This window comes from Kurthia gibsonii, from assembly GCF_006539985.1.
In the GTDB taxonomy this organism is placed as follows: domain Bacteria; phylum Bacillota; class Bacilli; order Bacillales_A; family Planococcaceae; genus Kurthia; species Kurthia gibsonii.
This window is the reverse complement of sequence record NZ_BJOB01000005.1, coordinates 1-57,671: the sequence shown is the minus strand read 5'-3', so window position 1 is coordinate 57,671 and position 57,671 is coordinate 1. Positions and strand designations below refer to the sequence as shown.

Below are 57,671 nucleotides of genomic sequence, written 5' to 3'. Positions count from 1 at the left end.
ACAACTTCTTCATGTGTTGGTCCTAATGCAAATTGACGGTTATGACGGTCTGTTAAACGCATTAGTTCTGGACCATATGCTTCCCAACGACCTGATTCTTCCCATAGCTCTGCTGATTGTAAAGCAGGCATTAAAATTTCATTTGAACCAATAGCATCCATTTCTTCGCGTACAATGTTTTCAATCTTAGAAAGCACTTTACGAGCTAACGGTAAATAAGAGTATACTCCACTTGTATTTTGACGGATAAATCCTGCGCGTAATAACAACTGATGCGATTTTACTTCAGCATCTGCTGGTGTTTCGCGTAAAGTTGGAATAAATGTTTTTGATTGTTTCATTCGTTAACCTCACCTTTTGGCTATTCTATTTTCTCTCTTTAATTAAAAGAAGAATTTTTGTATATCGTTCCATGTCACAGCAATCATTAATACCATCAACAATGCAAAACCGACAAAATGAACCATACCTTCTTTTTGTTTATCAATTGGCTTCCCTCGAACTGCCTCATATCCAAAGAATAATAAGCGTCCGCCATCTAATGCTGGTAGCGGTAATAAATTCATAATACCTAAGTTAATACTTAATACGGCTGCCCAGTTCATTAATGTCATAAAGCCATACTTTGCAACTTCTTCTGTTGCTTTATAAATTCCAACCGGTCCTGATAAAGCATCCAGCGTAAAGTGACCTGTCACTAACAGACCTAGAAGTTCAGCAATCTTCACTATCCAATTATACGTCTGTTCAAATCCATAAGGAATAGCTTTTAGCGGATTTTTTTCATACGTGTTCGCATATTGAATACCGATTTGCCCTACTTTTTCTTTATTTACTTCAGCTGCTTTTGGCGTTACTTCAATCGGTACGATTTTGCCATCTCGCTTTACTTCTAAATCGATTGGTTTATTCGCACTGCTTTGAATCACTTCTGATAGTTGCTCCCATTTTGAAATGGACTTACCATCTACAGAGACGACTAAATCATCCTTTTGCATGCCTGCTTGCTGCGCTGGACTATCTTTTACAACATTTGCAATAATTGGTTCATTCGTTGGAATACCTTGAACAAGACCAATAATCATAAAGAAGACAATCGCTAAAATAAAGTTGAATAAAGGACCTGCAAAAATCGTCATTGCACGCTTTCCTAATGACTTTGCATTAAATGTACGGTCATAAGGCGCAATAATCGTCTGTTGACCATTTTCTTCAATGACAGCATCGCGCGCTACATTATAACGTACTAAATTCTCATCTTCATCATAGCCTTCTACCCATAATCCTTTTAAAAGGTCTGCTTTTTCAACTTCTAAAAAGAGCATATCGGGCAGTTGTTTATTCTGATTTAACACAATACGTGACATTTCGTCTTGATCATTTAATAAAAAACCAATGCGGTAACCTGGTTGTAACTCGGTCGTATCCATATCCTCTCCAGCCATTCGTACATATCCACCCATCGGCAGTAAACGAATTGTGTAGAGTGTTTCTCCCTTTGTAATCCCAATAATTTTTGGTCCAAAGCCAATCGCAAATTCACGTACTAAAATACCTGAACGTTTTGCGAAAATAAAATGGCCTAATTCGTGGAAGAATACGATGGAGCCGAACACTAAAATAAACGCAATTGCTGCTTGCATGTTCTCCCACCTTCTTCGAGTTAAAAAGTTGTATTACATTTTTATTTTATCATGCTTCGAACAAATTTTCTTGTTTCTTGGTCTACATGTAAAATGGTTTCTAAATCAGGATTTAACATATTTTCATGCGACTGCATCATACGATCAATCACATCTTCAATCTCCAAGAATTTAATTTTCTCATGTAAAAAGGCATCTACTGCCGCTTCATTTGCAGCATTCATTACAGTTAAAATCGTGCCACCCATACGCCCTGCTTCATAAGCAAATCCAAGACAACGGAAACGCTCAAAGTCTACATTTTCAAAATGAAGTTGACCTATTTTCGCTAAATCTAGACGTTGTGCGTTAGGACGTGGTAAACGTTCTGGATAACTTAGTGCATATTGAATTGGTGTACGCATATCCGGTGTACCAAGTTGTGCCATGACCGATGTATCATGATATTCAACCATTGAATGGATGATGCTCTCACGGTGAATTAAAACATCAATATTATCATAAGACATATCATATAATACTGCTGCTTCAATTACTTCAAGACCTTTATTCATTAATGTAGCTGAATCAATCGTAATTTTCGCACCCATCGACCAGTTTGGATGGTTCAGCGCTTCTTTTACAGTTACATCTTTTAATTGCTCACGTGTTTGGTCACGGAAGCTACCGCCAGAAGCTGTTAAAATCAGTTTTGAAATCGATTTTGGATCTTCTCCAACCATCGCTTGCCATAGCGCCGAATGCTCACTATCGACAGGCAAAATTGGCGCACCATATTTCTTCGCCTCTGCCATCACAAGATGTCCTGCTGTCACAAGTGTTTCTTTATTGGCAATCGCAATCGCTTTTTTTTGACGAATTGCTGCTAATGTAGGCTCTAAACCTACTGAACCTAAAACAGAATTCAGCAAATACGTTGAGTCTGCATATGTAGCTACATCAATTAAACCTTGATTACCGAATGTAAAATCCGTTTTTGGAAACTCTTTTTGTAATGCGCGTGCATCTTCTTCTTTTAAAACAGAGACTAATCTCGGTTGAAATTCTCGAATAATCTCTTTTGTTTTTTCAATATTTTGTCCAACTGACAATGCTGAAATTTGAAATGACTCTGGATGTTCTTTTACGATATCAAGTGTTTGTTGACCAATCGATCCTGTCGCACCTAATAAACTAATTGATTTCATGTTTCATTCCCCTATCCAACAAAATGAATGAAGTGTAACAATGGTAGAACAAAAATCAAACTATCAAAACGATCTAAAATACCACCATGTCCCGGTAAAATATTACCCGAATCCTTCACGCCATATTGTCTTTTAATTGCTGACTCTACTAAATCACCGAGTTGGCCAATCATCGATGCTACAACAGCAACAAGTAGTAATAGACCATAATTCACATCTAATTGCGCAAAGTATTGGAAAATTACTGTCGCAATCACTGCAATGACAATACCACCAACAAAACCTTCAATTGTCTTTTTTGGTGAAATTTCAGGCCATAATTTATGTTTTCCTATTTTACGTCCAACAAAGTATGCTCCTGAATCTGTAGACCATACAATGACTAAAGCAAATACAATATAGGCAATACCTTCTGTTCTTGTTGAAATAAAGTAATGGAAACCGACACCAACATAGAATACACTGGCTACAATAAATGCTACCGCATCAAAGGTCACTTTATTTTTCACTACAACTGTATAAATCAGTAGTAAAAGTACAAAAATCGAAAGATATTCTAGCTGCGAAAAGGATGTTGTACCCTCTACTTTTATTGCCCATTCACGAGGCATTAATATAACACACATTGCTAAAAAACCGAGTAAGCCCGGAATTGAGAAAAAGGAAAGTCCTTTCATTCTTAGCATTTCAAAAAGCCCTATCGCTGCCATCGCATAGACCAAAATCGTAAATGGTAAATGACCATATACGACAAATGGAATAAACAAAGCGGCAGCGATTACGGCTGTGATAATACGCTGTTTCACTTTTTATTCTCCTTTCAACCCACCATAACGACGATTACGCTTTTGGAAATCTTCAATTGCATCTAATAATTTTTCGTCTGTAAACTCTGGCCAATGTACATCTGTAAACCAAAATTCAGTATACGCCAGCTGCCATAATAAAAAGTTGCTTAGACGAATTTCGCCACTTGTTCGAATTAATAAATCTGGCTCTGGTAGCTTAGATGTCATTAAATAATTCGAAATGACTTCTTCTGTAATTTCTTCGGGTTGCAAATCGCCCTGTTTGACAAGTTGCGCTAGACGTTGCATCGCTAAAACAATTTCACGTCTACTTCCATAATTGAATGCAAAATTCAGTATCATACCTGTATTGTTTTTTGTTTCTTTCATTGCATGTTGAATCGCGCGACTTGTGTATTCTGGTACACCATCCATCTCACCAATCATTTCAACACGAATATTCAACTCCATAAGTTCAGGAATAAAAGAATTTAAAAACTCTTCCGGTAAACGCATAAGAAATTCTACTTCCTTAGATGGTCGTTTCCAATTTTCCGTTGAGAAAGCATACAAAGTAATCGCACCAACACCCATACGATTCGCTGCGCGCGTAATACGTCGAATATTTTGCATGCCTTCACGATGCCCTAAAAATCTTGGCAGCGCACGTTTATTTGCCCAGCGACCATTTCCATCCATAATAATTGCAATATGATTCGGTACATCTTGTTGGCTTAAACTCGCCACTCGTTCATCGATTGACTGAATTGCTTTTTCTGATTTCTTCCATCCAAGTTTATCTAACATTTAGAATCCTCCACTAGCTTACAAATCGGAACGTATACTGAACTTATCATAACAAAAATACGAATATATTTCCTCTTTTAAAAAGTATTTTCCAATTGATTTAAAAAAGACGTCCCTTTGTCAATAGGACGTCTTATAAACCCACAAAGTTCTAATGATTATACTTCAAGAATTTCTTTTTCTTTTTCAGCAGTTAATTCATCGATTTTTGCGATATGCTGATCTGTTAATTTTTGAACGTCTTCACCGTATCCGCGTAAATCGTCTTCTGTAATTTCGCCTGCTTTTTCAAGTTTTTTGAACTCATCATTTGCATCACGACGAATATTACGAACTGCAACTTTCGCTTCTTCTGCTTCTTTGCTTACTTGTTTTACTAATTCCTTACGACGTTCTTCCGTTAACGCTGGAATTGTTAAACGAATAACATTACCGTCATTTGTTGGTGTAATACCGATATCTGAACGCATAATTTCTTTTTCAATCTCACCTAAGATTGTTTTATCGTATGGTGTAATAACTAATAGACGCGCTTCTGGCACTGTAATACTTGCCATTTGAGTTAAAGGTGTTGGTGCACCATAGTACTCAACATTAATACGATCAAGTAAAGATGCATTTGCACGGCCAGCACGAATACTTGCTAGATTACGTGAAAAAGCAGCGATTGATTTTGACATTTTTTCTGAAGCTAAATCGACAACTGTTTTAGACATTTGAATTCCTCCTAATAATTATTTACTTACAACTGTACCGATTGGTTCACCTAATACAGCACGCTTAATGTTTCCATCTTCCATCAATGAGAATACAACTAATGAGATATTATTATCCATGCATAGAGTAGATGCTGTAGAATCCATTACTTGTAGACCTTGTTGGATAACTTCTAAGTATGTTAGTTGATCATATTTCACAGCAGTTGTATCTAATTTTGGATCTGCTGAATATACGCCATCTACATTATTTTTAGCCATTAAAATGACATCTGCTTCAATTTCAGCAGCACGTAATGCAGCTGTTGTATCTGTTGAGAAATATGGATTCCCAGTACCTGCAGCAAAAATGACAACGCGTTTTTTCTCTAAATGACGAACTGCTTTTCTACGAATGTACGGCTCTGCAACTTGCGTCATCACAATCGATGATTGAACGCGCGTTTCGACTCCTAGGTTCTCTAATGAATCTTGAAGTGCTAGTGCATTCATTACGGTTGCTAACATACCCATATAATCGGCATTTGCTCGTTCCATGCCCATTTCGGCACCAATTTTACCTCTCCAAATGTTTCCGCCACCTACTACTAGTGCAACTTCCACATCTAGATCTACTACTTCTTTAATTTGTTGGGCAACCGATTTAACGATTTGTGGCGATAGGCCAAAACCTTGATCTCCTGCTAAAGCTTCCCCACTTAATTTAATGACAACGCGTTTATATTGCGGCATTTTCTGGACCTCCATCATACTTTTTTATTGAAAAATAGGGAACACGAAGTTTAGCTTGTGCTCCCTAGAAATGACATATTGTATGTTGATTGAAATTAGTTACCTTTAACTTGGCTCATTACTTCTTCAGCAAAGTTATCTTCACGTTTTTCAATACCTTCGCCTACTTCGAAGCGAACCATAGAAGTTAATTTACCACCAGCAGTTGTTAAGAAAGTTCCAACAGTTACATCTGGGTTTTTAACGAATGGTTGGTCAAGAACACAAATTTCTTTAAAGTACTTGTTAAGACGACCTTCAACCATTTTCGCAACGATGTTTTCTGGTTTACCTTCGTTAAGTGCTTGTTCAGTTAATACTTTACGCTCATGTTCTACTTCTTCAGCAGAGATTTGGTCATGAGAGATGTATTTAGGGTTTAAAGCAGCGATGTGCATTGCAACGTCTTTTGCTACTTCTGCATCAGTAGTACCTTCAACAAGTGCTAATACACCGATACGTCCGCCCATGTGTAGGTAAGCGCCGAAAGCGTCAGCGTCTGTTTTAGTTTGGATAACAAAACGACGTAAGCTGATTTTTTCACCGATTGTAGCGATTGCAGAAGAAATGTGGTCAGATACTTTCGCACCGTTAGACATTGTAGATTCTAAAGCAGCTTCTACATCAGCAGGTTGTACTTCTAGTAAGTGGTCAGCTAATTCTTTTACTAAAACTTGGAAACCTTCATTTTTAGCAACGAAATCAGTTTCAGCATTTACTTCTAATAATACAGCTGTGTTACCTTTTTCTGCGATGAAAGTAGTACCTTCAGCAGCTACACGGTCAGCTTTTTTGCCTGCAGCAGCAAGACCTTTTTCACGAAGGAAGTCTACAGCAGCGTCGATGTCACCATCAGTTTGAACTAATGCTTTTTTACAATCCATCATACCAGCACCAGTTTTTTCACGTAATTCTTTTACTAATTGAGCAGTAATTGCCATGATATTTTCCTCCTAATATCTATCCTATTATATTCTCAAAAAAAGGTGATAAGAGGGTTTAGCCGCTTATCACCTATTTCAAACTTACCTAGAAATTACTCAGCAGCTTCTTCAGCTTCAACTTGAGCTTCATCTTCACCTTGTTTAGACTCCATTAAAGCGTCAGCCATTTTAGAAGTGATTAATTTTACAGCGCGGATTGCGTCATCGTTTGAAGGAATAACGTAATCGATTTCGTCTGGATCACAGTTAGTATCAACCATTGCCACAAGTGGAATGTTTAATTTGTGAGCTTCAGCTACAGCGATGCGTTCTTTACGTGGGTCAACCACGAACATTACATCTGGAATAGCTTTCATATCACGGATACCGCCTAAGAATTTCACAAGACGTTCATGTTGTTTTTTAAGTTGAACAACTTCTTTTTTAGGAAGTACAGCGAAAGTACCGTCTTCTTCCATTTGCTCGATTTGTTTCATACGAGCAACACGTTTTTGGATTGTACCGAAGTTAGTTAAAGTACCACCTAACCAGCGTTGGTTGATGTAGTAGTTACCTGAACGTTCAGCTTCATCTTTAATTGCTTCTTGAGCTTGTTTTTTAGTACCAACGAAAAGAACTTTACCACCGTCTGCACCAACTTGACGCATGAAGTCGTAAGCTTCTTCTAATTTTTTAACTGTTTTTTGTAAATCGATGATGTAGATACCGTTACGTTCCACAAAGATGAATTTTTTCATTTTTGGGTTCCAACGGCGAGTTTGGTGACCGAAATGTACACCAGCTTCTAGTAATTGTTTCATTGAAATTACTGACATTTGTATTGCCTCCTAAAGGTTTTGTATTTGATTTCCTCCGCATTCATCCACTGCATGAGAACTCCTTCATTGAAAGAGCACCACTCATTGCATCAGAATACGTGTGTATTTAACACCGTTTGTAATAGTACCATAATATTAACAGTGTGACAAGTTATTTTACTTGTTTTTTTCATGGAACTTAATCATTAACTCCACTTCGGTTTTACCTCGGTTTAGTTCTTTTGCAATTTCATCAATTGACTTACCTCGCATATACATTTCCTTTACCCGTTCATCAATCGTTTGAACCTTTTCTTCTAGTACTGGCTGTTTTGAAGTTTGTACGCCATATGCTTTTTTTGCATAAGATTTTGGTAGTGTGAACGTTGGTTCTTTCGTATATTTTTCTTGCACGTCAATTATTACTTCTTCTTTTACTTGTCGTTTTTCAGTTACTTGATTATTCGGCGTTTGTTTAGAAGGTGATGCTTGTTTCTTTAATGCTTCAATCAACCGCGCATTTTCATCTTCAATATCCACTAAGAACGATGAGATTGATGCTTCCATCTCTTCAATTAATCGCTCTTGTCGTTGTTCATTTTGTTTAAAACGATTCATCTTCATATTGAGTAATACTAAAAAATAAAAACAAAGTAAAAGGAGAATGAATAGAATCGTCACTATGATTACCATCTCATTCTCTCCTCCTTATCCACTAAAATCAAAAAAGTTTCCTTTATAGGGGTGCTTTGTTCGATTTTTATTTAATTTTTCATTTCCTTCGCGTTCTTCTTTTTCTTTTCTTTCTTTCTCTTGATCTTTCGGTTCATCTTGTCGCAATTCTTTGAGCTTTTCAGATTCTAACAAAGAGGTGTGATTCTTTTCGATTTGTTTATTCAAAGCTGTATTTGCCAAGTCTTGTCCGGCATGTACTTGTTGCTGCGCTTGTTCAACTTGTTTTCCCGCATCAAAAGTTTTAGGTATCGCAATTTGTAACTCAATGCCTTTTAAACTCATCGCATATCTCTCCTCCACAAACTAAAAATCACGTATTATTCATTTCATCTTGTAATAAATTTTTTAGTTTAAATAACGCTTTAGAATGAATTTGAGAAATACGTGATGTCGACAAACCTAATACTTCACCAATCTCAGTTAATGTTAATTCATCTGTATAAAACATACTTAATACAAGCTGTTCTTTTTCGTTAAGATTCTTAATACTTCCTGCTAAATCTTGCAACAACTCTGTTTGAACCACTTGCTGTTCGGGTGTTTTTGTTACTTCATCTCGAATGACGAAACTTTTATTATCGACTTCATCAAAGTCTTGTAGTTGTTCATCGATTGATAAGACATTCGAAAAAAGATGCTCTTGCATCGTTTGATATACTTCTTCGATTGGTACATCTAACTCTTTTGCTACTTCTTCTGGTGTAACATGACGCTTTAGACGCTGTTCCATCGCTTCAATTTTCGCATCTAACTTTTTTGTTTTTTCACGTGCTGATCTTGGTAACCAGTCTTCTTTTCTTAAACCATCGATGATTGCACCACGCACACGAAAAGATGCATAGGTATCAAATTTTAAGTCGCGTGTAATGTCAAATTTATTAAGCGCATCAAAAAGTCCCATCATTCCAAGGCTCATTAGTTCATCTCTTGATACACTTTTAGGTAATCCTGTACTAATTCGTTGCACATGATATGACACTAAAGACTTATATTTTTTCATGAGCAAATCGCCAGCACGAGGATCTTTGTGAGCGGACCAATCTTGCCATAGTTTCGTTTCTTGCGTTGAAGCCGATTGCATCTGCTACGCCCTCCATTTCTTCGTTCAATACTTATGAAATATTATAACAAATACTTTTTACAAATGGGAACTTAAACAAGGAACTTCTTAACCTTCTACACTTTTTTTGTAACGATATAGTGAAGGTTCTTGCTTTCGAATAAAAATTTCTACTTGTTCTTTTGCCATCTCAATATCATTTTTTTCAATCGCTTCGATTGTTTGTAATAAACTTTCCTAACGCTCTTCTAAACGATTGAAATCCGTCCAATGCACACGGCAGTATGTTAGTGTGATACAAGAAATATCATTGTACATCTTTTTAAATACTAAATTATCTGCTACTTCTGTTATCAAACGGCGGATTCGGTCATCATCTAACATATAATAATTTTTTAATTCCACACCTTGTCAGCCCTTCATTTTTTCGTTCTCATGTTAAAGATAATTTAATTTCAACAAATCTTCTATTTCAAGTAGATATTTTATAAAATAATATATAATTTAGTTGATATTATAAAGCAATCCTTTCTTAAAATATAATTGTAATTAAAAAACTGAATGTTCACTATTTTAAGACAAAGAGGAAAACACTTATGAAAAAAGATGGGAAGATTTTTTACGGTTGGTGCGATGAGCGGCTTGACTGTCACGAATGTTATTCCTGATAAAGCTTTATTACAAAGAAATATGCGTAGTTATGATCAAGCAATTCGTGATTACTTTTGTAAACGAATCCCTGAAATAATTGACCATACAGTAAAAGCATGACGTGGTAATTACACAGTAACTGAGTTCCATACAATGACAACTTGTAATGGTCCAGAAATGGTTCAATTACTCACACCCTTTGTCGAAGAAATTGTAGGAGAAAAAAACATTGTGGATTTAGGTATGTTGAGTGGTTCAGAAGACTTTTCACACATCTCACAAGAAGTACCTGCTACATTCATCGTGTTAGGAACAGGAAAAGAAGGAAATGTGCCTGTCCATAACCCACGTATGCAACAGCAGGAAGAAATTTTTAAATACGGTGCAGCATTACACGCACACATTGCGATGCAGTGGCTAGCTCAACAAGCAAATGTCTCAAAACAAACTGCAACTAATTCATAATAAAAAAAGAAGGAATCGCGCAAAATCAAGCGCAATTCCTTCTTTTTTATTTTCCATCTTGCATCATTGTTTGAATCGCTTTAGCAATCTCCTCTGACTGTTCGTCTGAAAACTCAACAGTCGGTTCTGGTGAAGGTAATGACTCTTCGCTACTTCTTTCCTCTTTTGCTATAGCTTCTGTACCTGATTCAACACCTTCCTCAGACTGTTCTAACTGATCTGAAGGTGTCGCTATAATATAAGCAATTAGTGCACGCACAATATAAGCCACTATAAAAGCAATAGCTGCCCACATTAAACCGTATAAAATAGTTGTTAAAGGAGCTTGATTACTTTGAAATCGCGCAAAAAAGTAAATTGTGAAACCTGCTAAAGCAAACCAAAAGTTATAAAATATTGAACCAAACATTAGAGATCTTTCACCCCTTGATTTACTGTTCTAATATTTAACAAACCCGTTTCAGGATTAAATTCAATTGTTCTTCCACTATTCCCACCTGTATCTTGTGCCAATACAGGAATCATATATTTTCTTAATTGCTCGATTACCGCTTCTACGTTACGAGGTCCGATACGCATCGTATCATTTGAAGATGTAAACTGAAACATCTGCGCGCCGCCTGCAATTTTTGCTTTTAGTTTATAAGATGAAGCTCCAGCTTTTTTTAATGCTTCAATTAATGCTGGAATACCTGTATCTGCAAATTTCGCAATATTCATCGTTCCACTTTTAGCTACTTTTGAATCTGGTAACATAATATGAATAAGTCCTGCAATACCTTTAGATTGATCGTAAACAACCACCCCAACGCATGAACCAAGCCCTGATGTTCGAATTGTTGAGGGTGCTTTTACAATGTCCATTTGGGCAATGCCTACTTTGACAACACTTTGACTTCCAATAATCATTTTACGACACTCCCAATGCTTTAAAAATGGCTTTAAAAGACTCTGGGTTTGGTAGTAAAAAGAAATGTCCATTAACTTGTTCAGCTTCTGTCATCGTTTCTTCAAAAATCGATGTATCAATCACAATTACATGATCACTTACTTGTGACAGCTCAATTAAGCCAAAACTAATGATTGCACCAAACATATCAACACTTAAAGCGGGTGGAGTGGGATAAATTTTAAGCCCTGTAAAATCTGACAAAGCAGATAGATATGAACCCGACAAAATATTTCCTAACTCTTGCATTGCTGATACGCCTAGCTCCAAGTTATTTTGTTTCTGTAAATCAAAACGTTCATCCTGAATTAAACGACGTATAAAACGATTTGCTTGTTCAATTGGTAAGATGAAGAACATACCACCTTCTGCATCTCCATCAATTTGTAAATAAGTTCCTGCAACTACTTGTTCAACACCACCGCCACGTTCAACCATTTCCTCAAACGAAACCATCTCAACTGCTGGTACACGCATATCAATTTTTGTATTTAATAATCCTGATAATGCAGTTGCTGCGTGTGCTGCACCGATATTGCCAATCTCTTTTAAGACATCTAAATGAAATGAAGTAATATTTGTCATATTCATCTACCTTCTTTACTTTAAGGTATTTAGTACTTTTTCTAAGTTTAATAAAATAAGCAAACGTTTATCAATTTTTGCTACGCCAGCAATGAATTCTTCTTCTAATGATCCAACCACTTCTGGTTGTGGTTCGATTGCATTTTTAGGTAAGTCCATTACATCGTTTGCTGCATCAACGATTAATCCAACTTCCATATCTGCATATGAAATAATAATGATACGTGTATCCTCACCTTGAACATCTGAATGAATACCAAAACGCTCACGTAAATCGATAATCGGTGTTACTACACCACGTAAATTAATAACACCCTTTACATAATGTACGGTACTTGGCACACGTGTAATAAAGACCGTTTTTTCGATTCCCTGTACTTGTGATACTGGAATAGCATACTCCTTATCGCCTAATTGAAAGACGATGACTTTTACGACTTCTGTATCTAATAATTCTGTCATAGCTGACACCTCTTTCTATTTAATAAGTGCGTTACAATCAACAATTAATGCAACTTGTCCATTTCCTAAAATTGTTGCTCCAGAAATCGCAAATACATTCGTTAAGTAGTTTCCTAAAGATTTTAATACAATTTCTTGTTGTCCAATAAATGAGTCCACAACTAAACCTGCAATACGATCGCCCTTACGCACTAAAACAACAGATAGGAATCCATCATCTTCATAATCTTCACGCGGTACTTCAAAGATTTCATCTAAGAAAACAAGTGGCACAACTTTACCTCGGAAATCAATCACTTTTTGATTATGTGCATTTAAAATATCGCTACGTTTAATAATCGATGTTTCAATAATTGAAGATAGCGGCACTGCATACACTTCTTTTTCGATTTCAACAAGCATAACCGAGATAATTGATAATGTTAATGGTAACTGAATTGAAAATAATGAACCTTTACCATGTTCAGACTCAATACTAATACTTCCACCTAATGACTCAATTGTTGATTTCACAACATCTAAACCAACGCCTCGTCCTGATACATCTGAGATAACTTCAGCTGTTGAGAAACCAGAAGCTAAAATCAACTCATTAATCTGATTATCTGTCATAGAATGACTTGCTTCTTCAGTTACGACACCTTTAGAAATTGCTTTTTGTAATACACGTTCACGATCAATACCAGCACCATCATCTTCAATTTCAATAAATACGTGGTTACCACTATGATATGCGCGCAATTCGACTGAGCCTGTTTCTGGTTTTCCAGCTGCTAAACGCTCTTCTGGCGATTCGATACCATGATCCAATGCATTACGGATTAAGTGAACAAGTGGATCACCAATTTCATCAATCACTGTACGATCTAATTCTGTTTCAGCACCAATAATTTCTAAATTGATTTTCTTTTTTAAATCTCGCGATAATTGACGAACCATTTTAGGGAATCTGTTAAATACCGTTTCCACAGGAACCATACGCATATTTAAAATAATATTTTGAAGATCGCCTGATACGCGTGTCATACGCTCTACTGTGTCGTTTAATTCGTTATGGTTTAATTCCATTGAAATGGATTGTAAACGTCCGCGATCAATAACTAATTCCTCAAATAGATTCATTAAGATATCTAAACGCTCGATATTGACACGAATTGTTTTACTTGAATTATTATTTTTCACGGTTTTTGGCGCTTCTGTTTTTGTCGGTGTTGCTTTTGTAGGAGTTGGCTTTGGCGTCTCTACTGCCGCTACTTCTTCCACTTTCTTTTCTTCTATATCACTTGGCATTTCCATCTTCTTCAATTGAACAGGTTGTACATTAACAACATCTACTTCTGAAACTTTCATAAGCTTTTGTTTTAAATCGTCTTGATTTTCTTTTGTTACAAAAGCAACTGAAAAGTCCGTATCAAACTTTTCTTCTTCTAATTTTTCAACTGTCGGTGTAGATTTAATAACCTCACCTAACTTTTCTAAAATCTCAAATACCATATATACACGCGCTGCTTTTAATAGGCAGTCTTCACGTAATGAGATATTGATTTCATAAGCTGAAAATCCTTGTTCCATTGATTGTTCTAAAACTGTTTGTTCAAAGTCATCAAAGATGAGTTTTGATTCAGCTACTTCAGTTACAGTTTCAGAAGGTGCAGCTACGACTGTTTCAATATTTTCGATTGATTCGCCTGATTCTAAGCGTTTTAACTTTTCAACTGTTTGTGTTACATCTTTTTTACCGTCTCCACCATTTGAAATATCAGACACCATTTCTTCTAAGTGATCTACTGATTCGAAAACTACATCTAATAACTCAGCTGTTACTTGAATTTTATGATTACGTATTGCATCTAAAACATTCTCCATTTTGTGTGTTAAATCGGCAATATCTTCAAATCCCATCGTAGCTGACATACCTTTTAATGTATGTGCGTTACGGAAAATATCATTTACAATCTCGATATTGTCTGGATTTTGTTCTAATACTAATAAACTTTCACTACATGATTGTAGATGCTCATTACTTTCATCAATGAATACCTCTAAATATTGATTTGTATCCATAGTTCCCCTCCTAGTATAAATAATTCAAAATAGCTTGAGGTATTTCGTCTAATGGTACAACGCAATCAACTAACCCCGTTTTTTCTGCCGATTTCGGCATACCATATACTACGCACGTACGCTCATCTTCTGAAATAACACGTGTATTCCCAGATCGCTTTAACATTTTAATTCCCTTAGAACCATCTGCACCCATACCAGTCATAATGACAGCAATACAATCAATGTCTGTTAATGTAGCTACACTATCAAATAACACGTCTACTGCTGGTTTATGCCCACCTACGACTGGAGCATGTTCATCAATATGAATTGAATATGTCATACCTACTTTTCTAGCGGTCATTTGATAACCTCCAGGTGCAATATAAGCTGTGCCTGGTTGTAATAAATCACCCTGCTCTGCTTCTTTAACTGTTATATCGGATAATTGATCCAATCTTTTTGCTAAAGATTTTGTAAAACCTGGTGGCATATGCTGTACGATTAGGATGGGTGCCTTTATATCTTTTGGTAATCGTGTTAAAACTTCTTGAAGTGCTCTTGGCCCACCTGTAGATGTACCAATCAAAATAATTTTTTTATGGTTTTTATGCCAAACTTGATTTGTCTTTTCTTGTCTTCTCTTTTCTACTATTATAGGTTTTTCAAATATCGGTTTCTTGATTGGTATTTTTGATATACGTTCTTTTCTTCGTAACTTCTCTATTGGTATATTTGATGCAGCAATGACTTTTTCAATTAAATCATCCTTAATTTTGTCTAAATCAAGTGAAATTGTACCACTTGGCTTGGCAATGAAATCTACTGCACCATTTGCTATTGCTTCCATCGTAATAGCTGCATCTGCTGTCGTAGTAGATGAAAGCATGACGACTGGTTTTGGATTTTCAATCATTAACTGCTTTACGGCCTCAACACCTGTCATTTCTGGCATTTCAACATCCATTGTCAAAACATCTGGATTTAGTATTCTCACTTTTTCTAAAGCATCTCTACCATTACGTGCAGTCCCAACCACTTCTATATATGCATTTTCTGAAAAAAATTCTGTAATTAGTTTTCTCATAAAGGCTGAATCATCTACGATGAGCAATTTTTTCATGGACTCAGGACCTCCTTTTAGAAAATAGACCTCTTAATTTTGAAATAAATTGATTTTCTTGCGTCAATTGAATTGGATTATTTATATCATTCGTCAAATAGCGTTCGACAATTCCGTCCATTGCTTTCGAGGCTTGGCAAGTAGGATATCGTTTTTTATAAGGAATCTGTTGATTAATTGCTTTACGAACTTGTAAATCTTCTGGAATCATTCCTAATTCTAATACCTCTTTTGCTAAAAAACGAGACATCGTTGTTTTCAGCCTTTCCAACGTTAAGAGTCCATCATCTTTTGATAATGCACGATTACATACTAGGTAAAAATCTTTTTCTTCATCCTTCATATGTATATACTTCATCATGGAATAAGCATCTGTAATGGATGTCGGTTCTGTTGTAGACACTACTACGATATGATGGACAGACATCATAAATTGCAATGACCATTCTGTAGCACCCGCTCCCATATCAAAGAGAATAAAGTCGTAGTTCTTTTGTAGCTCATTAAAAGCAAAAATAAGACGCTCAAACATAAAGTCTGACCATTGTAATAACGAAGACATTCCGGAACCACCAGCGATAAAATCTAAATTCTTTTCATCTTGATGAATAACCTCTTGTATGGAACACTCTCCTTGTAAATAGTTCGTTAAACTATTTCTAGCTGTTTTTCCTAATAAGATATGGATATTCCCCATACCAATATCCATATCTACAATTAGGACACGATAATTTTGTTGTGCTAGAGTAAGTGCAAAGTTTGTAGTAAAGTTACTTTTTCCCACACCGCCTTTACCGCTGACGACAGCAATTGTTTTACAAACTGTCGTCTGTTGTTGTTGCATTTTTTCTCTCAATAGGGCTGCTTGATCCATTATGATTCAACTCCTTGAAAAATTAATTCCACGAGTTTAGACACAGAGCCTTCTTCAATATTCTCTGGTACTTCTTGACCATCTGTATAGTAAGCAAGTCCTTTATTATATTTAACCATTAAATTCACCATTGAGCCAATAGTATTTGTTTCATCCATCTTTGTAAAAATGACTTGTTGGATGTCAAATGTCGAAAATTGTTCAATAATCATTGCCATATCAAGCTGTTTCGCCGTTAAAGCGAGTACTAAATAATTTTGAACATTTTGTTTTGTATCAATTAATTCTTCTAAATCGGCGATAAATTTCGCTTCTTTATAATTTCGCCCCGCCGTATCAATCAATACGAGATCATGACCTGAGAATTGCTTAATTGCACGTTCATAGTCTTCCTTTGTATAAACAACTTCTACGGGCGCATGCAATAAATTGGCATACGTTTTTAACTGTTCAATTGCTCCAATGCGATACGTGTCTGTTGTAATAAACGCCACTTTCTTCTTTTTTTCTAATACGGCACGCGCAGCAATTTTTGCAATTGTTGTTGTTTTCCCTACACCTGTTGGACCTAAAATATTTACAAATTTCCGTTCAAAATTAACGCCACCCATTGGGTACTTCGATAATTTCTTATACATTGATTCTTGTGCATGCATTAATAATTGCTCATATGTTGTAGCCGGCTCATTTCGCACGATGTCAAAAAGCTCATCACAAATTTCTGTGATGAGTTCTTCATTCAATTCTTGCTTTTGTAAGTGCATATAAATTGGGTGAATAATCGCAGGGATATGATTAACCGTTTGCTGAACTGATGTTTGCTTAATCATTTTCTTCAGTTCATTTAATTGCTTTTGAATCGCTTCGTTTTGTTGACTCAACGCGTATTTTTCTTCAAAATCACGTTGTTTTTCAAACACATCTAAATCAGGTCTTGTATCGGCTACTTCAACCGCATCAACACCTGCAAGCACTTCAAATTGTTTTTTCTTAAATAGACCTAAAAAACCTTTTGTATAAATGACTTTGGAGCTGACGACAACTGCGTCATCTCCTAAATCATTTTTAACTTTTTTCATGGCTTCTGGCATTGTTTGAGCTATATATTTCTTCATTTTCATTCTACATTCACCACTCCAACACTTTGAATTTCAATTGAAGCATCTAATTCATTATAAGATAAAATCGGAATTTGTGGGAAATAACGTTCAGTTAATTGGCGTACATACATTCTTACTGCTGGTGAACATAAAATAACCGGTGACTGATCAATAAATGATACACGCTCTAATTCAGCTGCAATCGATTCTAAAATGGCTTGTGACATTTGTGGGTCGAGCGCTAAATAATTCCCATGATCTGTTTGTTGAATACTATCTGCAATCGCTTTTTCAATCTTTGCTGAAACCGTTAATACTTTCAATTCTTGTTGATTTCCAGCATATTGTGTCGTAATTTGACGTGCTAAAGATTGACGTACATACTCAGTTAACACATCTACATCTGATGTTAATTTCGAATAATCTGCTAATGTTTCAAAAATAATTGGCAAATTACGTACAGATACACTTTCATCCAATAATTTAGATAATACTTTTTGAATTTCCCCTATACTCATTGGTGTAGGTGTTAATTCTTCAACTAAAATTGGAGAAGTTTCTCGTAAGTGATCAATTAATTGTTTTGTTTCTTGACGACCTAATAGTTCAGAGGCATTCGCACGAATAATTTCAGTTAAATGAGTTGATACGACACTAGGCGGATCGACTACTGTATAACCTAACATTTCTGCATCTTCTTTTACTTGTTCATTAATCCATTTAGCAGGTAAACCAAATGAAGGCTCAATTGTATCAATTCCATCAATTGAATCATCATCACCAGGACTCATCGCTAAATAGTGATCTAATAATAATTCACCTTTTGCTAATTCATTCCCTTTAATTTTAATTCGATATTCATTCGGCTGCAATTGAATGTTATCTCGAATGCGCACTACCGGAATGACAATACCTAACTCTAACGCTAATTGACGACGAATCATCACAACACGATCTAGTAAATCGCCACCCTGTGATGCATCTACTAATGGAATTAATCCGTAACCAAATTCAAATTCAATCGGATCTACATTTAATAAATTGACCACATTCTCTGGACTCTTTAAGTTATCAGTTGTTACTTCTTCTTCAATTTCTTCAATAGCTTCTTCTGTTTCTTTATTCATACTTTGAATACGGTAGCCTATAAATGCCACAACTGCCGCTACCGGTACTGTAAAGATAATTTGAATCGGCGTTACAAAACCAAGAAGTAAAATTGTAGCTGCTGCTATGTATAACAATTTAGGGTTTGATAATAACTGACCTGTGATATCTTCACTTAAGTCACCTTTTGACCCAGCACGTGTTACCACAATACCTGTAGCAGTTGAAATAAGTAAAGCTGGAATTTGCGAAACAAGACCATCACCTACAGTTAATGTAGAGAAATGTTTAATTGCTTCTGTAAAATCCATATCCATTTGAACAATCCCAATAATCATCCCAACGATTAAGTTGATTAATACAATGATAATACCAGCAATGGCATCACCTTTTACGAATTTTGTCGCACCATCCATTGAACCATAGAAATCTGCTTCATTACTTACTTTTTCACGTCGTTCGCGTGCATCTTTTTCAGAAATTAATCCCGCATTCAAATCAGCATCAATGGCCATTTGTTTCCCTGGCATCGCATCCAATGTAAAACGAGCCGCAACTTCTGAAACACGCTCTGACCCTTTCGTAATAACAATAAATTGAATAATTACGAGAATGACGAACACAACGAGACCAACAAGAATATTTCCGCCGACAACGAATGTACCAAATGTTTCTACCACGTTACCCCCGTCACCATGTGATAAAATAGCTCGTGTTGTAGAGACGTTTAAACCTAATCGAAATAGGGTTAATAATAGTAGTAGGGATGGGAAAATCGAGAACTGTAAAGCTTCTTTCATCGTCATAGAAGTTAGTAATACGAGTAAGGCCAATGTTAAGTTCACAATGATTAAAAAACTAATTAACCAAGGTGGCAAAGGTACTACAAGCATTGCGACAATCATGATGACTGCACTTAAAACACCGATATCGCGAATTTTCATTGTTGTACCTCCCTAAATTTTTTGTTTAATACGATAAACATATGCGAGTACCTCAGCAACTGCTTTAAAAAACTCATCTGGAATGCGTTGATCAATTTGAACTTGATCATACATTGCACGAGCTAATGGTCGATTTTCTACCATCACAATATCATGTTCTTTCGCAATTAATTTAATTTTTTGCGCTACATAATCTGTACCTTTAGCAACTACTTTTGGTGCTTCCATTGTCGCATCGTCATATTTTAATGCAATTGCGTAGTGTGTCGGGTTTGTAATAACGACATCTGCGTTTGGAATTTCTTGCATCATTCGGCGCATCGCCATTTCACGTTGGCGTTGCTTAATTTTTGATTTAATGAGGGGATCTCCCTCTGTATTCTTATATTCATCTTTAATATCTTGCTTCGACATTCTCAGATTTTTTTCATAGTCAAATTTTTGGTAAAAATAATCTAAAACAGCGATAAATGCTAATACAACACTTGCTGTTAGTCCCATTAATACCGTTAATTTAGCGATTGTAGTTAAAGAATCTCCTGGTGTCTTAAATGATAAACTAAGTACATCACTCAAATTTAAAATGATAATAACCGTTGTAACTGTTCCGATAAAAGAGATTTTTAAAATTGATTTAAGCAATTCAATAATCGCACGCATTGAAAAAATACGTTTAAACCCTTTAATAGGATCAATTTTTTTCAAATCAAACTTTAACGTTTCAGTTGTGAAAAGCAAACCGAATTGAAAAAAGTTCGCTGCAACTGCGGCAATCATTGCTATTGCCATAATAGGTAAGAGAATTATAGCCATTTCGACTAAAATATCTTTGAACATTTCCATAACCGACTCAACAGAAATCGATTCAATTAATACGGTATGCGTAAATGTTTCTCTAAAAAATGTTAATAAATTTTCTCTTAAATATGATCCCATTATTAAGAGGTACATAAAGATGGCAAGCAAGACAAACGCGCTGGTTACGTCCTGACTTTTTAAAACTTGACCTTTTTTTCGTGCATCTTGCCTTTTCTTCGGTGTTGCTTTCTCTGTTTTTTCACCTGCGAAAAACTGTAGATCTAATTTTAAAAGCATTGACTATCCACCACCTAATATCACCATAAAATCTCGCATTGCTTCAAACATCACGCGGAATAGCTTTTGCATAACTGCTACCATAACGCCCATTGTAACAATCATAATGATAAAGCTAACACCAATTTTTATCGGAAAACCTACAACGAAAATGTTTAATTGTGGTACGGTTTTTGCTGTAATCCCTAAAGCTAAATCGACTAAAAATACCGTTGCAACAACTGGAATTGCCATTTGAAAAGCAATTGCAAATACGGCTGTAAATGTCTTCATAATAAATGTACTTGCTGCTGGATCACCAAAGTTCGGCCATACACTTTGTAATGGAATATATTCATAACTATAGTATATTCCATCTAGCAACATATAATGTGCATTTGTTGTAATTAATAATAAAAGTACAATTGTTTGGAAAAACTGACCGATTAACGGACTTTGTGTCCCTGTCATTGGATCAATAATATTAGCAATTGCAAAGCCAATCTGAAAATCGATAAAACTACCCGCAATTTGCACAGCCGATATAATAATATATGCAAGTAAACCAAGTGAAAGTCCTACTACCGCTTCTTTTAAAACAAGCATCGCGTAAGCATCATCAATTTTAATAACCGTTTCTTCCATCGTATAACTCATAATCCAAGCAAGAACTACAGCTAAAAAGATGCGATCTTTTACAGGTATTGTTTTATATGAGAAGAAAGGTACTGTCACAAAAAAGGCACTTAAACGAATTAGAACTAAAAAGAATACCGGAAGCTTAGGTATAATCTCTGTCATATACTCACCCTATAAACCGCGTTAAATTTGCAAAAATATCACGTGTATAAGATAACATATGCGTTAACATCCAAGGACCAAAGAAAACTAAGGCAACTAATACAGCAACAATTTTAGGTACAAAAGCAAGTGTTTGCTCTTGAATTTGTGTTGTAGCTTGGAAGATACTAACCAGTAATCCCGTAATCAAAGCAACTAATAGTAAGGGGCCGGAAACCATTAAAATAACTGTGATTGCTTTTTCAGCTGCTGATATAACAAACTCTTGTGACATATATTCCTTCCCCTTTCTTTAAAAGCTTTGTAATAGAGACTTCATTACGAGATACCATCCGTCTACAAGTACAAATAATAAAATTTTAAATGGTAATGAAATCATAACCGGTGGTAACATCATCATACCCATCGACATTAAAACACTTGCGACAATCATATCAATAACTAAAAATGGAATAAAAATCATGAATCCCATTTGGAATGCTGTTTTTAATTCACTGAGTGTATAAGCTGGAACAAGCGTCGTTAAAGAGACCTCTTGTACAGATTTAGGCTGTTCTTCACCTGCGTAACTTAAAAATAAATCTAAATCACTTTGACGCGTATGTTTACTCATAAATTCTTTGAATGGAACACTTGCTTTATCATATGCTTCATCTAATGTAATTTCTTCTTTAAATAACGGCTGTAGTGCTTCTTTATTCACTTCTTGGAATGTAGGAGCCATTATAAAAAATGTCAAAAACAAGGCTAAACCGACAATGACTTGGTTCGGTGGCATTTGTTGTGTTGCTAAAGATGTTCGAACAAAGGATAGTACGATAACAACTCGCGTAAACGATGTCATTAAAATTAAAATACTCGGTGCCAATGATAGAACAGTTAACAACAGCATTAATTTCACAGAAGTTGAGACGGTTGAGCCACTACCATCAGAAAAAGCTTGAAGTAAATCACTCATCGTCTTTCTTCTCCTTTTGACTCCAATCATCTAATTGTTGCTGACGATTCTTTTTTATTTTGTTAAGTTTTTCATCTAATGCTTCTTTAAAATCGCTTGTAGCTGGTTCTACAGGCTGCTTTGAAAATTTATCTTTGACTGTTTGAAACATTTCAGCGATATAAGGTGTTTGTACCGATAGATTATGCTTCTCTTCATACATTTTTATTAAAGTCTCTTGCTCTGTTGGATCTGTAATCTCTTTAATCATTTGAACATCTTCACCAACACCCACTAAAAATAGTGAATTCCCCACTTTGAGTAATTGCACTGATTTTTGTTGGCCTAAAGATACTCCACCTAAATTTTGTAACATTTGGTTCGATTGATACTTTTTATTATTACGGTTGACTAATTTAAGCACAAAGAATAAAAGCCCTACAACAAAAGCTAAGGCTAACAAAATTTTCAAGTATTCCCATGCAGTCATCCCAGAGCTAATTGTCGAATCTTCAGATGAGTCCGCCTTATTTACTTCAGCTTTATTTTGCTCTTCTTTGTTATTTTGCTCGAAATTATCGCTTACCATACCATCTTTTTCAGCATAAGCAACAGGTGTGCTCCATGCTGAAAAAGAGAATACAGAAATCATTACGATTAAAGCCAATAAATAGCATTTTTTGAATGATTGCTTGAACATTGAATTTAACCTAACGCTTTTTGAATTGCTTCAATTACGCGATCTGCTTGGAATGGTTTTACGATAAAGTCTTTCGCACCCGCTTGAATTGCATCAATTACCATCGCTTGTTGTCCCATAGCTGAACACATAATAATTGTAGCACCTGGGTCTGTTTCTTTAATTGCTTTTAAGGCTGCAATTCCGTCCATTTCTGGCATTGTAATATCCATTGTAACTAAATCTGGTTTTAATTCTGCATATTTTTCAACTGCTTGTGCACCATCGGCTGCTTCTCCTACAATTTCAAAACCATTTTTTGTTAGTATATCTTTGATCATCATACGCATAAATGCTGCGTCATCTACAATTAATATTTTTTTTGCCATCTGTATATTCCTCCAATAAAATCTATCTTAAATTATTTAAACGGTCTTCTTTACTCAAGATATCCGTAATTCGAACCCCAAAGTTTTCATCAATTACAACTACTTCTCCTTTTGCAATTAGACGACTATTTACCAACACATCTACAGGTTCACCTGCTAATTTATCCAATTCAATAATTGAACCACTTACTAATTCAAGAATTTCTTTTACTGAACGCTTCGTACGACCTAATTCCACTGTTATCTGTAATGGAATATCCATCAACATATTTAAGTTACGCGCTTCAGTTTGTTTTAAATTAGCCTGTTCAAAATCAACAAACTGCGCTTGCTGTACATTCATTTGTGGCTGTTGTACAGGTTGTTGTTGATACATTGGTTGCTGTTGCATCGGTTGCTGATACATCGGTTGTTGCTGTTGCTGCTGCATTGGCTGCTGATACATTGGTTGTTGTGCTTGTTGCATTGGATCAGGTTGTTGATACATCGGTTGTTGTACCTGTTGCTCTTGTGAAGTAGTTTGTCCATTTGCTGAAGCTTGTGGGCTTATTTGTTGCTCTGGCTCTGGAGTCGGTTGTTCTTCAACAGATTCAACTGGTTCTTCCGCATCAGGGTTCATCAATGATTTTACTAAGTTTTGACTAAAATTTAAAGGTAATAATTGCATTATATTTGAATCAATTAGTGTACCGATCTTTAATCTAAACGAAACTTTTACTAATAAGTCATCATCTGGAATATTTTCAGTGCCTTCATTATTTGAAAAATTCATCAAATCAATTGAAGGTGGTGAAATATCCACTTTTTTATTGAAGATTGTAGACATTGACGTCGCTGCCGACCCCATCATCTGATTCATCGCTTCTTGTACAGCACTTAAGTGAATCTCATTCAATTCTTCTGCAGGATTTAATCCATCTCCTCCAAGCATTAAATCTGCGATAATCGAAGCGTCTGATTGTTTAATAACTAATAAATTCATTCCCATTAATCCTGTTGTATACTCGACTTGTACAGCCACATACGGATGTGGAAATTCTTCTTCTAATTTATTACGATTAATCATACTAAGTGAAGGTGTTGTAATATCAACCTTTTGACCAAGAAGTGACGATAATGCTGTAGCCGAACTACCAAATGAAATATTTCCTATTTCACCTAGCGCATCGCGTGACATATCATCTAAATAGTCTTCTATTTTATACTCTTCTGAGTCACTGTTTAAAGGATCTTCAACATCCTCATCTGATTTTTTATCTAATGATTCACCACGTAATAGTGCCTCAATTTCTTCTTGTGATAACATCTCATCACTCATCATCACCATCTCCTCCTTCCAGAGACTCTAAAATTTGAACAGCCATTCTCTTTTTCACTTTACCAGGTTGCACAATAAATTTAGGTACTTCATCTACTTTTAAATAAAGTGGATCTGTAATTAATTTATCTAACTGTAAAACATCCGATTCTCTTAATAATAAGAAATCCTCGATACTTATTTGTGCAGTACCTAATTCAGCAACTAATGGCAGTACAGATTTATTTACATTATTTTCGATAATTGCTTTTTGTTCTGGCGATACCTCTTTCGTATTAGCTTGCATCCAATAGCGTACAGATAAATTCGGTACAATAGGTTCTAATACAACATGAGGAATACAAATATTAATCATACCACTCGTCTCACCAATAATAGAGTTGAAAGAAATGACAACCACTGTTTCATTTGGTGAAATCATTTGTAAAAACTGTGGGTTAACTTCTAATTCCGTCATGATTGGATCAATATCCGCTATATTTACCCATGCTTCTCTCAAATTATCAAAAGAGCGCTCAAAAAGATTCGTCATAATTTTCGTTTCAATTTCTGTTAAATTATCAACATTACTATGACTTGACCCCTCTCCCCCCATTAAACGATCCAACATAGAGTAGGCAATATTAGGATTAATCTCCATCAAGACATTTCCATCTAAAGGCGGTACTTCGAAGACATTAATTAATGTCATATTTGGAATAGAACGAATAAATTCTTCAAAAGGTATTTGATCGACAGATGCTACTGTAATTTGTACATATGTTCTAAGTTGAGCAGAGAAGAATGTAGTTAATAAGCGAGCAAAATTTTCATGAATACGAGTCAAACTACGAATTTGATCTTTTGAAAAACGTAAAGCTCTTTTAAAATCATATACTTTTACTTTTTTTGTTTCTTCTTCTTTTTTAATATCATCTGCTGACATTTCTCCTGTCGACAATGCGGATAAGAGCGCATCAATCTCGGATTGTGATAAAACATCTCCAGCCATCTGCTCACCTCCTCTTCCTGTTTAATTCATCGATTACGATACTGCAAATGAGGTGATATATACTTTTTGTACTTCCCCGTTTTGCATTAAGCCATTAAACTTAGCTTTTAATGCATTCGTTAATAATTCCTTACCTTTTGTACCTTGTAAATCTTCACTACTCATATCTGAAAGAACTTCTACAAGAATATCTTTAATTTGAAAATCTCGTTTTGTTAATTCTTCAGCTGCTTCTTTACTATCTGTTTGAATTTTTAAAGATAATTTCACATAACGACGGTCATTTAGATTTGTACTAATCTCTGGTACATCTACAGATTGTTCAATTATTTCGTCGATAGTTGGTTCAGCATTAGCACCACCATCTTTTGAAAGCTGTGTTACTACAACAAGCGCAACCACACCAATCAATGTAATAGATACTAAAATTATAAGCATAATGGTTAATAATTTATTCTTCTTCATCTTCATTTTCACCTCTTAAATGCGGGTTTGATAGGAGTTGTACTTGTCTATAAAATGCGACTATTTGTTTTTCTACTTCCATCGCTTTTTCCAACACAACATATTTTCGTCCGGTCGTTAACGTGATGGTTGTATCAGGAAACTCCTCGACCGATTCTATGTATAATGCGTTTAAAGTGAATGTTTTTCCATTTAATCTTGTTACATGAATCATAGGAATATAGGGCTAGTCTGGATAGAGCCAGCCCAGCCCCCCTCCTTTTTAATTAAACAATATCAAAAATTAACGTTTTAAGTTAACTAACTCTTGTAAGATCTCATCTGATGTTGTGATGATACGAGAGTTTGCTTGGAAACCACGTTGCGCAACAATCATTTCTGTAAATTCTTCTGATAAGTCAACGTTTGACATCTCAACGAAACCAGATTCAATTGTACCATTACCATCTGCTCCAGGTGTTTTTGTATCTGATGGATCACCTGAGTTATTCGACACTTGGTAGTAGTTACCGCCCACTTTTGTTAAACCTTCTGGGTTAGGGAAGCGTGTGATACCAATTTGACCAGCGGCTACAATTGCTCCTGCTTGCGTATAAGAAACTGTACCATCTTGACCAATTGTCAAATTCGTAGCATCAGCAGGAATTTGAATTTGGTTCCCGTCTGCAGAAACTAATTTTTTACCGTCTGGTGCGATAAGTGTTCCTTCGCGGTCTAAATATAAGTTACCTGCACGTGTATAAAACGTATTATCTCCATCTGTAAATGATAGATAGCCATCACCGTTAATTACGACGTCTAGCGTACGTCCTGTACTTTGTGTTGAACCTTTATCATGGATTGTATCGATTGCAGCCAAACTCGATCCTAAACCGATTTGTTTTGCATTCGTCCCCCCTAGATTATCTGTTGGGGCACTGGCACCTGCAACAGTTTGTGAAATTAAGTCTTTGAAAATAACACGACCTTTTTTAAAGCCATATGTGTTAACATTTGCGATATTGTTCCCGATGACATCTAACTTAGTTTGGAAATTCTTTAAACCACTGATACCTGAATACATAGAACGTAACATAATTGATTTTCTCCCTTCGATTTTCAAGTGTACTATCTCAGTCAGTCGATAGTACAGAAGGCGCCCTTTTACAAGGTCCCGCCAGATTTAAATTAAAATAGCACTGTCAATATTCGTAAATATTTGATTACTGGCTTCTGTTCGATTCAATGCAGTTACAACAATCGCATTTTTTACATTTATAATTAAAGCTGCATTTTGTGTTAAAAATAAGGATTCATTTAAACCTTTACTTTTAGCAACTTGCATCTTTTCTTCAATCTTATTCCACTCCACATCACTGATGTTAATATTACGTTGTGTAATTCGCTGTGATGCATGTTTACTAATTTTGAGTTTTTGTTGTGCTTCATTTAGTAAATTTTGAAACTGCGTATTTGCTGTTTCATTATTTTTTTGTTGTGTAAGCTTATTATTATATATGATGGGTGGTTGGACAATTCTAATAGGATTCAAAATCTTCCTCGATTAAGCTGAAATAGCTGTCATTTGGTCTGCTGTAATTATTTGACCATTCGATAAAACATATTGAATTTTGCCATCTTTTTTTGATACAGAGGTTACTGTATCTGTTGTTGTTTTCCCCTCATCATCTAAAAAGCTTACTTTCTTACCAATTAACATACTCGCATCAATCAATGAATTAGAGCCACCAGCATTTGCTGCTTCTGTTACCTCTGAGATATTTGAAGCGCTAATTACTTTACCACTTTCTAAAACAAACTTTGCTTCTGCGCCATCATATTGAACCTTGACTACCTTCTCAGTTCCTGTATTCACAATTGGCTTACCTGCTTCATCTAACTCTTTTGAGGCTTTATGCCATGTCACAGTTTTACCAACGAATGAATTGAATTGAATTAATTGCGATTGCTGCGTTATAGCAGTCAAATTATTCATACTCGTCGCAATATTACTCATTTGTTCTAATGAAGAAAACTGAGCCATTTGCGCAATGAATTCTTTATCATCCATCGGACTTGTAGGGTCTTGGTTTTGTAGTTGTGTAATAAGAATTTTTAAAAAGTCATCTTTACCTAGATTACTATTACCTGTTCTTTTTTCCGTTGTAGGTAGATAATAGTCCGCTGTAATTCCCTTAATGTCTGCCATTTCCTACTCCTCCATTTCTGCTAATATTTCCTCAAAACTTTTCAACTCGTCTTGTTTACCTTCGTTTATTTCATCCTGTTCAGTTTGCTGTGATTGAGATGACTGTTGCCCGAATTGATTGCCACGATCACTCTTATTTGGTTCTGTAAGTGCCTGCGCTACATCTAGGCGATCCAATTGGATATTTTGATTTACAAAACCTTGTTTTAACTGGTGTAATGTACTATCAATCATTTGTTTTCCTGCTGTGTTAGAAGCTAAAAGTTTAGCAGATAACATCCCATCTTTTTGAACTAATTCAATTCGAATCGTTCCTAGATGTTCTGGATACAACTTAATTAATAATCTTGTTCCAGCTGCATTACTTGCAAATTGAGCACGATTTAGTACATTCTGAAATTCTTCTACGAATTTAGCAGATTGTGCTTGTGAAGTTCCGTTGCTTGGCAATTGTATTGTAACAACAGAAGGTTTTGTGCTTTGTAACGTTGCGGCAGTTGTAACTTGATTTGTAGGTACTTCTACTGCTTTAGGTGCTGAGAATCGAATGGTTGCTTTCGCAAAAGGTAACATGGTTTCTTTTTCAGCCGTCTTTTCAGAAATTTGTCCTGCCAAATTTGATAACCAATTCTTCATTTGTGCTGCTTGTGATTCTTGTTTTAAAGTCAAATCTGTTTTAGGTGCTGCTAAATCAATTAATTTAAATAGTGCAACTGCTTGTTGCGCTTCTTTTTTTGTTAATTTTGCATCTCCATGCCCATTAATTGCAGCAGCAATTTGTTGTAGAGCTGCCATTACCTTTTGATCTACTTTTCCTAATTCTGTCCACAGATCATTAGTTCCTGATAGCTGTGTTTGTTGATTTGTATTTGTTAGTTTAGCAATTAGAGATTGTAAATCTTGTGTTTGCATCCCTAAAGCTTTTGCTACTTGATCTAAATTTAATTGTTCGCCTTCAACTAAAGGTTGTCCACCCATCATCTCAATAATTTGCTGAACAGACGTTGCTTGTAGTAAAAATGAAAAATCAACTTCTTCTGCTTTAGTTACTTGTTCATCTACTTTTTGAGTGGGTAATAAAAACTCAAGTGTTAGTGGAGATGAGGTCTGCTCATTTACTACATCTTCTTTTATTTCTTCTACTTTATTTTTTTGACTTTCTGTATTTGTTACGGGTGTTTGAACCTCATTTTTTTGCTTTTGTGCAGTTGTCACACCACTTTTTGAAGAAGTACTTTTATTTGTTTCGTTTTTTGACGCTTGTTGCGCTTTATTTAGTGTAGATGAAAAATCTGTTGTATTGTTTCTAGACTTCGCAATCGATTTCGCATCTAACTTTCCTATTGCAACACGATCTAAAGACCCGACTATTACCATATATTCACCTCCCTTCAAACCATTTTATTTTTCACCTTTAGACATTGCTTCTGTATAATAAGCTGCTTTTTCAGGTGTCATTTTCTCTAAAATTGGTGCCAGTGTTGCAGGCTTTAAATTATTTAAAATACTTAAAGCTTCTTCATTTTTCATTGCAGAAATCGCTGCTGCCGCTGATTTAGGAGCCATTTGCTCGTATGTTTTCGTTAAAAGTGTGGAGTCAGTTTTATTATCTGCTTTACCATCTTGTAATTTCTTGACTTCTTTTTCTAATCGCTTTTTCTCTACTTCTAATTTTGATGTATCTGTCTTATTGGCATCAATTTGTGATTGTAATTTCGTTACAAGAGCTTCTTTTTCTTTTAATTGCGCCTGCAATTTCACAATTTCTTTATTATAATCTTCAATTGATTGCTCTGTTGTTTGCTCTGTTTGGTCCGAATTTTCCCCCACGAGTGTTTTTGCTTTTTCAAATACGTTCGTACCTGTTACTTCCGCTACAATTAATCCAACGGCCAATGCAAATAGTACAGGAATAATGACCCAAAAGAATAGTTTTTGTAATTTCCCAGGTCCTTTTGGTTCAGAATTTTGCTCATTCGGATCCATCACAGACTGTTTTTTACGCGGTTTTTTAGACGCTACAGGTTTCTTTGCCATGACTTCACCATACTCCCTTGTTGTAAAATGCAATTTGCGAAATCTCATCTAATTGAATCATTTCTAAACGATCTTCTTCTTTTTGATAGGCCTCATAATCACGTTCTTGCATTTTTTCATATTTTTTAAATTCAAGCGATACTTCTAAAAGTTTTTCTTCAAACCATTGCATTTTCGAACGTGCTTGAATAACTTTTTCTTGTAAATCAGCAATCTTTTTTTCCATACTATCAATAAAATTCGCATAATTATGCATTTCTAAAATACTAAGTCCCGACTGCATTTTTTCTTGTTGAAATGCGAGTAAGTCTTCTTTCTTTTTTAATGCGTCATACATATGTGTAGCTATCTCCTCAAAAGAAGTAACTGATTCTTTATAAGCCATTTCGGCTTCATTCTTTTCTTGCTCTTTTATGTCCATTACTTGACTAAAACGATATTGATAAGCATTCGCCACTACATAACACCTCTTGCAAGATTCGTTAATTCATTCACAGTTTGTTCCATTGAAACGGGGTCCATAAAACCTTGTTTTAAAAACGACGTAATAATTGGTTCATATTGAATCGCTTGATCAACTTCTTGTGAAGAGCCTCTTTTATATGCACCAATATTAATTAAATCTTCATTTTTCATATACGTATAATAAAGTTCTCTCAATTTTGTTGCGGCTACTACGTGTTCAGGTGTTGCAATATGATTCATTAAACGACTAACTGATTTTAAAATATTAATCGCAGGATATTGCCCTCTATTTGCCAAGTTCCGGTCTAATACGATATGTCCATCAAGAATACCTCGTACAGTATCAGCAATCGGCTCATTCATATCATCGCCATCTACTAAGACCGTATAAAAAGCTGTGATTGAGCCTTTTTCATTTGTACCCGTTCGTTCTAAGAGTTTTGGTAAAATCGCAAAAACAGAAGGGGTATAACCCTTTTGCGCTGGGGGTTCCCCTGTTGCCAGTCCAACCTCACGTTGCGCCATCGCTACACGTGTAACAGAGTCCATCATGAGCATTACATTTAAGCCCTGTTCTCTAAAATATTCTGCAATAGCTGTTGCTGTAAAAGCACCTTTAATACGCATCAATGCAGGCTGGTCTGACGTTGCAGCCACCACAATGGAACGTTTTAAACCTTCAGGCCCTAAATCACGCTCAATAAATTCACGCACCTCACGACCACGCTCACCAATTAATGCAATAACGTTCAAATCAGCTTTTGTATTGCGTGCAATCATACCTAATAATGTACTTTTACCAACACCAGAGCCAGCAAAGATACCAATACGCTGACCATTCCCAACCGTCAACATTCCATCAATCGCTTTTACACCAACTTCTAATGTGTCATTAATTGGTGGTCTTGTTAACGGATTAGGTGGCTCTCCTTCCGTTTGTACCGTAGCTAAGCCTCGTGGTAATAATGAACCGTCAATCGGTCGCCCCATCGAATCTAAAATTTTCCCGATGAGTTCTGGACCTACTTTTATTTCAAGAGGTTGGTTCGTACCTTCTACCAAACAACCAATCGAGATATCCTTTAATGATGTAAAAGGCATTAGAACAACAATGTCATCTTTAAAACCAACTACTTCAGCCAAAATTTCTTGATGACCTGTATGAGAAGAATGTACGTGAATTTTGCAGACATCCCCAATCGAACTAGCTGGTCCATTGGATTCAATCATTAAGCCGACAACTCTTGACACACGACCGTACTTTTTAAACGTCGGTACTTCGGTAATTCGTTTTAATAAGTCGACTGCTTTCATTCACGTTCAATCCTCACTTTCTAAAATTGCTAATAATATTTTTTTTAATTCATTTAACTGTTCATCTAGCGTAACAATCATACGCCCATGATTACTTTCGATATAACATGCTGTTTCGTCTAATTGATCATCAACAAACACTGTGAATAATAAGTTCGGTGGTAACAGTGTTTCGAGTTCATCTCGCTTACTTGTTACATATGAATAGTATGTACTTGAAGTAAATACTTTAATAAACTCAGATTCTCTTACTTCTATCAATGCACGCTTCACAATATCTAAAAACACATCTGGATTTTCTTCAATTTTGCGTCCGAGTATTCGATTTGCAGATTCAATTGCTAAATCTAAAATAATACGTTCTTGTTCTTGTAAGTATACATTTCCATTTTCAACGGCTGCATGAACTAATTCATTTGCTTCATTTACTTTTTGTTGCAGGTCTTCACGAATTTTCATCTCGCCATCTGCATAACCTTTTTGAAAACCTTCTTCATATGCCTGTTGTTGTAATTGTTGTTTTTCTAGTTCCCAATCTTGACGTTGTTGTGCCAAGCTTTCTTGAAGCGCTTGTTGTTCTTGTGCCATTTGTGCACGCGTACTTGCTACTTCCTCTTCAAAGCTTTGCCGAATACGATTTTGTTCATCTAAAATAGAGGGCACAGACATATTCCCTTCTATTTCACCTGTTTCCAATTCTTCTGTAAAAGAAAATTTACGAATTTTAATTTCACGTATATTTGATTCTTCAGCTGTGGAACGAATAATTCTAGACAATGACGTCATCTCCTCCGCCACGAGCAATAATAATTTCGCCTGCGTCTTCTAAACGTCTTGTAATCGCAACAATTCTTGTTTGTGCTTCTTCAACATCACGTAAACGAACAGGTCCCATAACTTCCATCTCTTCTTGGAATGTCTCTGCCATACGTTGTGACATATTTTTAAATAGAATACTTTTTACATCTTCACTCGATACTTTCATCGCTAACATTAAATCAGCATTTTCTGCATCACGAATAACACGTTGAATCGAACGGTTGTCCAATGTGACGATATCTTCGAATACAAACATGCGCTTCTTGATTTCTTCTGCAAGTTCTGGATCTTGAATTTCGAGTGCATCCAAAATTGTTTTTTCTGTTTGACGATCTACACCATTCAGAACTTCTACAACTGCATCTACGCCACCCGTTTCTGTGTAGTCTTGTGTCATTGTAGACGATAGCTTTCTTTCTAAAACAGACTCAATCTCACTAATTACTTCTGGTGAAGTCGATTCCATCGTTGCAATACGCTTCGCAATGTCTGCTTGCACTTCTTGTGGTAACGACGATAAAATCGTTCCCGCTTGTTGTGGTTCGAGATAAGATAAAATTAAAGCGATTGTTTGTGGATGCTCATTTTGAATAAAGTTAAAAATTTGCGCTGGATCTGTACGACGAGCAAAATCAAAAGGTCGTACTTGTAAAGAAGAAGTTAGGCGATTAATAATCGCCTGTGCTTGATCGTTTCCAAGCGCTTTTTCTAATACGGTTTTGGCATAACCAATACCGCCTTGTGAAATATAATCTTGCGCTAATGCAATATTATGAAACTCTTCTATAATTTCTTCTTTAATTTCGGGTTCAACACGCTTTACACTCGAAATTTCTAATGTTAAACGTTCGATTTCTTCTTCATTTAAATGTTTATAAACCGATGCCGACACCTCAGGTCCCAAAGAAATTAACAAGAGTGCAGCTTTCTGTTTGCCAGATAATTCTTTCTCTTTCTTTGTTGCCACTGCATTAACCTCCCATTCCTATTCTTCAGAAATCCATGATCGAAGTAACTTAGCGAAGTCTTCTGGTTTTTCTTTCGCCATTTTTTCAAGTTGTTTTCTTCTCACAGTGCCTTCTGTCTCTTTTTCATCTGATATATCATCTACATTAATCTCATCAAATTCTTCATCATACTCCTCGTATTCATCTTCATCTTGACGACGACGTGAGCGAATAATGAAGAATGCTAATAATGCAATCACAACAACTAAAATACCACCGATTACCCATACCCACCAAGGAATTGCTGGTGTTGTATTCGGTGTTGTATCTGGTTTACCGTTTAATTGTTGCACAGAAACGGTTACTTTTTGATCAACTGCTTCGTCAGATAATGTTCCTGCCGAACTCTTATCAATCGATGTTCGAACAACTGAATCAAGCATCGTTTTAATATCATTTTGCGTTGCTGGATCTAATGAGGCTGGATCATCAGCTGTTGGTGGTTCAACCACCACTTGAATACCTAAATCACGAATACGATAAGGACTTTCTACAATTTGACGTTTAATTCGGTTCACTTCTTTATTCACTGTTTCAGAAGTTTTTTCGTAATCACCATTACCATTACTTGTTCCTTCTTGATAATTTGTAAAATTATCTGTATTTGTTTCAGCTTCTGGTGTTCCAGTTGCACCAGCTGCATTCCCCGTATATGTTTCATTGATTTTTTGAGCGCTAATTTCGATACCGGACATATTCTCTTTGTCTACTGGTTCAACTAAATTTTCTTCACGATTCTCTTTTGTAAAGTCAATATCAGAAGTAACGGTTACAATTGCTTTTCCGTTACCCATAATATTACTTAGTAGACCTTGTACTTGGCGTTGTAAATCTCTTTCAATTTGTTTTTTAACTGCCAATTGATTTCCTGCATTCGCTACATTCGATGATTCAGCATCGCCACCTGCTAAATCAAAATATTCATTGTATTGATTCGTAATGACAATATTATCAGTACTTAGATTCGGCACACTTTTAGCTACTAGGTTGTATAATGTACGAATTTGTTCTTCACTAAACTGCTGTCCAGGTGCTGTATTTAAAACAATAGAAGCACTCGCATCTTTATTTTTATCACTTTCACTAACAAATGTACTTTGTTCTGGTAAATTCAACATAACTTTAGCATCTTTAACGCCATCGATGTTTTTCATTAAATTCGCTAATTCAGTTTGAATAGATGCTACTTTAATAACATTAAATTCATTATCCGTCATACCAAAACTTGCATTTTGTGAGAAAAATGAATAATCAATTTCACCGCTCTTTGGAAGACCTTGAGCAGCTAAGTTTACTACCAATTCATCTACTTTGTCTGATGGTACTGAAATAGCTGTACCACCTGCAGTAATTTCATACTTCACACCCTGTGTATCTAATTGTGCTTTGATCTGACCCACTTCTGCCGCTGTCAAATTTGAATATAATGGTGAATACGTTACACGTGTCATAAAGTATGTAATGAGTGCTGCACCAATAATAATGGCTGCTAATAAACCAATCATTGTTCCTTTTTGTCGTTTTGACCTACTCTTCCAAAATTTAGTCAAATCGGTTCTTAGTTTGGTTATTCTTTCATTCATATCATGTTTGGCCTCCGATTACGTTAAATACGTCTTTGCTACAAATTAAACAGACATTCGCATAATTTCTTGATAAGCTTCTACTGCTTTATTTCTAATTTGCAATGCTGTATTTAATGTGACGCTTGCTTTTTGAGCAGTAATCATAACATCTGATAATTCAACCTCTTGGCCTGCAATTAGTTTATTCGTCATTAAATCGGATTTTTGTTGTACTTCGTTTACCGAATTAATCGCTTGTTTCAATGTGTCTCCAAAACTTACTTTTGATTCAACTTGATTGGTTGGTGCAGCTTGATTCAATGTTGGTGCAATCGGTTGTGTAAGACCTACTTGTGAAACATCCATCGGATTCACCCCTTCTATTTTTATTATTTTCCTATTTCAAGAGCCTTTGTTAACATTGCTTTATTTGCATTAAATACGGTTACATTTGCTTCATACGATCGTGTTGCTGACATTAAATCTGTCATCTCTTTTAAAGAATCAATGTTTGGTAATCTCACATAGCCTTGTTCATCAGCATCTGGATTACTTGGATCATATGATAATTTAAAAGGTGTTTCATTATCTTCTGAAATTCGTGTTACCTTTACGCCATTTCCTGCTGACTTACTACTTGAGCCAATCGCTGCATTCAAATGGCTCGCAAAAGACCCTGAACCTTCTTGCGCTGTCAGGACAACTGATTTTCTTCTATATGGTTCCCACTCACCATTCACTTGACGTGCGCGAGTTGTTTCAGCATTTGCCATATTCGATGAAATAACATCCATTCTTAAACGTTGCGCTGTTAAGGCTGAACCAGTCGTATCTAAACTTTGAAAAATCGACATTTCTAGTTACCTCCTTTGAGCACAGTTTGTAACGTATTGAACTTACTACTTACTCGTTCAATTAGAGCATTATAGTAAATTGCATTTTTAGCTAAATTAGCTTGTTCTGTATCCATGTCAACACCATTACCATCTTGACGGTATTTTAAATTTGCATAACTATATACGCCTGGTGTTGTCGATTCACCAGTGAAGTTAATATGTCTTGCATCTGTACGATTTGCTGTTAAAACTTCATTATTTGCTTCTTGTAGTAAATCTTTAAAACTAACTGATTTTGCTTTATAGTTCGGTGTATCTACATTTGCGATATTTTGTGCAATTGTTTTTTGTCTGACCGTTGCATAATTTAATCCATTTTCCAGATTTTTAATTGTTCCCCCAAAAAGATCCAATTAACTCACCTCATTACTTTTTCATTTACGTAGGAAATTTTTCTTTAGCTATTATAATTGTAATAAAGATAATCCAAAGTGTCTATTGATATTAGATACATTAGAATAGGTATAAATACTTATTTTATTGTTTAGGAGCTAGTTTTATTGCATACAAAAGTTTTTCCATCATCTCAATGTTGTTTTCAGAAGTTTACACTATCACCATGTTACTTTATACACCCATCTTAAGTCCTTTTCAATTCGTTTAGAAACAATTAAAAATAATCTTCAAATTCTAAATTAAATTGTTTGAAAAACCTCATCATAAAATTAGAAAGACTTTTTTACTAGACGAATTTTTTTCGATTTGTAAGATATGAGAAAATTACTGTTGCCTCGTCCTCAAGTGAATACTATAACATTTCAAAGCTTTTTCAAAAAGTATATTTTTTCGCTTTTTTATCTCAGAAATTTTAATAATTATCAAAAAAAACAATAAAGAAGGTTGGTATATCAACTATTATTTATTATCCCTTTTTTTAACTTCACAAAAAATACATATTTTAATATTGAAAATATGAACTTTAAAGGGATATATTGTTTTTTTAAAATCCATTCTTCTACCTTCTAACAAAATATAACGCAAAAATAAAAATTTGTATATCTTTGGAATAAAAAAAGCTTGAGACAACATGTTTGCGCCTCAAGCTTTTATTCTTTTAATTAACGCATTTTAATTTCTGCTAATGCTGTTAGGAATTTTGCGTTTAATACTTTAATATATGTTCCCTTCATACCTAAAGAACGTGATTCGATTACACCTGCTGACTCTAACTTACGTAATGCGTTTACGATTACTGAACGTGTAATCCCTACACGATCTGCAATTTTAGAGGCAACTAATAAACCTTCAGAACCATCTAACTCTTCAAAGATATGTTCAATTGCTTCTAATTCACTGTAAGACAATGAATTAATTGCCATTTGCACAACAGCTTTTGAACGCGCTTCTTCTTCAATTTCTTCTGCTTTTTCACGAAGAATCTCCATACCAACTACAGTTGCACCGTATTCAGCAAGGATTAAATCCTCATCTTCAAAACGGTTATCAATACGTGCAAGAATTAATGTACCTAAACGTTCACCAGCACCATTGATTGGTACGATTGTTGTTAAACCGTTTTTAAATACATCACGATTTTCAACTGGGAATGCTGTATGTTCATCGTCAACACCGATATTCGATACAGTTTCGCTAAAATCATATAGTTTTTTTGTATAATCTTCTGGGAATTGACGTTCTTCAAACATTTTTGCAGTACGCTCATTCTCAATTTGTTGATTAATTTCAATACCTAATAACTTACCTTTACGGCTAACGATGAATACATTACTTTCAATTACCATTCCTAAAGTATTCGCCATTTCCTTAAAGTTAACCGCTTTACCAGCTGATGCTTGTAACATCGAGTTAATTTTACGGATTTTTTCTAATAAATTCATTGATTTATGTCCTCCCATGAATTTTCTGTTATTTACAGAAAATTCAAAAGTTTTTTAATTGTTTGTTCAATTAACATTATAAACTATAAGATAAACTCTGACAAATCTTTGTCCTCAGCAATATCACCTAATTTTTGCTCCACATAAGCTGGCGTGATATCAATATGTGCCGGTGAGATATCTGAAGCTTCAAATGATAATTCTTCTAATAACTTTTCTAAAATAGTGTGCAGACGGCGTGCACCAATATTATCTGTCTCTTGATTTACTTTTGAAGCAATTTCAGCTAACTTATCAACCGCTTCATCTGTAAAGTCAATTTCCACACCTTCAGTTGCTAAAAGTGCTTTATATTGTGTAATCAGTGAATGATGCGGTTCTTTTAAAATACGTACAAAATCTTCTTTTGTCAGTTTATCTAATTCAACGCGAATCGGGAATCGTCCTTGTAATTCTGGAATTAAATCAGACGGTTTTGACATGTGGAATGCACCTGCTGCGATAAATAGCATAAAGTCTGTACGGACACTACCGTATTTTGTATTCACAGTTGAGCCTTCAACGATTGGTAAAATATCACGTTGTACGCCTTCACGTGACACACCAGGACCACCATTATTACCTTTTACAGCAATCTTATCGATTTCATCAATGAAGATAATCCCTGATTGTTCTGCGCGTCGAACAGCCTCTGCCGATACTTCATCTTCATCAATTAATTTATTTGCTTCTTCAATTGTTAATAAACGACGTGCTTCTTCCACTGCCACTTTACGTTTTTTCTTCTGTGATGGCATCATATTTGACAGTAAGTCCCCAATATTATTACCACCCATATCCATACCCGGCATACCTGTAAAAGCACCTAGCATATTGGAAGGTTGCTCTGTCACTTCGATTGTTACAATCTCTTGTTCAAGTTTTCCGGCTTTTAAATCTTCTGCCACTTGAGAACGTTTAACACGAATTTGTGGATCATCTTCCGTTGTCTCTTCTTGAGGTTGTTGACCACCAAATAACATTTCGAATGGATTAGCCGTATTTGCTTGCTTTTTCTTTTTGAGGCTTGGTACAAGTAATTTCACGATTTTTTCGTTCGCTAATATTTCTGCTTCTTCTTTTACTTCTGCACGCTTTTCTTCTTTTACAAGGCGAACAGACACCTCAACTAAATCACGCACCATCGATTCCACATCGCGTCCTACATAGCCGACTTCTGTGAATTTTGTTGCTTCAATTTTTAAAAAAGGTGCTTTAACTAATTTTGCAATTCGTCGTGCAATCTCTGTCTTACCAACACCTGTTGGTCCAATCATTAAAATATTTTTCGGTACAACTTCTTCGCGCATTTCTTCAGATAGTAGTTGTCTTCTATAACGATTACGTAATGCAACCGCTACAGATTTTTTTGCATTCGTTTGACCGACAATATAACGATCGAGGTACTCTGTCATTTGTTTTGGTGTTTGTTCATTCATACGTCTAAGTCCTCCAAAATAATATTATGGTTTGTAAAGACACAAATATCTGCAGCAATGTTCAGCGAAGCCTCTGCAATTTCTCTTGCTGTCATTTGTTCACCTGCATATTGTTTTAAAGCTCTACCTGCTGATAACGCATAATTCCCACCTGAACCGATTGCTAAAATTCCATCATCTGGTTCAATTACTTCTCCAGAACCAGATACAAGTAATAAAGTATCCTTGTTCATCACAAGTAAAAGCGCCTCTAATTTTTGTAACATTTTATCGCCGCGCCATTGCTTGGCTACTTCTACAGCTGCACGTTGTAAGTTACCATTGTACTCAACTAATTTACCCTCAAACATTTCAAAGAGCGTAAAAGCATCTGCTACAGAACCTGCAAATCCAGCAAGTACTTGTCCATTAAACAATCGTCTTACTTTTCTTGCTGTATGCTTCATTACAACTGAATTTCCGAGTGTTACTTGACCGTCACCAGCCATTGCACTCTGCCCTTTATGTTGGATTGCAAAAATCGTTGTTGCATGTAATTCCATATTGCTCACTCCTCGTCATTTTACGCTCTTGGATGAGCGTTCATATAGGTATTGCGAAGATGTTCCTTCGTGACATGGGTGTACACCTGTGTAGATGATAAACTTGCATGTCCAAGTAGCTCTTGCACTGTACGTAAGTCTGCCCCTTGATTTAATAAATGTGTGGCAAATGTATGACGGATCATGTGTGGATAAATCGTCGTCGTTAATTCTGTTTTTTTTACCATTTCATTCAAAATATATCGTACACCACGAGCAGTCAGTGGCTCACCTCTCATATTAACGAAAAGCGAATCATGTTGCTGTTTCTTCATTAAAATAGGACGCGCATCGGTCACATACAGTTGCAAAGCTTCGTGTGCAAATTGTCCAAAAGGAACATATCGTTCTTTTCTCCCTTTCCCCATTACGCGTAAAATACTTAATGAAAAATCAACATCTTTTAATTGAATCGATGTTAATTCACTTACGCGAATGCCTGTTGCATATAATAACTCCAAAATTGCGAGTTCTCTTTTCTCTTTAGGTGTTTCCCCTTCGTTTGCTTCAAATAGCATTTTCAATTCTTCCTCATAAAAAAAGCGTGGTAGTCGACTTTCTTTTTTAGGATGATAAAGCGATTGGAAAGATGCATCATTCAACTGAAACTCACGATTTAAAAAGCGAAAGAACGAACGAATAGACGAAATCTTTCGTGAGATTGTCGCCCTTGCTTTTTCTTCGTTGTATAGTTGTGTGACAAACAAACGCGCATGTACATATTCTACTTCTTCTAGCGTAGTTACTTGTTCTTGTTTTAAAAATGAAAAGAATTCTTGTAAGTCTTGTTGATACGCTTCAGATGTTAGAGAAGAATAGTTTTTCTCCAACTGAATATATGTAATAAATTGTTGGAGTGCTTCATGTTGACTAATACGCATTTGAACACCTCATTTTCCATACTTTCTTTTATTTTCGCATTATCAGAAAATAAAAGAAAGTCAAAGCACTTCAAATTATATTGACTATGCTAATTTTCTGTAGATTTACGGCGTTTTCGTGAACTGTACTAAAAAAGGACATACCATTAAATAGCACACAAGTCAAAAACACAATAAAAAAGCCTAACAAAGTATATCAACTTTGCTCGGCTTTATCAAATTTTTTTCTAATACAAACAAATGTCCGTACTAGGTGGACTTTTTTACAATTTTTCGGACTCAATGTATGCTTCAATGCTCGCTAAAGCACGTTCAGCATGTTTTTCGCCGCGTTCTTGTTTTGAACGAATTTTTTCACCAAGTGCTGGGAATAAACCGAAGTTTACATTCATTGGTTGGAAGTGTTTTGAATCTGCTTCTGTAATATAGCGCGCCATACTACCAAGCGCTGTTTCGGCAGGAAAGATTTTTAAATCTTGTTCCATTGCCATACGCGCCGCATTAATCCCTGCAATTAGACCACTACCAGCTGACTCTACATATCCTTCAACACCTGTCATTTGACCTGCAAAGAACACGTTCGGTTGTGATTTTAATTGATATGTCGGTGCTAATACTTTTGGTGAGTTGATGAATGTATTACGATGCATGACACCATAACGAACAATTTCAACATTCTCAAGACCCGGAATCATTTGGAATACACGTTTTTGCTCGCCCCATTTTAGATGCGTTTGGAAACCTACTATATTATATAGTGTTCCAGCTGCGTCATCTTGACGAAGTTGAACAACGGCATGTGGACGTTTGCCCGTTTTAGGATCTTCTAAACCTACTGGCTTCATTGGACCAAATAGCATCGTTTTCGGACCACGTGCTGCCATTACTTCAATTGGCATACACCCTTCAAAATACTTCTCTTTTTCAAATTCTTTTAAAGGTGCTACTTCTGCTTCAATTAAAGCTTGTTGGAAAGCATTAAATTCTTCTTCGTTCATTGGGCAGTTTAGGTATGCTGCCTCGCCTTTATCATAGCGTGATTTTAAATACACTTTATCCATATCAATGCTATCTTTTTCAATGATTGGAGCTGCTGCATCATAAAAGTATAGATAGTCTTGTCCTGTCGCCTCTTGAATAGATTTTGCAAGTTCTGGTGATGTTAACGGACCTGTTGCAATTACGGTAATACCATCTTTCGGAATCTCAGTTACTTCCTCATGAATCACTTCAACAAGCGGGTGATTTTTCACTTTTTCTGTTACATAGCCAGCAAACTCATGACGGTCAACTGCTAAAGCGCCACCTGCTGGTACTGAACAAGAATCTGCTGCTTCAATAATAATTGAATCAAGTTTACGCATTTCTTCTTTAATTACGCCAACTGCATTTGTTAAGTTATTTGCGCGCAATGAGTTTGAACATACAAGCTCTGCGAATTTATCTGTATGATGTGCCGGTGTTTGTTTTACTGGACGCATCTCATAAAGTTTTACTTGAATACCACGCTTGGCAATTTGCCATGCTGCTTCACTACCTGCTAAACCAGCACCAATTACATTTACATATGTCATGGATTGTACGACCTACTTTCTCTACTTCTTAAAATAAAATGTTCTTGCTTACTGTATCATAAAAATAGCTTAGCTTGAAAGTGTTATTTACGCGAAAGATTGTTCCTAACATAGAAAAAGAAGCCGTTTAAAAACGACTCCTTCTTTTGTTTTATTGTGTCGGTTCTTCTTTGTAGTCACAAGACGTACATTGAATTTGAACACCTTTTTTGATTTTCTTTTCAACAAGCATTTCGTTACATTTCGGACATGGACGACTGATTGGTTTATCCCATGATACAAAGTCACAGTCTGGGTAACGATTGCAACCATAGAAGATACGTTTTGTTTTACTCTTACGCTCAACAATTTCGCCTTCTTTACATGTTGGACATTTCACACCAATTTCCTTCACAATCGCTTTTGTGTTACGACATTCTGGGAAGTTGCTACATGCCATGAACTTACCGTATCGACCTAATTTGAATACCATCGGATGACCACATAATTCACAGTCTTCTCCTGCAGGTTCATCTTTAATTTCGACTTTTTCCATCGCGACTTCCGCATGTTTCAAGTTTTTTTCAAAGTCTTTGTAGAATGCATCAATGACTTCTACCCACTGCTTTTGTCCTTCTTCGATTAAGTCTAAGTCATTCTCCATCTTCGCTGTAAATTCAATATTCACAATGTCTGAGAAGAATTCAAGCACTAGACTATGCACAATTTCACCTAGCTCCGTTGGTACAAAGCGCTTTGTTTCAAGTGTGACATAACCACGCTTTTGAATCGTATCTAATGTTGGTGCATACGTAGATGGACGACCTATACCTAGCTCTTCTAACGTTTTAACAAGACGTGCCTCTGAAAAACGTGGTGGTGGCTGCGTGAAATGTTGTTTCGGTTCAATTTCAACCGTTTTAACAAGATCGCCTTGTTCCATCGGTGGTAATAACTTATCTTTAGATTTTTCTTCTTTTTGGTCATCTGAACCTTCGATATATACTTTCATGAAACCTGGGAACTTCACTTGTGAACCAGTTGCACGGAATAGTAAATCACCATTTTGTAAATCTGCTGTTACTGTATCTAATACAGCAGAAGCCATTTGACTGGCGATGAATCGTTCCCAAATTAAACGGTATAAACGAAGTTGGTCACGAGATAAAACTGTTTTTAATGTATCCGGATGACGCATTGTTGATGTTGGACGAATCGCTTCATGGGCATCCTGTGCCTTTTCAGATTTTTTCGCTTGTTGTTCAACAGGTGTTGTATATTCTTCACCATAATTTTCGAGAATGTATTCATGCGCTTCTTTTTTCGCTGTTTCTGAAATACGCGTTGAGTCTGTACGCATATAGGTAATTAACCCGACAATGCCACCTGCTTTTTTACCAAGGTCAATTCCTTCGTATAATTGCTGTGCTAACATCATCGTTTTCTTTGCTCTAAAGTTTAATTTACGCGCTGCTTCTTGTTGTAAAGAAGATGTTGTAAATGACGGCGCTGCATTACGCTTACGCTCACGCTTTAGAACTTTTGCTACTTCAAAATCTTCACCTTTGATTTGTTTTAATATGTTTTGAACTTCCGCTTCATTTGTTAATTTAATTTTATCGCTTGTCGTACCATAGAATGCTGCATCGAATACTTTATTACCTTTTTCAAAAGAAGCTTCGATTGACCAATATTCTTCTGGTTGGAAGTTTTTAATTTCGTTTTCGCGGTCAATAATCAGACGCAGTGCAATTGATTGAACACGACCTGCTGACAAACCTTTTTTGACTTTCTTCCATAGTAAAGGACTAATATTATATCCAACAAGACGGTCTAAAATACGACGTGCTTGTTGTGCATCAACTAAGTCTAAATCGATTGGACGTGGATGTTTGAATGATTCTTTGATTGCATCTTTTGTAATCTCATTAAAAACAACGCGACAATCTGATTCAATATCAATATTTAAAGCAGTTGCTAAATGCCAAGCAATCGCTTCTCCTTCGCGGTCTGGATCGGCTGCGAGATAGATTTTTTTTGCTTTTTTAGCAGCTGTTTTTAATTCCTGTAAGACAGGACCTTTGCCTCGAATTGTAATATAACGCGGTTCATAGTTGTTCTCTGTATCAATTCCTGTTTGGCTACGTGGTAAATCACGCACATGACCAATGGAAGCTTTTACTTTATATTTTTTTCCTAAATATCGCTCGATTGTTTTTGCTTTTGCGGGCGATTCCACTATAACTAAATAATCCGACATGTGTTTGCCCCCTTGTAGAGGTGAAGTTTCATATTTTGAAAACAATTACCTGTTGCAAAATGTATAACAGAAAATCAAGTTTTGCAACCATTTTTCATTTTCGTGATGAATTATTCTTCATTTCTTCTATTATTTGTTGCCCATGTAAAACAGGCGTTGCACCCTCATATATCAACTTATTTGGACCTGCAGAGAGGGGTGAGAAAATATCTCCAGGAACTGAAAAAATATTTCTACCGTGATCCAAACCATATTCAACTGTACTCATTGTTCCACTCTTTAATTCTGCTTCAGTTAGTACAATACCATCACTCAGTCCACTTATGATGCGATTTCTTTTCGGAAACTGCCACTTTTGAGGTGGCATATGCGGTGGATATTCTGTTAAAACGAGATGTTTTTTTTCCATTTCTAGCTGCAATGTTTTATGTTCCCTCGGATAGTGATAATGTAAACCATTTCCTAAAACAGCTATAGTATTGCCTAAATGAGCGATTGTTGTCTCATGAGCCATTCTATCTGCCCCTCTCGCTAAACCGCTTACAATCGCGATATTTTGCGAAATAAGGGGTGGTATGATAGCTGTTAAACATTTTTGTGAATAATTGGTAGCTTTTCTTGAACCAACTATAGCGACTTTTTGATATTTTTGCAATAACGTTATGTCACCTTTACAGTAAAGCATCGCGGGTGGATCATACACATCTAGTAAAGAAATAGGATAGTGTTCATTATAAAATGGGATTGGGACTATCTGCTGTTTTACATAAAAAGCATGCCAGTCTGTTTGGTAAACTTGATGGAACTCTGCATGAAGTTGTATTGCTTGTTTTAATGTAATTTGAAAATAGTATGCAAGTTGTGAGGGTTTCATATGAGGGAGGGTTTCAAGTTCTGGATCTACTTGTAATAGGGGGTACAAGCGATTCAGTGGGTACTGACGCACATAATGTAGTGCGTGAAATGCCGCGTCAAATTGCATGGTATTCGCCTCCTCTTCATATAAAGATGACCTGATTTCTAGCAATGAAAAACAGGAACCGCTTGCGCAAGATTCCTGTTTACTCCTAGCTAAAATAACTAGCTCATCTATTTATATCTTAATGTGTTTTACACTTTTCGTATAGACCTTTTTCTTTGATAACTTTAATAAATGTTTCACCAATTGCTGCTGGTGTTGGTGCAACTTCAATACCTGCTTCATTTAAAGCCTTGATTTTGTCAGCTGCTGTACCTTTACCACCTGAGATAATCGCGCCTGCGTGACCCATACGTTTTCCTGGAGGTGCTGTTTGACCACCGATGAAGCCGACAACTGGTTTAGTCATGTGATTTTTAACGAATTCAGCTGCTTCTTCCTCAGCTGTACCGCCAATCTCACCAATCATTACAACACCATATGTTTCTGGATCTTCTTCAAATGCTTTTAAAACATCTACAAAGTTTGTACCGTTTACTGGGTCTCCACCAATACCAACTGCTGTCGTTTGACCAATTCCAGCTTCAGTTAATTGATGTACTGCTTCATACGTTAATGTACCAGAACGAGATACAACACCTACATGACCTTTTGTATGGATGTATCCTGGCATAATACCGATTTTACACTCATCTGCTGTAATAACACCTGGGCAGTTTGGTCCGATTAAACGTGTTTTCTTGCCTTCCATATAACGTTTCACTTTTACCATATCGATTACAGGAATATGTTCTGTAATACAGATCACCATATCTAATTCTGCATCTACAGCTTCTAAAATTGCATCTGCTGCGAATGGTGCTGGTACATAGATTACGGATACGTTTGCACCAGTTTCTGCAACTGCATCTGAAACCGTATTGAATACCGGAACACCTTCAACTACTGTACCTGCTTTACCTGGTGTAACACCAGCTACAATTTTTGTTCCATATTCAAGCATTTGCTTCGTATGGAAAAGAGCTGTAGAGCCTGTAATCCCTTGAACTAACACTTTTGTATCTTTATCAATAAAAATAGCCATTTTATAGTCCGCCTCTCTTATCCAACAAGTTTTACGATTTTTTCTGCGCCATCTGCTAACGATGAAGCTGCAGTAATATTTAAGCCTGATTCATTTAGAATTTCTTTACCTTTTGTTACGTTTGTACCTTCTAAACGCACAACAAGCGGTACTTCTAAGCCTAATTCTGAAGCTGCTTTTACTACACCTTCAGCAATTACGTCACACTTCATAATCCCACCAAAGATATTAACGAAAATACCTTTAACTTGTTGGTCAGAAAGGATAATTTTAAATGCTTCTTTTACTTTTTCAGCAGAAGCACCGCCCCCAACGTCCAAGAAGTTAGCCGGTGAACCACCGTAGTAACTAATTGTATCCATAGTAGCCATAGCTAAACCAGCACCATTTACCATACAACCAATGTTACCATCTAATGCGATGTAACTTAAATCGTATTTTGATGCTTCAATTTCCTTTTCATCTTCTTCATCGTAGTCACGTAACTCAACGATATCTTTATGACGGTATAATGCGTTGCTATCAAAGTTAAATTTCGCATCTAATGCGATTACCTCATCATCACCTGTTACAGCAAGTGGGTTAATTTCTAAAATTGATGCATCTTTATCAATGAATGCTTCGTAAATACCAAGCATTAATTTCACAGCTTTATTTACTAGGTGTTTTGGAATGTTGATATTGAACGCTAAACGACGTGCTTGGAAACCTGTTAAACCTACCACTGGATCAATTACTTCTGTGAAGATTTTTTCTGGTGTTTCTTCAGCAACTTCTTCTATGTTCATACCGCCTTCTTCGGAACCCATTAATGTAACGCGTGATGTTTGACGGTCTACGACTAAACTTAAGTAATATTCTTTCTTAATGTCTGAACCTTCTTCAACATACAGTCGTTTCACTTCTTTACCTTGTGGACCTGTTTGATGGGTTACAAGAACTTTTCCTAATAACTCTTTTGCATAAGCACGTACTTCTTCAAGGTTGCGCGCAATCTTAACGCCGCCTGCTTTACCTCGACCCCCCGCATGTATCTGAGCTTTTACTACCATAACATCTGAGCTCAGTTCTTTCGCCACATTCACTGCTTCCTCTGGAGAAAAAGCTACGCGTCCTTTCGGAACCGCCACCCCGTATTGGCGAAGAATTTCTTTACCTTGATATTCATGGATATTCATCAAATTGCCTCCCATCTTAATTGTAAAGCATTGCTACTTCTTCTCCATTGTATTAAATATTCAAAAAGTTGTCCATAATCTATTTTATACTAAAATATCATTCGATATACGTCTTTTTTCTAAGTTAATGTAAAAAAACACTGATTTTCGCATAAAAAATCAGTGTTTTTTTTATTTATTTTTACCATTTATTTGGTCTATTTTGTAAATAAATACAAATACTTCCGCTACAGCTTGATACAGTTCTTCAGGGATAGATTCGTTTAGATTTAACTGTCCTAATAACTGTACTAGATTTGGATCCTCTTGAATTGGCACACCACTTTCTTGTGCTTTGTTCAAAATAGAGTCCGCAACAAGCCCCTTTCCCTTCGCAATGACTTTTGGTGCTTCTGATTGTTCAGGATTAAATGATAAGGCGACAGCTTCTTTACGATTTTCTTTTTTCATATTCTAAAGTCGACCCCTCCATCTTCACTTTTGCCGATGATTTTCGACTGTTGTTTAACAGTTGGTTTAGGCTCATCAAACTTTTTCAGAAAAACACCTGAAAGGCGATAATCTTGCTCTGCTAATCGAGCCTTTAACACCTCTTTTAAAGGGTCAATTATCCCTTGACTTTGCTGATTTTCAGTATAAATATTTAGCGTCACAACGCGACTTTGCACTTGCATATCTATAACCGTTTCATGCAGATTTTCAAGATGTAAATAGAACATAATTCGTGCAAAATTTGAGTCTATTTTCCCATCCTTATTCTTGCTTCCTGACCACTGTAATGTCGCATCAATTCGTTTTCCGAAGAATTGTAATGGGATTTGCATAACGATTTGTTGCTGTTGTCCTTGATCCATTGACAGTAATTGTTGTCCATTCATACGCCCGATTACTTGCTCTGCTAAATTTCTTGTCGAATTTGTGACATTTTCATGAACAAGGGCATGCATGAGTGATTTCAATGTCGATGAGAGCTGCGCTTGCTCTGGATTCGACTGTAAAATGTTTGCTTCAAGACTCAATCCAAGCTCACTTAATGTCTTTTTCATGGAAGCTTGTACAGCATGTCCAGATAATTGAGTCATTTGCAGATTTTCAACATCCTGTAACATTTGCTGTGCAAAAGGTGTCGATTGTTGCTGCAATGTACGTGTTAGGTTTTGCATAAGTGAACTTAACTGGTCTTTTGAAACGCGTAATAATTGGCTTAATTGGTTCGTTGCTTCTTCTGTAGGTTGTAAACCAACTTGTGTTGCAAAAGCAGTTACAAGCGCTTTAAAGACATTTTCAGCCCCATTCTTCTGCACTTGTCCTAATTGTGCAATCACTTCTTGTTTTTGTTGCATTGTTAAAGTTGGATTCTCTGCAACAGCAGTGGCTAATTTTTGAATAATCGCTGGTTGCGTTTCAGCTGTTACGTTTTTCAGTTGGCTCATCAACTGAGGAATACTCTCCTTCACGCTTGCTAATTGTGTTGTAACTTCTTGAATAACTTGTGCTTGATTCGATGCATTTGGCGCTAATTGCATACGCGTAATTGCCTGCTGAATCGCTTGTTGTTGATCTTTTGTTAGCATTGGATGCTGTTGAATCGCTTGTGACAAGTTTTGCAAATTCTCTTTCGTCATTGATTTTTGTAATAATTGACGAATGGCTTCATTCGATTCCATCTTAAATTGCTGAAATAACTGTTTTACAATGTCAGTCGTCTCCGCTTTTACTCCAACACCCGCTTGTTGTAAAATTTGCCCTGCTTCTGGTGTGTTACTGCCAAGTAATTTTCCAAGTACAATATTTCCAGTTTGTTCACTTAAAGGTGACTTCAACCGTGCCAACTGTTGTAAGATTGCTTCTTTTAATTGAGGTGCTAATTGTGCATCTAGTCGAATTGATTGCTCTAAATTTCCCAGTAAATTTGTAAAACCACCTTTTAAACTACCTTCCATAACTGCTTGTAAACTTGTTGATGTCATGGGTAGTTTCAATTCAATCATCTTTTGTAAAGCATCCAATGCTTGAGATCTTTCAGCACCATTTGCACCTTTTAATAATTGTTCCGCTGCTATTAACTGCTCTTTATTAAATGGAATATTATTTTTAACTAATTGTGACACAATTTGTTGCATCTCTTTTGTTTGTGGCAATTTCATCGTATCAATCATTTGTTTAGTTTGATCCATTAAGGATGCTTTTGCATCAACTGGACCACTAACCATTTTTAACGTTAAATCGGGCGTTGTTGCGGTTACTTGAAAGAAATGTGTGTTCCCTGCTTGCATTGGTGTTTCAAGTTTCGCCACCATCTTCTGACCGCCAATATTAATTTCAGCTTGTTGATTTGGATACAATTTTTTAATAGTTCCATGTAAGACTTGTCCTTCTTGCATCGAAACAGGTTGTGCAGCAGTCGCAGTTCCTTGAATTTGCCCTACATTCACACCGGATAGATTCATAGTTCCCTCACTCCTTTTGCAACATCGATTTAATCGGTTCAAATGTTTTACGATGAATCGGTGTCACACCTAATTGTTGAATGGCTTCTAGATGTTGTTTTGTGCCATAACCCGCATGTTTCGCAAATCCATAGCCTGGATACTTTTCATCCATTTGTTCCATATAATGATCCCGCGCGGTTTTCGCTAAAATAGAAGCCGCTGCAATCGATAAACTTTTCGCGTCTCCTTTAATAACCGATTCTTGTGGAATTGCAATATCCAATGTCATCGCATCGGCTAATACAAAATCGGGTTGAATCGATAAACCTTCAATCGATGCCTTCATTGATTGTCTTGTCGCTTCGTAAATGTTCAGTGTATCAATTGCTTTTTCTGATTGAAAGTGAATATAACTTGCAAGAGCATGTTCTTCAATAAGTCGCATAAATTGTTCCCTTTTTTCAAGTGACAATTGTTTCGAATCGTTTAAACCCAGTAATGCATCACATTTTGCTGGTAAAATAACAGCCGCAGTCACAACAGGTCCTGCTAGTGGCCCACGACCTGCTTCATCCGTTCCTGCAATGTATGATCCTTCATGTGTACGATAGGCATCATCAAATTGAATTTTCGCTTCATGCTCTTGTTGTAGCTTCTCTCTTTTTTCTTGCTGACGTTTCCAAGATTGCAGTGCTTTCTTTACACCTTCTCGTTCATCTTGTTCAAGTTCCGTCATCCATTCTTGCCATGTATGTTCTTGTGCTAACGCTTCTTTAATCGCTTTAATTGTCTTCATCTAATTCCCTCTCATCTAACTTTTCTATCGGTTCTTTTTCTTATTTTTATATAAAAAAACTGCCCTCTCGCTTTATTATAGCGAAAGAACAGCCTTAGATTGCATTATTCATAATCTTCGACGAAATCGAATGTTAACTTTCCTAAATGCTCATTACGAATATCGCGTACAATTAATTCTGATACTTGATCATAGTCGATTTCTCCACCTGCTGCTTTTACATTACGTAAACGTCCGATATGATCGAATGTCTCCACCACTTCTTCTGCAACAGTTGTAATTTTATAGCGTTCTTCTAAACGAGTTGGATAGTATTTTTCTAAGAAACGTAATCCATAAATCGCTAAATCATCCATGTTCGTAATCGTATCTTTAATCGCGCCTGTCAAAGCTAGCTTATAACCTACTTCTTGGTCTTCAAACTTCGGCCATAAAATCCCTGGTGTATCAAGTAATTCAAGTTCTTTTTCAACTTTAATCCATTGTTGTGAACGCGTCACACCTGGTGTATTACCTGTTCTTGCGATATTTTTCTTCGCTAAACGGTTAATCATTGTAGATTTACCAACGTTCGGAATCCCAACAATCATCGCACGAATAGCACGTGTTTTTAAACCTTTTGCACGCATACGATCCCATTTTGGCTTCAGCACTGCTTCTGCTGCCTTTACAACACGCTTTAAACCTTTTGAATCAAGCGAATTGACCGCAACAACATGATGTCCTTTATCTGTGAAATATTGGACCCAACGCTTTGTTTGTACTTCATCAGCCATATCTGCTTTATTCAAAATAAGTAAACGATTTTTTTGGTGAATAATATCATCTAGCATTGGATTACGTGATGACATCGGTAAACGCGCATCGATTAGTTCAAATACGATATCGACTAGCTTTAAATTTTCTGTTACTTGACGGCGAGCTTTCGCCATATGCCCTGGGAACCATTGAATGGTCATTCTCTCACTCCTACATCTATTTCACTAAGCCAAATTGATCGAGTGGCCAGAAAACGATACTCGCCTTACCAATAATTTTGTTCTCTGGAATGAGTCCAATATGTCGACTATCTTTACTATTACGTCGATTATCACCCATTACAAATACATATCCTTCTGGTACTCTGTCTTTTTGTACATAGTCTTGTAATTGAAAATCTTCTGTTAATGTGCCACCATCTTGAATGGCTTTTTTAAATTGTTGTAAATAAGCTTCATCGATCGCCTTACCATTCCGATATAATACATCATTTTTGTATTCAATCGTATCACCCGGCAAACCAATTACACGCTTAATATAATCTCTTTTCTCCGGAGCTTGGAAAACGACAATATCACTATGATGAATATCGGAAATCTTGTAAGAAACTTTATTCACAACCATTCGATCACCACTGTGTAAAGTAGGCATCATCGACTCCCCATCTACGACAATCGGTGTAAATAGCACATAACGAATGAAGGCTGCTAATGCAAAAGCGATAATTAAAGCTTTCGTCCATTCCCATAGTTCATTCTTTTCTTTCTTTTGTTTCGTTTCCATAGCGCGCCTCCCTCTACATTCTATACTCATTGTACAAGGATTTCTTTTTACAGGCAAAAAGAAAAGCACTACCCAAAAGAAATCAATTGGATAGTACTCTCTTTAACAGCTAAGAAATTAGCGAATTTCTTTGATACGAGCTGCTTTACCACGTAGGTTACGTAGGTAGTATAGTTTCGCACGACGTACTTTACCGCGACGAGTAACTGTTAAGCTAGCGATTTTTGGTGTATGTACAGGGAATGTACGTTCTACACCAACACCGTAAGAAATTTTACGTACTGTGAAAGTTTCGCTAATACCGCCACCACGACGTTTGATTACAACACCTTCGTATTTTTGGATACGTTCGCGAGTACCCTCAACGATTTTAACGTCGATGCTTACAGTATCACCAGCACGGAATGCAGGGATGTCTGTACGTAATTGATCTTTAGTAATTTCTGTAATAATGTTTGACATTTTATTCTCTCCTTAGACAGATGCTCTTATAGATCGCTCTTGGTTGCTACAGCGGAACATCGTAATACGGCATTCCTCATAGGAAATGCATTTTAAATACTATCATACTTCAATGTCGCTTGCAAGCTAATATACTTTACAGCTTTGAATTATTTTTTAATTGTTTTAAATAAGTTTGCTGCTCTTTTGTTAATTCAACGTGTTCAAGCAAATCTGGGCGACGTTCAAACGTTCTTTTCAATGATTGCTCCATACGCCATTGTTCAATTTTCGCATGATTCCCTGACATTAATACATCTGGGACTTTCATGCCGCGAAAATCTGCAGGACGCGTATAGTGTGGATGCTCAAGTAATCCTGTTGAGAACGAATCATTTACGTGAGAAGCTTCTTGTCCTAAAACCCCTGGAAGGAGGCGTACGACGCTATCAATAACCGTCATAGCGGCTAATTCGCCACCTGTTAAGACAAAATCACCAATCGAGATTTCATCGGTTACAAGGTACTCTCGAATGCGCTCATCATAGCCTTCATAGTGACCACATAAAAAGATCAAATCTTCTTCCTTAGCCAATTCTTCTGCTTTCTTTTGATCGTAACGCTCACCTTGCGGACACATTAAAATAATGCGTGGCTTTTTCCCTTGTGCGACTAAATCTTCTACTGCATGGAAAAGAGGTTCTGGCTTCAGCACCATTCCCGCACCACCGCCATAAGGATAATCATCTACTTGATTATGCTTATTTTGTGAGAAAGAACGAAAATCTGTCACATTCATTTGTACAGCGCCTTTTTCTTGTGCTTTCTTTAGAATAGACGAACCGAAAACACCCTCAAACATATCAGGGAATAATGATAATACATGGATATTCATCATGATAATAAGCCATCCATCAGTTCAATTGTAATACGTTTTTCATCGACATCGACTTCTTTCACAACATCTAAAATGACAGGGATATAATGCATTTTTCCATTTACACCTTTAACTGTCCAAACATCGTTTGCACCTGTTTGAAGAATCTCTGTAATCTCACCAATCTCATTATCTTCTTCATCGAATACCGTACAACCTACGATTTCGTGATAGTAAAACTCATCATCACCAAGATCATCTAAATATTTTTCGTGAATTTTTAATTCCGAACCTTTGAATTTTTCTACATCTTGGATGAATGGATATCCTTCAAATGTCAGTAAGATAAAGTTTTTATGCGCACGTGCAGAAGCAACTTTTACGATTGTTGGTTTTTTTTCACCTGGAATAAAAATACCTAATTCTGCACCTACTTCGTAACGTTCTTCTGGGAAGTCTGTTTGCGAAATGACACGTACCTCACCACGAATACCATGTGTATTGACGATTTTTCCTACGTTAAACCATTCCATTGGATACACCTCTTTTAATTTTTTAAACAAAAAAGGAAGGAACATAAGCTCCCTCCTTTTCTGCTAATCTTGAATATCGACGTATGTCTTCTTCATGCGGTGACTGCTTGCGGCTGAGTAAACAATTGCACGAATTGCTTTTGCAACGCTACCTTGTTTGCCAATGACCTTTCCGACATCACGAGGATTTACAGAAAGCTTATAAACAATTCGATTCGAACTCTCTTGAACAGTAATGTTCACATCATCCGGAAAATCGACTAAAGGTTTTACGATTGTTTCGATCAGTTGTTCCACAAATGTCACCCCCGATTATTTAAAAAGTAATATTAGTTACCTTTTTTTGAGTTATGGAATTTTTCCATGATTCCTTGTTTTGAGAACAAGTTACGTACTGTATCTGATGGTTTCGCACCGTTACCTAACCAAGCTAAAGCTTTAGCTTCGTCGATTTTAACTTCCTCAGGAGAAGTTAATGGATTGAAAGTACCGATTGTTTCGATCGAACGACCGTCACGTGGTGAACGTGAATCAGCAACTACGATACGGTAGAAAGGAGCTTTGTTAGCACCCATACGTTTTAAACGAATTTTAACTGCCATGTTTATTTTGCACCTCCGAATAAGTTTCACACAAGATAGTATAATATCAAGCTTTCGATTGTTTGTAAAGTGTTTATTCTTAACACACATTATTTTACCTTAAATCAAATGAAATTACAATAGCTTGTAAAGTATTTTTTCTTAACACACTTTATTTTATTTAAATAATGAATCCATTCCTGGCAATTTGAACTTTTTCTTATTCTTAGTCGACATACCTGTCATTTGCTTCATCATTTTTTTCATTTCATCAAATTGCTTAATAAGACGATTTACTTCTTGAACCGTACAACCTGAACCTTTTGCAATACGCTTTTTGCGACTTGCGTTAATAATTTCAGGGTTTGTTTTTTCTGCAATCGTCATCGATTGAATGATGGCTTCGATATGATCAATTTGTTTATCATCAAAATTAATATTATCTAAGCCCTTCATTTTATTCACACCTGGAATCATTTTTAAGATATCTTCCAATGGTCCCATTTTTTTCACTTGCGCCATTTGCTCTAGGAAATCATCGAATGTAAAAGTTTGTGTTTTAAACTTTTCTTCTAATTCTTTTGCTTTATCTTCATCTACTTGTGCCTGCGCTTTTTCGATTAATGATAAAACATCACCCATACCTAAAATACGTGATGCCATACGCTCTGGGTGGAATGTTTCAAGCGCATCCATTTTTTCGCCCATACCAACAAATTTAATCGGTTTTTCAGTTACTGTACGAATAGATAACGCCGCACCACCACGTGTATCACCGTCTAATTTTGTTAAAACAACACCTGTGATGCCAACTGCTTCATTAAAGCTATTCGCAACGTTGACAGCATCTTGACCTGTCATTGCATCCACAACTAAGAAGATTTCGTCTGGCTCTTTTAAAGCGCGGATATCTTTTAGTTCTTGCATGAGATTTTCATCAATGTGTAAGCGACCAGCTGTATCAATAATCACAACATCGAGATGTTCTTCTTTAGCGTGTTCTAATGCTTCTTTGGCAATATCAACTGGTGATACTTCTGTACCTTTTTGGAATACAGGAATACCTAATTGCTTACCTAGTGTCTCTAATTGCTTTACAGCTGCTGGACGATAAATATCGGCTGCTACAAGCAACGGTTTTTTATTGTATTTTTTGCGTAATAGATTTGCTAATTTACCTGTAGTTGTTGTTTTACCAGCACCTTGTAAACCGACCATCATAATAACAGTGGGTGGTTTCGTCGCAAATTTAACAAGGCTTTGTTCGCCACCCATTAAATTCGTCAATTCATCTTGTACAATTTTAATAACTTGTTGACCTGGTGTTAAACTTTTCATGACGTCTTGACCAATTGCACGTTCACTTACAGTTTTAACAAATTGTTTTACTACTTTTAAGTTAACATCGGCTTCGATTAAAGCGAAACGAACTTCGCGCATCATTTCTTTAACGTCTTGTTCGTTAATTTTACCCTTCCCTTTAATCTTTTGAATCGTACTTTGGAGTCGCTCTGCTAAACCCTCAAAAGCCATAATTGTCGCCCCCTAGTCCTGCTTCAATTGCTCAACAAGCGGCAATAAATCTGCCTTTTCTGTTGTGTCATCTTGTAAGCAAGCTGATAATTTGTCTGTAATTTTTTGTCTTTTTTTGAATTTATGGAAAAGCTGTAATTTCTCTTCATATTCCTCCAGCATCGCTTCTGTTCGACGAATATTATCATAAACCGCTTGACGTGACACCTCATACGATTCAGCAATTTCGCCTAAAGAAAGATCATCTAAATAGTAAAGTTGCATATAACTTCTCTGTTTATCCGTTAATAATGCTTGGTAAAAATCAAAAAGGAAATTCATACGTGTTGTTTTATCTAAAAGCATCGTTAACTTCTCCTTAACACATCTATTCTATCATGTGTAGTATTTTTTATACATTCGTAGACATATTCCTTTGTATATTAATGAAAAACCCTATTTCTGTCAAGTAAAACTACTTGTCTT

At 36.1% G+C, this 57,671-nt stretch carries 67 protein-coding genes (1 of these 67 running past the window's edge); 2 read left to right on the top strand and 65 right to left on the bottom strand.

Going from position 1 to position 57,671, the window contains the following annotated elements; translation table 11 throughout:
* The 12 genes from KGI01_RS02720 to KGI01_RS02665 form a co-directional block, all read right to left on the bottom strand.
* On the bottom strand, positions 1-341 hold the start of the coding sequence (locus tag KGI01_RS02720) for a proline--tRNA ligase (RefSeq protein ID WP_141273048.1). It extends 1,369 nt beyond the left edge of the window; 341 of the gene's 1,710 nt are visible here — the first part of the coding sequence; it begins with the start codon at positions 339-341; its stop codon lies off the left edge, out of view.
* A 42-nt stretch (positions 342-383) separates the two neighbouring features.
* Positions 384-1,643, bottom strand: coding sequence for an RIP metalloprotease RseP (gene rseP, locus KGI01_RS02715; protein WP_068454769.1), 1,260 nt, complete (start codon positions 1,641-1,643; stop codon positions 384-386).
* Between the two features lie 41 nt (positions 1,644-1,684).
* Positions 1,685-2,830 carry a 1-deoxy-D-xylulose-5-phosphate reductoisomerase gene (locus KGI01_RS02710; protein WP_141273046.1) on the bottom strand — a complete coding sequence of 382 codons (1,146 nt, stop codon included), beginning with the start codon at positions 2,828-2,830 and terminating at the stop codon, positions 1,685-1,687.
* Between the two features lie 11 nt (positions 2,831-2,841).
* Positions 2,842-3,636, bottom strand: a complete 795-nt coding sequence (locus tag KGI01_RS02705) for a phosphatidate cytidylyltransferase (RefSeq protein WP_141273044.1) — start codon at positions 3,634-3,636, stop codon at positions 2,842-2,844.
* Positions 3,637-3,639: 3 nt separating this feature from the next.
* Complete coding sequence (locus tag KGI01_RS02700) at positions 3,640-4,425, bottom strand: undecaprenyl pyrophosphate synthase (protein ID WP_141273042.1); 786 nt, start codon at positions 4,423-4,425, stop codon at positions 3,640-3,642.
* A 158-nt stretch (positions 4,426-4,583) separates the two neighbouring features.
* The gene (frr, locus tag KGI01_RS02695; RefSeq protein ID WP_068454781.1) at positions 4,584-5,141 is read right to left on the bottom strand and encodes a ribosome recycling factor; all 558 of its coding nucleotides are present in this window, start codon (positions 5,139-5,141) and stop codon (positions 4,584-4,586) included.
* Positions 5,142-5,159: 18 nt separating this feature from the next.
* Positions 5,160-5,873, bottom strand: a complete 714-nt coding sequence (pyrH, locus tag KGI01_RS02690) for a UMP kinase (RefSeq protein WP_068454784.1) — start codon at positions 5,871-5,873, stop codon at positions 5,160-5,162.
* Between the two features lie 95 nt (positions 5,874-5,968).
* Positions 5,969-6,853 carry a translation elongation factor Ts gene (gene tsf, locus KGI01_RS02685; protein WP_141273040.1) on the bottom strand — a complete coding sequence of 295 codons (885 nt, stop codon included), beginning with the start codon at positions 6,851-6,853 and terminating at the stop codon, positions 5,969-5,971.
* Between the two features lie 95 nt (positions 6,854-6,948).
* Positions 6,949-7,671 (bottom strand): 30S ribosomal protein S2, encoded by a 723-nt coding sequence (gene rpsB / locus KGI01_RS02680; protein ID WP_068454789.1) that lies wholly within the window; start codon positions 7,669-7,671, stop codon positions 6,949-6,951.
* Positions 7,672-7,830: 159 nt separating this feature from the next.
* On the bottom strand, positions 7,831-8,346 hold the full coding sequence (locus KGI01_RS02675; RefSeq protein WP_141273038.1) for a DUF6115 domain-containing protein: 516 nt from the start codon (positions 8,344-8,346) through the stop codon (positions 7,831-7,833).
* 15 nt (positions 8,347-8,361) lie between these two features.
* The gene (locus tag KGI01_RS02670; protein ID WP_141273036.1) at positions 8,362-8,670 is read right to left on the bottom strand and encodes a hypothetical protein; all 309 of its coding nucleotides are present in this window, start codon (positions 8,668-8,670) and stop codon (positions 8,362-8,364) included.
* A 28-nt stretch (positions 8,671-8,698) separates the two neighbouring features.
* Positions 8,699-9,469: a FliA/WhiG family RNA polymerase sigma factor gene (locus tag KGI01_RS02665; RefSeq protein ID WP_141273034.1), complete on the bottom strand. Its 771-nt coding sequence runs from the start codon at positions 9,467-9,469 to the stop codon at positions 8,699-8,701.
* A gap of 585 nt (positions 9,470-10,054) precedes the next feature.
* Between KGI01_RS02665 and KGI01_RS13770 the strand changes: the two genes are divergently transcribed.
* Positions 10,055-10,219 (top strand): hypothetical protein, encoded by a 165-nt coding sequence (locus KGI01_RS13770; RefSeq protein WP_170214706.1) that lies wholly within the window; start codon positions 10,055-10,057, stop codon positions 10,217-10,219.
* Positions 10,220-10,252: 33 nt separating this feature from the next.
* On the top strand, positions 10,253-10,564 hold the full coding sequence (locus KGI01_RS02660) for a M20/M25/M40 family metallo-hydrolase (protein WP_141273032.1): 312 nt from the start codon (positions 10,253-10,255) through the stop codon (positions 10,562-10,564).
* Positions 10,565-10,610: 46 nt separating this feature from the next.
* Here KGI01_RS02660 and KGI01_RS02655 read toward each other — a convergent pair whose 3' ends face one another.
* From KGI01_RS02655 to KGI01_RS02395, 53 genes are all read right to left on the bottom strand, one after another.
* Positions 10,611-10,973, bottom strand: coding sequence for a hypothetical protein (locus KGI01_RS02655; protein ID WP_141273030.1), 363 nt, complete (start codon positions 10,971-10,973; stop codon positions 10,611-10,613).
* Complete coding sequence (locus KGI01_RS02650) at positions 10,973-11,473, bottom strand: chemotaxis protein CheD (protein WP_141273028.1); 501 nt, start codon at positions 11,471-11,473, stop codon at positions 10,973-10,975. The genes KGI01_RS02655 and KGI01_RS02650 overlap by 1 nt, the downstream gene beginning before the upstream one ends.
* 1 nt (position 11,474) lies before the next feature.
* On the bottom strand, positions 11,475-12,104 hold the full coding sequence (locus KGI01_RS02645) for a chemotaxis protein CheC (RefSeq protein ID WP_141273026.1): 630 nt from the start codon (positions 12,102-12,104) through the stop codon (positions 11,475-11,477).
* Between the two features lie 9 nt (positions 12,105-12,113).
* A complete protein-coding gene (locus KGI01_RS02640) occupies positions 12,114-12,560 on the bottom strand; it encodes a chemotaxis protein CheW (protein ID WP_068454818.1) in 447 nt (148 codons plus the stop codon).
* 15 nt (positions 12,561-12,575) lie between these two features.
* On the bottom strand, positions 12,576-14,624 hold the full coding sequence (locus KGI01_RS02635) for a chemotaxis protein CheA (protein WP_141273024.1): 2,049 nt from the start codon (positions 14,622-14,624) through the stop codon (positions 12,576-12,578).
* 10 nt (positions 14,625-14,634) lie between these two features.
* The gene (locus tag KGI01_RS02630; RefSeq protein WP_141273022.1) at positions 14,635-15,729 is read right to left on the bottom strand and encodes a protein-glutamate methylesterase/protein-glutamine glutaminase; all 1,095 of its coding nucleotides are present in this window, start codon (positions 15,727-15,729) and stop codon (positions 14,635-14,637) included.
* A 4-nt stretch (positions 15,730-15,733) separates the two neighbouring features.
* The gene (locus KGI01_RS02625; protein ID WP_255314711.1) at positions 15,734-16,603 is read right to left on the bottom strand and encodes a MinD/ParA family protein; all 870 of its coding nucleotides are present in this window, start codon (positions 16,601-16,603) and stop codon (positions 15,734-15,736) included.
* Positions 16,603-17,724 carry a flagellar biosynthesis GTPase FlhF gene (gene flhF / locus KGI01_RS02620; RefSeq protein WP_141273018.1) on the bottom strand — a complete coding sequence of 374 codons (1,122 nt, stop codon included), beginning with the start codon at positions 17,722-17,724 and terminating at the stop codon, positions 16,603-16,605. Before flhF ends, KGI01_RS02625 begins: the two co-directional genes overlap by 1 nt.
* Positions 17,721-19,754 (bottom strand): flagellar biosynthesis protein FlhA, encoded by a 2,034-nt coding sequence (gene flhA, locus KGI01_RS02615; protein ID WP_141273016.1) that lies wholly within the window; start codon positions 19,752-19,754, stop codon positions 17,721-17,723. Before flhA ends, flhF begins: the two co-directional genes overlap by 4 nt.
* 12 nt (positions 19,755-19,766) lie before the next feature.
* A complete protein-coding gene (flhB, locus tag KGI01_RS02610; protein WP_087680163.1) occupies positions 19,767-20,849 on the bottom strand; it encodes a flagellar biosynthesis protein FlhB in 1,083 nt (360 codons plus the stop codon).
* 3 nt (positions 20,850-20,852) lie between these two features.
* Entirely contained in the window at positions 20,853-21,629 is a 777-nt protein-coding gene (gene fliR, locus KGI01_RS02605) for a flagellar biosynthetic protein FliR (protein ID WP_068454838.1), read from the bottom strand.
* A 4-nt stretch (positions 21,630-21,633) separates the two neighbouring features.
* A complete protein-coding gene (gene fliQ / locus KGI01_RS02600) occupies positions 21,634-21,903 on the bottom strand; it encodes a flagellar biosynthesis protein FliQ (protein ID WP_068454841.1) in 270 nt (89 codons plus the stop codon).
* Positions 21,904-21,921: 18 nt separating this feature from the next.
* On the bottom strand, positions 21,922-22,587 hold the full coding sequence (gene fliP, locus KGI01_RS02595) for a flagellar type III secretion system pore protein FliP (RefSeq protein ID WP_141273013.1): 666 nt from the start codon (positions 22,585-22,587) through the stop codon (positions 21,922-21,924).
* Positions 22,580-23,266: a flagellar biosynthetic protein FliO gene (locus KGI01_RS02590; RefSeq protein ID WP_141273011.1), complete on the bottom strand. Its 687-nt coding sequence runs from the start codon at positions 23,264-23,266 to the stop codon at positions 22,580-22,582. The genes fliP and KGI01_RS02590 overlap by 8 nt, the downstream gene beginning before the upstream one ends.
* 5 nt (positions 23,267-23,271) lie before the next feature.
* Positions 23,272-23,634 carry a response regulator gene (locus KGI01_RS02585; protein ID WP_068454851.1) on the bottom strand — a complete coding sequence of 121 codons (363 nt, stop codon included), beginning with the start codon at positions 23,632-23,634 and terminating at the stop codon, positions 23,272-23,274.
* Between the two features lie 22 nt (positions 23,635-23,656).
* The gene (gene fliY / locus KGI01_RS02580; RefSeq protein ID WP_141273114.1) at positions 23,657-24,952 is read right to left on the bottom strand and encodes a flagellar motor switch phosphatase FliY; all 1,296 of its coding nucleotides are present in this window, start codon (positions 24,950-24,952) and stop codon (positions 23,657-23,659) included.
* A complete protein-coding gene (gene fliM / locus KGI01_RS02575) occupies positions 24,945-25,943 on the bottom strand; it encodes a flagellar motor switch protein FliM (RefSeq protein ID WP_068454854.1) in 999 nt (332 codons plus the stop codon). The genes fliY and fliM overlap by 8 nt, the downstream gene beginning before the upstream one ends.
* Positions 25,944-25,976: 33 nt before the next feature.
* Positions 25,977-26,408, bottom strand: a complete 432-nt coding sequence (fliL, locus tag KGI01_RS02570) for a flagellar basal body-associated protein FliL (protein WP_141273009.1) — start codon at positions 26,406-26,408, stop codon at positions 25,977-25,979.
* Positions 26,395-26,622: a flagellar FlbD family protein gene (locus KGI01_RS02565; RefSeq protein WP_068454857.1), complete on the bottom strand. Its 228-nt coding sequence runs from the start codon at positions 26,620-26,622 to the stop codon at positions 26,395-26,397. Before KGI01_RS02565 ends, fliL begins: the two co-directional genes overlap by 14 nt.
* Positions 26,623-26,691: 69 nt before the next feature.
* Positions 26,692-27,483 carry a flagellar basal body rod protein FlgG gene (gene flgG, locus KGI01_RS02560; RefSeq protein ID WP_068454860.1) on the bottom strand — a complete coding sequence of 264 codons (792 nt, stop codon included), beginning with the start codon at positions 27,481-27,483 and terminating at the stop codon, positions 26,692-26,694.
* Between the two features lie 87 nt (positions 27,484-27,570).
* Positions 27,571-27,939 carry a TIGR02530 family flagellar biosynthesis protein gene (locus KGI01_RS02555; protein WP_170214705.1) on the bottom strand — a complete coding sequence of 123 codons (369 nt, stop codon included), beginning with the start codon at positions 27,937-27,939 and terminating at the stop codon, positions 27,571-27,573.
* 12 nt (positions 27,940-27,951) lie between these two features.
* Positions 27,952-28,596 (bottom strand): flagellar hook assembly protein FlgD, encoded by a 645-nt coding sequence (gene flgD / locus KGI01_RS02550; protein WP_141273005.1) that lies wholly within the window; start codon positions 28,594-28,596, stop codon positions 27,952-27,954.
* Positions 28,597-28,599: 3 nt separating this feature from the next.
* On the bottom strand, positions 28,600-29,973 hold the full coding sequence (locus KGI01_RS02545) for a flagellar hook-length control protein FliK (protein WP_141273003.1): 1,374 nt from the start codon (positions 29,971-29,973) through the stop codon (positions 28,600-28,602).
* Between the two features lie 24 nt (positions 29,974-29,997).
* Positions 29,998-30,633: a MotE family protein gene (locus KGI01_RS02540; RefSeq protein WP_170214704.1), complete on the bottom strand. Its 636-nt coding sequence runs from the start codon at positions 30,631-30,633 to the stop codon at positions 29,998-30,000.
* A 4-nt stretch (positions 30,634-30,637) separates the two neighbouring features.
* Entirely contained in the window at positions 30,638-31,090 is a 453-nt protein-coding gene (gene fliJ, locus KGI01_RS02535) for a flagellar export protein FliJ (protein WP_255314710.1), read from the bottom strand.
* Positions 31,090-32,412, bottom strand: a complete 1,323-nt coding sequence (gene fliI, locus KGI01_RS02530; RefSeq protein WP_068454872.1) for a flagellar protein export ATPase FliI — start codon at positions 32,410-32,412, stop codon at positions 31,090-31,092. Before fliI ends, fliJ begins: the two co-directional genes overlap by 1 nt.
* A 6-nt stretch (positions 32,413-32,418) precedes the next feature.
* Complete coding sequence (gene fliH / locus KGI01_RS02525; protein ID WP_170214703.1) at positions 32,419-33,189, bottom strand: flagellar assembly protein FliH; 771 nt, start codon at positions 33,187-33,189, stop codon at positions 32,419-32,421.
* Positions 33,182-34,198 carry a flagellar motor switch protein FliG gene (gene fliG / locus KGI01_RS02520; protein WP_068454878.1) on the bottom strand — a complete coding sequence of 339 codons (1,017 nt, stop codon included), beginning with the start codon at positions 34,196-34,198 and terminating at the stop codon, positions 33,182-33,184. The genes fliH and fliG overlap by 8 nt, the downstream gene beginning before the upstream one ends.
* 18 nt (positions 34,199-34,216) lie before the next feature.
* Complete coding sequence (gene fliF, locus KGI01_RS02515; RefSeq protein WP_141272996.1) at positions 34,217-35,821, bottom strand: flagellar basal-body MS-ring/collar protein FliF; 1,605 nt, start codon at positions 35,819-35,821, stop codon at positions 34,217-34,219.
* Positions 35,822-35,866: 45 nt separating this feature from the next.
* Positions 35,867-36,169, bottom strand: coding sequence for a flagellar hook-basal body complex protein FliE (gene fliE, locus KGI01_RS02510; RefSeq protein ID WP_141272994.1), 303 nt, complete (start codon positions 36,167-36,169; stop codon positions 35,867-35,869).
* 23 nt (positions 36,170-36,192) lie between these two features.
* Complete coding sequence (gene flgC / locus KGI01_RS02505; RefSeq protein WP_141272992.1) at positions 36,193-36,657, bottom strand: flagellar basal body rod protein FlgC; 465 nt, start codon at positions 36,655-36,657, stop codon at positions 36,193-36,195.
* Positions 36,658-36,659: 2 nt separating this feature from the next.
* Positions 36,660-37,052: a flagellar basal body rod protein FlgB gene (gene flgB, locus KGI01_RS02500; protein ID WP_141272990.1), complete on the bottom strand. Its 393-nt coding sequence runs from the start codon at positions 37,050-37,052 to the stop codon at positions 36,660-36,662.
* A gap of 705 nt (positions 37,053-37,757) precedes the next feature.
* On the bottom strand, positions 37,758-38,537 hold the full coding sequence (codY, locus tag KGI01_RS02495) for a GTP-sensing pleiotropic transcriptional regulator CodY (RefSeq protein ID WP_141272988.1): 780 nt from the start codon (positions 38,535-38,537) through the stop codon (positions 37,758-37,760).
* Between the two features lie 83 nt (positions 38,538-38,620).
* Complete coding sequence (gene hslU / locus KGI01_RS02490; RefSeq protein ID WP_141272986.1) at positions 38,621-40,015, bottom strand: ATP-dependent protease ATPase subunit HslU; 1,395 nt, start codon at positions 40,013-40,015, stop codon at positions 38,621-38,623.
* Positions 40,012-40,557, bottom strand: coding sequence for an ATP-dependent protease subunit HslV (gene hslV / locus KGI01_RS02485; RefSeq protein WP_141272984.1), 546 nt, complete (start codon positions 40,555-40,557; stop codon positions 40,012-40,014). The genes hslU and hslV overlap by 4 nt, the downstream gene beginning before the upstream one ends.
* A 20-nt stretch (positions 40,558-40,577) precedes the next feature.
* A complete protein-coding gene (gene xerC / locus KGI01_RS02480; protein ID WP_141272982.1) occupies positions 40,578-41,477 on the bottom strand; it encodes a tyrosine recombinase XerC in 900 nt (299 codons plus the stop codon).
* Between the two features lie 263 nt (positions 41,478-41,740).
* On the bottom strand, positions 41,741-43,051 hold the full coding sequence (gene trmFO / locus KGI01_RS02475; protein WP_068454905.1) for an FADH(2)-oxidizing methylenetetrahydrofolate--tRNA-(uracil(54)-C(5))-methyltransferase TrmFO: 1,311 nt from the start codon (positions 43,049-43,051) through the stop codon (positions 41,741-41,743).
* Between the two features lie 151 nt (positions 43,052-43,202).
* Complete coding sequence (topA, locus tag KGI01_RS02470; RefSeq protein WP_141272980.1) at positions 43,203-45,290, bottom strand: type I DNA topoisomerase; 2,088 nt, start codon at positions 45,288-45,290, stop codon at positions 43,203-43,205.
* A gap of 94 nt (positions 45,291-45,384) precedes the next feature.
* Positions 45,385-46,272: a DNA-processing protein DprA gene (gene dprA, locus KGI01_RS02465; protein WP_141272978.1), complete on the bottom strand. Its 888-nt coding sequence runs from the start codon at positions 46,270-46,272 to the stop codon at positions 45,385-45,387.
* A gap of 118 nt (positions 46,273-46,390) precedes the next feature.
* A complete protein-coding gene (gene sucD / locus KGI01_RS02460) occupies positions 46,391-47,293 on the bottom strand; it encodes a succinate--CoA ligase subunit alpha (protein ID WP_068454914.1) in 903 nt (300 codons plus the stop codon).
* A 17-nt stretch (positions 47,294-47,310) separates the two neighbouring features.
* A complete protein-coding gene (gene sucC / locus KGI01_RS02455) occupies positions 47,311-48,471 on the bottom strand; it encodes an ADP-forming succinate--CoA ligase subunit beta (protein ID WP_068454917.1) in 1,161 nt (386 codons plus the stop codon).
* A gap of 171 nt (positions 48,472-48,642) precedes the next feature.
* A complete protein-coding gene (locus KGI01_RS02450) occupies positions 48,643-48,921 on the bottom strand; it encodes an EscU/YscU/HrcU family type III secretion system export apparatus switch protein (protein WP_141272976.1) in 279 nt (92 codons plus the stop codon).
* Positions 48,918-50,921 (bottom strand): TP0910 N-terminal domain-containing protein, encoded by a 2,004-nt coding sequence (locus KGI01_RS02445; RefSeq protein ID WP_141272974.1) that lies wholly within the window; start codon positions 50,919-50,921, stop codon positions 48,918-48,920. The genes KGI01_RS02450 and KGI01_RS02445 overlap by 4 nt, the downstream gene beginning before the upstream one ends.
* Positions 50,922-50,928: 7 nt before the next feature.
* A complete protein-coding gene (locus tag KGI01_RS02440) occupies positions 50,929-51,699 on the bottom strand; it encodes a ribonuclease HII (protein WP_141272972.1) in 771 nt (256 codons plus the stop codon).
* 104 nt (positions 51,700-51,803) lie between these two features.
* Positions 51,804-52,658, bottom strand: coding sequence for a ribosome biogenesis GTPase YlqF (gene ylqF / locus KGI01_RS02435; protein ID WP_068454930.1), 855 nt, complete (start codon positions 52,656-52,658; stop codon positions 51,804-51,806).
* A 16-nt stretch (positions 52,659-52,674) separates the two neighbouring features.
* Positions 52,675-53,241 carry a signal peptidase I gene (gene lepB / locus KGI01_RS02430; protein WP_141272970.1) on the bottom strand — a complete coding sequence of 189 codons (567 nt, stop codon included), beginning with the start codon at positions 53,239-53,241 and terminating at the stop codon, positions 52,675-52,677.
* Between the two features lie 117 nt (positions 53,242-53,358).
* Positions 53,359-53,703, bottom strand: coding sequence for a 50S ribosomal protein L19 (gene rplS, locus KGI01_RS02425; protein WP_068454936.1), 345 nt, complete (start codon positions 53,701-53,703; stop codon positions 53,359-53,361).
* A gap of 136 nt (positions 53,704-53,839) precedes the next feature.
* Positions 53,840-54,577 carry a tRNA (guanosine(37)-N1)-methyltransferase TrmD gene (gene trmD / locus KGI01_RS02420; protein ID WP_141273110.1) on the bottom strand — a complete coding sequence of 246 codons (738 nt, stop codon included), beginning with the start codon at positions 54,575-54,577 and terminating at the stop codon, positions 53,840-53,842.
* Entirely contained in the window at positions 54,577-55,092 is a 516-nt protein-coding gene (gene rimM, locus KGI01_RS02415) for a ribosome maturation factor RimM (RefSeq protein ID WP_068454939.1), read from the bottom strand. Before rimM ends, trmD begins: the two co-directional genes overlap by 1 nt.
* Positions 55,093-55,155: 63 nt before the next feature.
* Positions 55,156-55,389: a KH domain-containing protein gene (locus KGI01_RS02410; protein ID WP_068454942.1), complete on the bottom strand. Its 234-nt coding sequence runs from the start codon at positions 55,387-55,389 to the stop codon at positions 55,156-55,158.
* A 32-nt stretch (positions 55,390-55,421) separates the two neighbouring features.
* The gene (gene rpsP / locus KGI01_RS02405) at positions 55,422-55,694 is read right to left on the bottom strand and encodes a 30S ribosomal protein S16 (RefSeq protein WP_068454945.1); all 273 of its coding nucleotides are present in this window, start codon (positions 55,692-55,694) and stop codon (positions 55,422-55,424) included.
* Positions 55,695-55,850: 156 nt separating this feature from the next.
* Complete coding sequence (ffh, locus tag KGI01_RS02400; RefSeq protein ID WP_141272967.1) at positions 55,851-57,206, bottom strand: signal recognition particle protein; 1,356 nt, start codon at positions 57,204-57,206, stop codon at positions 55,851-55,853.
* A gap of 12 nt (positions 57,207-57,218) precedes the next feature.
* On the bottom strand, positions 57,219-57,551 hold the full coding sequence (locus KGI01_RS02395) for a putative DNA-binding protein (RefSeq protein ID WP_068454951.1): 333 nt from the start codon (positions 57,549-57,551) through the stop codon (positions 57,219-57,221).
* Between the last annotated feature and the right edge of the window lie 120 nt (positions 57,552-57,671).

What these genes read in the sequence shown, in the direction of transcription:
- KGI01_RS02655 (WP_141273030.1), bottom strand. Translation starts at nt 10,973, where the DNA reads ATGTTTGGTTCAATATTTTATAACTTTTGGTTTGCTTTAGCAGGTTTC.
- KGI01_RS02590 (WP_141273011.1), bottom strand. Translation starts at nt 23,266, where the DNA reads ATGTTCAAGCAATCATTCAAAAAATGCTATTTATTGGCTTTAATCGTA.
- rimM (WP_068454939.1), bottom strand. Translation starts at nt 55,092, where the DNA reads ATGGAATGGTTTAACGTAGGAAAAATCGTCAATACACATGGTATTCGT.
- KGI01_RS02545 (WP_141273003.1), bottom strand. Translation starts at nt 29,973, where the DNA reads ATGGTAATAGTCGGGTCTTTAGATCGTGTTGCAATAGGAAAGTTAGAT.
- fliL (WP_141273009.1), bottom strand. Translation starts at nt 26,408, where the DNA reads ATGAAGAAGAATAAATTATTAACCATTATGCTTATAATTTTAGTATCT.
- flgG (WP_068454860.1), bottom strand. Translation starts at nt 27,483, where the DNA reads ATGTTACGTTCTATGTATTCAGGTATCAGTGGTTTAAAGAATTTCCAA.
- KGI01_RS02445 (WP_141272974.1), bottom strand. Translation starts at nt 50,921, where the DNA reads ATGAATCTATCCGGTGTGAATGTAGGGCAAATTCAAGGAACTGCGACT.
- flhB (WP_087680163.1), bottom strand. Translation starts at nt 20,849, where the DNA reads ATGCTTTTAAAATTAGATCTACAGTTTTTCGCAGGTGAAAAAACAGAG.
- KGI01_RS02395 (WP_068454951.1), bottom strand. Translation starts at nt 57,551, where the DNA reads ATGCTTTTAGATAAAACAACACGTATGAATTTCCTTTTTGATTTTTAC.
- ffh (WP_141272967.1), bottom strand. Translation starts at nt 57,206, where the DNA reads ATGGCTTTTGAGGGTTTAGCAGAGCGACTCCAAAGTACGATTCAAAAG.
- KGI01_RS02700 (WP_141273042.1), bottom strand. Translation starts at nt 4,425, where the DNA reads ATGTTAGATAAACTTGGATGGAAGAAATCAGAAAAAGCAATTCAGTCA.
- rplS (WP_068454936.1), bottom strand. Translation starts at nt 53,703, where the DNA reads ATGTCAAACATTATTACAGAAATTACTAAAGATCAATTACGTACAGAC.
- KGI01_RS02665 (WP_141273034.1), bottom strand. Translation starts at nt 9,469, where the DNA reads ATGCAATCGGCTTCAACGCAAGAAACGAAACTATGGCAAGATTGGTCC.
- flgD (WP_141273005.1), bottom strand. Translation starts at nt 28,596, where the DNA reads ATGGCAGACATTAAGGGAATTACAGCGGACTATTATCTACCTACAACG.
- flgC (WP_141272992.1), bottom strand. Translation starts at nt 36,657, where the DNA reads ATGTCGATTTTTCAAAGTTTAGATACGACTGGTTCAGCCTTAACAGCG.
- KGI01_RS13770 (WP_170214706.1), top strand. Translation starts at nt 10,055, where the DNA reads ATGGGAAGATTTTTTACGGTTGGTGCGATGAGCGGCTTGACTGTCACG.
- lepB (WP_141272970.1), bottom strand. Translation starts at nt 53,241, where the DNA reads ATGGAAACGAAACAAAAGAAAGAAAAGAATGAACTATGGGAATGGACG.
- xerC (WP_141272982.1), bottom strand. Translation starts at nt 41,477, where the DNA reads ATGCGTATTAGTCAACATGAAGCACTCCAACAATTTATTACATATATT.
- KGI01_RS02670 (WP_141273036.1), bottom strand. Translation starts at nt 8,670, where the DNA reads ATGAGTTTAAAAGGCATTGAGTTACAAATTGCGATACCTAAAACTTTT.
- KGI01_RS02650 (WP_141273028.1), bottom strand. Translation starts at nt 11,473, where the DNA reads ATGATTATTGGAAGTCAAAGTGTTGTCAAAGTAGGCATTGCCCAAATG.
- KGI01_RS02635 (WP_141273024.1), bottom strand. Translation starts at nt 14,624, where the DNA reads ATGGATACAAATCAATATTTAGAGGTATTCATTGATGAAAGTAATGAG.
- fliM (WP_068454854.1), bottom strand. Translation starts at nt 25,943, where the DNA reads ATGGCTGGAGATGTTTTATCACAATCCGAGATTGATGCGCTCTTATCC.
- tsf (WP_141273040.1), bottom strand. Translation starts at nt 6,853, where the DNA reads ATGGCAATTACTGCTCAATTAGTAAAAGAATTACGTGAAAAAACTGGT.
- KGI01_RS02640 (WP_068454818.1), bottom strand. Translation starts at nt 12,560, where the DNA reads ATGACAGAATTATTAGATACAGAAGTCGTAAAAGTCATCGTCTTTCAA.
- fliF (WP_141272996.1), bottom strand. Translation starts at nt 35,821, where the DNA reads ATGAATGAAAGAATAACCAAACTAAGAACCGATTTGACTAAATTTTGG.
- flhF (WP_141273018.1), bottom strand. Translation starts at nt 17,724, where the DNA reads ATGAAAATGAAGAAATATATAGCTCAAACAATGCCAGAAGCCATGAAA.
- frr (WP_068454781.1), bottom strand. Translation starts at nt 5,141, where the DNA reads ATGTCTAAAACAGTTGTCGATTTAGCTTCAGAAAAAATGTCAAAATCA.
- trmFO (WP_068454905.1), bottom strand. Translation starts at nt 43,051, where the DNA reads ATGACATATGTAAATGTAATTGGTGCTGGTTTAGCAGGTAGTGAAGCA.
- fliI (WP_068454872.1), bottom strand. Translation starts at nt 32,412, where the DNA reads ATGAAAGCAGTCGACTTATTAAAACGAATTACCGAAGTACCGACGTTT.
- fliP (WP_141273013.1), bottom strand. Translation starts at nt 22,587, where the DNA reads ATGAGTGATTTACTTCAAGCTTTTTCTGATGGTAGTGGCTCAACCGTC.
- flhA (WP_141273016.1), bottom strand. Translation starts at nt 19,754, where the DNA reads ATGAAAATTCGCGATATCGGTGTTTTAAGTGCAGTCATCATGATTGTC.
- KGI01_RS02660 (WP_141273032.1), top strand. Translation starts at nt 10,253, where the DNA reads ATGACAACTTGTAATGGTCCAGAAATGGTTCAATTACTCACACCCTTT.
- KGI01_RS02565 (WP_068454857.1), bottom strand. Translation starts at nt 26,622, where the DNA reads ATGATTCATGTAACAAGATTAAATGGAAAAACATTCACTTTAAACGCA.
- codY (WP_141272988.1), bottom strand. Translation starts at nt 38,537, where the DNA reads ATGAATTTATTAGAAAAAATCCGTAAAATTAACTCGATGTTACAAGCA.
- rpsB (WP_068454789.1), bottom strand. Translation starts at nt 7,671, where the DNA reads ATGTCAGTAATTTCAATGAAACAATTACTAGAAGCTGGTGTACATTTC.
- rseP (WP_068454769.1), bottom strand. Translation starts at nt 1,643, where the DNA reads ATGCAAGCAGCAATTGCGTTTATTTTAGTGTTCGGCTCCATCGTATTC.
- KGI01_RS02450 (WP_141272976.1), bottom strand. Translation starts at nt 48,921, where the DNA reads ATGAAAAAAGAAAATCGTAAAGAAGCTGTCGCCTTATCATTTAATCCT.
- topA (WP_141272980.1), bottom strand. Translation starts at nt 45,290, where the DNA reads ATGTCGGATTATTTAGTTATAGTGGAATCGCCCGCAAAAGCAAAAACA.
- KGI01_RS02440 (WP_141272972.1), bottom strand. Translation starts at nt 51,699, where the DNA reads ATGAAGACAATTAAAGCGATTAAAGAAGCGTTAGCACAAGAACATACA.
- hslU (WP_141272986.1), bottom strand. Translation starts at nt 40,015, where the DNA reads ATGAATGAACAAACACCAAAACAAATGACAGAGTACCTCGATCGTTAT.
- sucC (WP_068454917.1), bottom strand. Translation starts at nt 48,471, where the DNA reads ATGAATATCCATGAATATCAAGGTAAAGAAATTCTTCGCCAATACGGG.
- pyrH (WP_068454784.1), bottom strand. Translation starts at nt 5,873, where the DNA reads ATGCCGCAATATAAACGCGTTGTCATTAAATTAAGTGGGGAAGCTTTA.
- KGI01_RS02540 (WP_170214704.1), bottom strand. Translation starts at nt 30,633, where the DNA reads ATGGCAAAGAAACCTGTAGCGTCTAAAAAACCGCGTAAAAAACAGTCT.
- fliR (WP_068454838.1), bottom strand. Translation starts at nt 21,629, where the DNA reads ATGACAGAGATTATACCTAAGCTTCCGGTATTCTTTTTAGTTCTAATT.
- KGI01_RS02710 (WP_141273046.1), bottom strand. Translation starts at nt 2,830, where the DNA reads ATGAAATCAATTAGTTTATTAGGTGCGACAGGATCGATTGGTCAACAA.
- hslV (WP_141272984.1), bottom strand. Translation starts at nt 40,557, where the DNA reads ATGGAATTACATGCAACAACGATTTTTGCAATCCAACATAAAGGGCAG.
- trmD (WP_141273110.1), bottom strand. Translation starts at nt 54,577, where the DNA reads ATGAATATCCATGTATTATCATTATTCCCTGATATGTTTGAGGGTGTT.
- fliE (WP_141272994.1), bottom strand. Translation starts at nt 36,169, where the DNA reads ATGGATGTTTCACAAGTAGGTCTTACACAACCGATTGCACCAACATTG.
- fliQ (WP_068454841.1), bottom strand. Translation starts at nt 21,903, where the DNA reads ATGTCACAAGAGTTTGTTATATCAGCAGCTGAAAAAGCAATCACAGTT.
- KGI01_RS02585 (WP_068454851.1), bottom strand. Translation starts at nt 23,634, where the DNA reads ATGGCAAAAAAAATATTAATTGTAGATGACGCAGCATTTATGCGTATG.
- fliY (WP_141273114.1), bottom strand. Translation starts at nt 24,952, where the DNA reads ATGAGTGATGAGATGTTATCACAAGAAGAAATTGAGGCACTATTACGT.
- rpsP (WP_068454945.1), bottom strand. Translation starts at nt 55,694, where the DNA reads ATGGCAGTTAAAATTCGTTTAAAACGTATGGGTGCTAACAAAGCTCCT.
- KGI01_RS02675 (WP_141273038.1), bottom strand. Translation starts at nt 8,346, where the DNA reads ATGGTAATCATAGTGACGATTCTATTCATTCTCCTTTTACTTTGTTTT.
- dprA (WP_141272978.1), bottom strand. Translation starts at nt 46,272, where the DNA reads ATGCAATTTGACGCGGCATTTCACGCACTACATTATGTGCGTCAGTAC.
- sucD (WP_068454914.1), bottom strand. Translation starts at nt 47,293, where the DNA reads ATGGCTATTTTTATTGATAAAGATACAAAAGTGTTAGTTCAAGGGATT.
- KGI01_RS02645 (WP_141273026.1), bottom strand. Translation starts at nt 12,104, where the DNA reads ATGAATATGACAAATATTACTTCATTTCATTTAGATGTCTTAAAAGAG.
- ylqF (WP_068454930.1), bottom strand. Translation starts at nt 52,658, where the DNA reads ATGACCATTCAATGGTTCCCAGGGCATATGGCGAAAGCTCGCCGTCAA.
- KGI01_RS02625 (WP_255314711.1), bottom strand. Translation starts at nt 16,603, where the DNA reads ATGGATCAAGCAGCCCTATTGAGAGAAAAAATGCAACAACAACAGACG.
- KGI01_RS02630 (WP_141273022.1), bottom strand. Translation starts at nt 15,729, where the DNA reads ATGAAAAAATTGCTCATCGTAGATGATTCAGCCTTTATGAGAAAACTA.